This is a genomic window from Polaribacter sp. SA4-10 (assembly GCF_002163835.1).
Classification (GTDB): Bacteria; Bacteroidota; Bacteroidia; order Flavobacteriales; family Flavobacteriaceae; genus Polaribacter.
The window spans coordinates 1,326,446-1,384,116 of the sequence record NZ_CP019331.1 but is presented as its reverse complement, the minus strand read 5'-3'; the positions used below and the strand labels follow the sequence as shown (position 1 = coordinate 1,384,116).

General features: G+C 30.0%; 50 protein-coding genes and 5 tRNA genes (2 of these 55 running past the window's edge). 33 read left to right on the top strand and 22 right to left on the bottom strand.

Features of this window, described 5'->3' with window-relative positions; genetic code table 11:
• A protein-coding gene (locus BTO04_RS06080; protein WP_087563652.1) for a hypothetical protein crosses the window boundary here: on the top strand, positions 1–125 show its end. 130 nt of this gene lie to the left of the window's left edge; only the last 125 of its 255 coding nucleotides appear in the window; the start codon falls outside the window, past its left edge; its stop codon occupies positions 123–125.
• Positions 126–204: 79 nt separating this feature from the next.
• On the opposite strand, the gene katG is transcribed toward BTO04_RS06080, so the two are convergent.
• Together katG and BTO04_RS15320 are read right to left on the bottom strand one after the other, a co-directional pair.
• Positions 205–2,379: a catalase/peroxidase HPI gene (katG, locus tag BTO04_RS06075; protein ID WP_087563651.1), complete on the bottom strand. Its 2,175-nt coding sequence runs from the start codon at positions 2,377–2,379 to the stop codon at positions 205–207.
• A 203-nt stretch (positions 2,380–2,582) separates the two neighbouring features.
• Positions 2,583–2,735, bottom strand: coding sequence for a hypothetical protein (locus BTO04_RS15320; protein WP_198342124.1), 153 nt, complete (start codon positions 2,733–2,735; stop codon positions 2,583–2,585).
• Positions 2,736–3,415: 680 nt separating this feature from the next.
• On the opposite strand from BTO04_RS15320, the gene BTO04_RS06070 reads away from it, so the two are divergent.
• The 3 genes from BTO04_RS06070 to BTO04_RS06060 all read left to right on the top strand — a co-directional run bounded on the left by BTO04_RS06070 (position 3,416) and on the right by BTO04_RS06060 (position 8,004).
• Positions 3,416–4,243 carry a 3'-5' exonuclease gene (locus BTO04_RS06070; protein ID WP_087563650.1) on the top strand — a complete coding sequence of 276 codons (828 nt, stop codon included), beginning with the start codon at positions 3,416–3,418 and terminating at the stop codon, positions 4,241–4,243.
• A 150-nt stretch (positions 4,244–4,393) separates the two neighbouring features.
• Positions 4,394–4,879, top strand: a complete 486-nt coding sequence (locus BTO04_RS06065; protein WP_087563649.1) for an ABC transporter ATPase — start codon at positions 4,394–4,396, stop codon at positions 4,877–4,879.
• A gap of 206 nt (positions 4,880–5,085) precedes the next feature.
• Entirely contained in the window at positions 5,086–8,004 is a 2,919-nt protein-coding gene (locus BTO04_RS06060; protein WP_087563648.1) for a glycoside hydrolase family 3 N-terminal domain-containing protein, read from the top strand.
• A gap of 189 nt (positions 8,005–8,193) precedes the next feature.
• On the opposite strand, the gene BTO04_RS06055 is transcribed toward BTO04_RS06060, so the two are convergent.
• The 6 genes from BTO04_RS06055 to BTO04_RS06030 form a co-directional block, all read right to left on the bottom strand.
• Positions 8,194–9,210 (bottom strand): lysophospholipid acyltransferase family protein, encoded by a 1,017-nt coding sequence (locus BTO04_RS06055; RefSeq protein WP_087563647.1) that lies wholly within the window; start codon positions 9,208–9,210, stop codon positions 8,194–8,196.
• 29 nt (positions 9,211–9,239) lie between these two features.
• Positions 9,240–10,172, bottom strand: a complete 933-nt coding sequence (locus BTO04_RS06050) for a bile acid:sodium symporter family protein (protein ID WP_087563646.1) — start codon at positions 10,170–10,172, stop codon at positions 9,240–9,242.
• Complete coding sequence (locus tag BTO04_RS06045; RefSeq protein ID WP_087563645.1) at positions 10,156–10,797, bottom strand: DUF4159 domain-containing protein; 642 nt, start codon at positions 10,795–10,797, stop codon at positions 10,156–10,158. The genes BTO04_RS06050 and BTO04_RS06045 overlap by 17 nt, the downstream gene beginning before the upstream one ends.
• 42 nt (positions 10,798–10,839) lie before the next feature.
• Complete coding sequence (locus BTO04_RS06040; protein WP_087563644.1) at positions 10,840–11,547, bottom strand: 16S rRNA (uracil(1498)-N(3))-methyltransferase; 708 nt, start codon at positions 11,545–11,547, stop codon at positions 10,840–10,842.
• Positions 11,548–11,645: 98 nt separating this feature from the next.
• A complete protein-coding gene (locus BTO04_RS06035) occupies positions 11,646–12,767 on the bottom strand; it encodes a GTP cyclohydrolase (RefSeq protein ID WP_087563643.1) in 1,122 nt (373 codons plus the stop codon).
• A gap of 18 nt (positions 12,768–12,785) precedes the next feature.
• Positions 12,786–13,880: a transporter gene (locus BTO04_RS06030; protein ID WP_232455962.1), complete on the bottom strand. Its 1,095-nt coding sequence runs from the start codon at positions 13,878–13,880 to the stop codon at positions 12,786–12,788.
• 236 nt (positions 13,881–14,116) lie between these two features.
• Between BTO04_RS06030 and BTO04_RS06025 the strand changes: the two genes are divergently transcribed.
• The 5 genes from BTO04_RS06025 to BTO04_RS06005 are packed head-to-tail and all read left to right on the top strand — an operon-like array spanning position 14,117 to position 20,791.
• Complete coding sequence (locus tag BTO04_RS06025) at positions 14,117–14,380, top strand: DUF4834 family protein (RefSeq protein WP_087563641.1); 264 nt, start codon at positions 14,117–14,119, stop codon at positions 14,378–14,380.
• Positions 14,381–14,430: 50 nt separating this feature from the next.
• The gene (locus BTO04_RS06020; RefSeq protein WP_087563640.1) at positions 14,431–16,854 is read left to right on the top strand and encodes a YfhO family protein; all 2,424 of its coding nucleotides are present in this window, start codon (positions 14,431–14,433) and stop codon (positions 16,852–16,854) included.
• 8 nt (positions 16,855–16,862) lie between these two features.
• Entirely contained in the window at positions 16,863–18,041 is a 1,179-nt protein-coding gene (locus BTO04_RS06015) for a glycosyltransferase family 4 protein (RefSeq protein ID WP_232455961.1), read from the top strand.
• Positions 18,038–19,303, top strand: coding sequence for a glycosyltransferase family 4 protein (locus tag BTO04_RS06010; RefSeq protein ID WP_087563638.1), 1,266 nt, complete (start codon positions 18,038–18,040; stop codon positions 19,301–19,303). The genes BTO04_RS06015 and BTO04_RS06010 overlap by 4 nt, the downstream gene beginning before the upstream one ends.
• Complete coding sequence (locus BTO04_RS06005; protein ID WP_087563637.1) at positions 19,304–20,791, top strand: lipopolysaccharide biosynthesis protein; 1,488 nt, start codon at positions 19,304–19,306, stop codon at positions 20,789–20,791. It abuts the gene before it with no gap.
• Here the strand turns inward: BTO04_RS06005 and BTO04_RS06000 are convergent.
• The 10 genes from BTO04_RS06000 to BTO04_RS05955 all read right to left on the bottom strand — a co-directional run bounded on the left by BTO04_RS06000 (position 20,782) and on the right by BTO04_RS05955 (position 29,495).
• Positions 20,782–21,090, bottom strand: a complete 309-nt coding sequence (locus BTO04_RS06000) for a DUF6122 family protein (RefSeq protein ID WP_198342123.1) — start codon at positions 21,088–21,090, stop codon at positions 20,782–20,784. The genes BTO04_RS06005 and BTO04_RS06000 overlap by 10 nt on opposite strands.
• A 143-nt stretch (positions 21,091–21,233) precedes the next feature.
• On the bottom strand, positions 21,234–21,809 hold the full coding sequence (locus BTO04_RS05995; RefSeq protein ID WP_087563636.1) for a Crp/Fnr family transcriptional regulator: 576 nt from the start codon (positions 21,807–21,809) through the stop codon (positions 21,234–21,236).
• Between the two features lie 41 nt (positions 21,810–21,850).
• Complete coding sequence (locus BTO04_RS05990; RefSeq protein WP_087563635.1) at positions 21,851–22,447, bottom strand: WbqC family protein; 597 nt, start codon at positions 22,445–22,447, stop codon at positions 21,851–21,853.
• A gap of 5 nt (positions 22,448–22,452) precedes the next feature.
• Positions 22,453–24,150, bottom strand: coding sequence for a signal peptidase I (gene lepB, locus BTO04_RS05985; protein ID WP_087563634.1), 1,698 nt, complete (start codon positions 24,148–24,150; stop codon positions 22,453–22,455).
• 81 nt (positions 24,151–24,231) lie between these two features.
• Positions 24,232–24,933: a 4-hydroxy-tetrahydrodipicolinate reductase gene (gene dapB / locus BTO04_RS05980; RefSeq protein WP_087563633.1), complete on the bottom strand. Its 702-nt coding sequence runs from the start codon at positions 24,931–24,933 to the stop codon at positions 24,232–24,234.
• Between the two features lies 1 nt (position 24,934).
• The gene (locus BTO04_RS05975) at positions 24,935–25,525 is read right to left on the bottom strand and encodes a DUF5683 domain-containing protein (protein WP_087563632.1); all 591 of its coding nucleotides are present in this window, start codon (positions 25,523–25,525) and stop codon (positions 24,935–24,937) included.
• Positions 25,526–26,413, bottom strand: a complete 888-nt coding sequence (locus BTO04_RS05970; protein WP_087563631.1) for a ParB/RepB/Spo0J family partition protein — start codon at positions 26,411–26,413, stop codon at positions 25,526–25,528.
• 1 nt (position 26,414) lies between these two features.
• Entirely contained in the window at positions 26,415–27,179 is a 765-nt protein-coding gene (locus BTO04_RS05965) for a ParA family protein (protein ID WP_087563630.1), read from the bottom strand.
• Between the two features lie 192 nt (positions 27,180–27,371).
• A complete protein-coding gene (locus BTO04_RS05960; RefSeq protein WP_087563629.1) occupies positions 27,372–28,832 on the bottom strand; it encodes an aminoacyl-histidine dipeptidase in 1,461 nt (486 codons plus the stop codon).
• A gap of 30 nt (positions 28,833–28,862) precedes the next feature.
• Positions 28,863–29,495 carry an NAD(P)H-dependent oxidoreductase gene (locus tag BTO04_RS05955; RefSeq protein WP_087563628.1) on the bottom strand — a complete coding sequence of 211 codons (633 nt, stop codon included), beginning with the start codon at positions 29,493–29,495 and terminating at the stop codon, positions 28,863–28,865.
• Between the two features lie 131 nt (positions 29,496–29,626).
• Here BTO04_RS05955 and BTO04_RS05950 point away from each other — a divergent pair, with 131 nt between their 5' ends.
• Positions 29,627–30,901 carry a DUF2851 family protein gene (locus tag BTO04_RS05950; protein WP_087563627.1) on the top strand — a complete coding sequence of 425 codons (1,275 nt, stop codon included), beginning with the start codon at positions 29,627–29,629 and terminating at the stop codon, positions 30,899–30,901.
• 4 nt (positions 30,902–30,905) lie between these two features.
• Here BTO04_RS05950 and BTO04_RS05945 read toward each other — a convergent pair whose 3' ends face one another.
• From BTO04_RS05945 to uvrA, 4 genes are all read right to left on the bottom strand, one after another.
• Positions 30,906–33,359, bottom strand: a complete 2,454-nt coding sequence (locus BTO04_RS05945) for a thiamine pyrophosphate-dependent enzyme (RefSeq protein WP_087563626.1) — start codon at positions 33,357–33,359, stop codon at positions 30,906–30,908.
• Positions 33,360–33,537: 178 nt separating this feature from the next.
• Positions 33,538–36,408 (bottom strand): aminopeptidase, encoded by a 2,871-nt coding sequence (locus tag BTO04_RS05940; protein ID WP_232455960.1) that lies wholly within the window; start codon positions 36,406–36,408, stop codon positions 33,538–33,540.
• A 1-nt stretch (position 36,409) separates the two neighbouring features.
• The gene (locus BTO04_RS05935) at positions 36,410–37,117 is read right to left on the bottom strand and encodes a TIGR00730 family Rossman fold protein (protein WP_087563625.1); all 708 of its coding nucleotides are present in this window, start codon (positions 37,115–37,117) and stop codon (positions 36,410–36,412) included.
• A 51-nt stretch (positions 37,118–37,168) separates the two neighbouring features.
• A complete protein-coding gene (uvrA, locus tag BTO04_RS05930) occupies positions 37,169–39,991 on the bottom strand; it encodes an excinuclease ABC subunit UvrA (RefSeq protein WP_087563624.1) in 2,823 nt (940 codons plus the stop codon).
• A gap of 111 nt (positions 39,992–40,102) precedes the next feature.
• Between uvrA and BTO04_RS15485 the strand changes: the two genes are divergently transcribed.
• The 23 genes from BTO04_RS15485 to rpoB form a co-directional block, all read left to right on the top strand.
• Positions 40,103–40,324, top strand: a complete 222-nt coding sequence (locus tag BTO04_RS15485) for a PspC family transcriptional regulator (RefSeq protein ID WP_087563623.1) — start codon at positions 40,103–40,105, stop codon at positions 40,322–40,324.
• Between the two features lie 3 nt (positions 40,325–40,327).
• Positions 40,328–41,326, top strand: coding sequence for a TrkA family potassium uptake protein (locus tag BTO04_RS05920; protein WP_087563622.1), 999 nt, complete (start codon positions 40,328–40,330; stop codon positions 41,324–41,326).
• Position 41,327: 1 nt separating this feature from the next.
• On the top strand, positions 41,328–42,227 hold the full coding sequence (locus BTO04_RS05915; protein ID WP_087563621.1) for an SDR family oxidoreductase: 900 nt from the start codon (positions 41,328–41,330) through the stop codon (positions 42,225–42,227).
• 108 nt (positions 42,228–42,335) lie between these two features.
• On the top strand, positions 42,336–43,946 hold the full coding sequence (locus tag BTO04_RS05910; protein ID WP_087563620.1) for a sodium:alanine symporter family protein: 1,611 nt from the start codon (positions 42,336–42,338) through the stop codon (positions 43,944–43,946).
• A gap of 142 nt (positions 43,947–44,088) precedes the next feature.
• A complete protein-coding gene (locus BTO04_RS05905) occupies positions 44,089–45,705 on the top strand; it encodes a sodium:alanine symporter family protein (RefSeq protein WP_087563619.1) in 1,617 nt (538 codons plus the stop codon).
• Between the two features lie 15 nt (positions 45,706–45,720).
• Positions 45,721–46,614, top strand: a complete 894-nt coding sequence (locus BTO04_RS05900) for a ComEA family DNA-binding protein (RefSeq protein WP_087563618.1) — start codon at positions 45,721–45,723, stop codon at positions 46,612–46,614.
• Positions 46,615–46,640: 26 nt separating this feature from the next.
• Positions 46,641–47,798 (top strand): acyl-CoA dehydrogenase family protein, encoded by a 1,158-nt coding sequence (locus BTO04_RS05895; protein WP_198342136.1) that lies wholly within the window; start codon positions 46,641–46,643, stop codon positions 47,796–47,798.
• Between the two features lie 266 nt (positions 47,799–48,064).
• A complete protein-coding gene (rpsU, locus tag BTO04_RS05890; protein ID WP_087563616.1) occupies positions 48,065–48,262 on the top strand; it encodes a 30S ribosomal protein S21 in 198 nt (65 codons plus the stop codon).
• A 105-nt stretch (positions 48,263–48,367) separates the two neighbouring features.
• Positions 48,368–49,255 (top strand): tyrosine-type recombinase/integrase, encoded by an 888-nt coding sequence (locus tag BTO04_RS05885; RefSeq protein ID WP_198342122.1) that lies wholly within the window; start codon positions 48,368–48,370, stop codon positions 49,253–49,255.
• A gap of 3 nt (positions 49,256–49,258) precedes the next feature.
• Entirely contained in the window at positions 49,259–49,567 is a 309-nt protein-coding gene (gene raiA / locus BTO04_RS05880) for a ribosome-associated translation inhibitor RaiA (protein WP_087563614.1), read from the top strand.
• A 117-nt stretch (positions 49,568–49,684) separates the two neighbouring features.
• Positions 49,685–49,758: transfer RNA gene (locus BTO04_RS05875), tRNA-Thr, on the top strand.
• 35 nt (positions 49,759–49,793) lie between these two features.
• A tRNA-Tyr gene (locus BTO04_RS05870) sits at positions 49,794–49,875 on the top strand.
• Positions 49,876–49,889: 14 nt separating this feature from the next.
• A tRNA-Gly gene (locus tag BTO04_RS05865) sits at positions 49,890–49,962 on the top strand.
• Between the two features lie 14 nt (positions 49,963–49,976).
• Positions 49,977–50,049: transfer RNA gene (locus BTO04_RS05860), tRNA-Thr, on the top strand.
• Between the two features lie 58 nt (positions 50,050–50,107).
• Positions 50,108–51,295: an elongation factor Tu gene (gene tuf / locus BTO04_RS05855; RefSeq protein ID WP_087563613.1), complete on the top strand. Its 1,188-nt coding sequence runs from the start codon at positions 50,108–50,110 to the stop codon at positions 51,293–51,295.
• A gap of 76 nt (positions 51,296–51,371) precedes the next feature.
• Positions 51,372–51,443 (top strand) — tRNA-Trp (locus BTO04_RS05850).
• 19 nt (positions 51,444–51,462) lie between these two features.
• Entirely contained in the window at positions 51,463–51,660 is a 198-nt protein-coding gene (gene secE, locus BTO04_RS05845; RefSeq protein WP_087563612.1) for a preprotein translocase subunit SecE, read from the top strand.
• Between the two features lie 2 nt (positions 51,661–51,662).
• Positions 51,663–52,214: a transcription termination/antitermination protein NusG gene (gene nusG, locus BTO04_RS05840; protein ID WP_087563611.1), complete on the top strand. Its 552-nt coding sequence runs from the start codon at positions 51,663–51,665 to the stop codon at positions 52,212–52,214.
• Between the two features lie 79 nt (positions 52,215–52,293).
• On the top strand, positions 52,294–52,731 hold the full coding sequence (gene rplK / locus BTO04_RS05835) for a 50S ribosomal protein L11 (protein WP_087563610.1): 438 nt from the start codon (positions 52,294–52,296) through the stop codon (positions 52,729–52,731).
• 20 nt (positions 52,732–52,751) lie between these two features.
• A complete protein-coding gene (gene rplA / locus BTO04_RS05830) occupies positions 52,752–53,441 on the top strand; it encodes a 50S ribosomal protein L1 (protein WP_087563609.1) in 690 nt (229 codons plus the stop codon).
• An 18-nt stretch (positions 53,442–53,459) separates the two neighbouring features.
• Complete coding sequence (gene rplJ, locus BTO04_RS05825; RefSeq protein ID WP_087563608.1) at positions 53,460–53,975, top strand: 50S ribosomal protein L10; 516 nt, start codon at positions 53,460–53,462, stop codon at positions 53,973–53,975.
• Between the two features lie 51 nt (positions 53,976–54,026).
• Entirely contained in the window at positions 54,027–54,398 is a 372-nt protein-coding gene (gene rplL, locus BTO04_RS05820; protein ID WP_087563607.1) for a 50S ribosomal protein L7/L12, read from the top strand.
• Between the two features lie 131 nt (positions 54,399–54,529).
• Positions 54,530–57,671, top strand: the 5' portion of a protein-coding gene (gene rpoB / locus BTO04_RS05815; RefSeq protein ID WP_087563606.1) for a DNA-directed RNA polymerase subunit beta. 671 nt of this gene lie beyond the right edge of the window; the window shows 3,142 of its 3,813 coding nt (coding positions 1–3,142); it begins with the start codon at positions 54,530–54,532; the stop codon falls past the right edge of the window.

The window sequence follows — 57,671 nt, the reverse complement described above, 5'->3', positions numbered from 1 at the left end:
TTATTGGCGAGTTAATTTCAAATCTTTATGGAGCTGTTGAGGTAGATAAAATGATAAAAGAGGGAACACCAAAAAAAGAAGCTTTAAATTCTTTTATGAAGCGTGTTTTAGGTTCTATTGATTAATAAAAAAAAGAATTATTCACTAATAAAAAAACCACTTCATTTGAAGTGGTTTTTTTGTGTTTGATAACTTTTTTAATACTTAATTTAAATCAAAACGGTCTAAATTCATAACTTTAGTCCAAGCAGCAATAAAATCATTTACAAATTTATCTTTACTATCATCTTGTGCATAAACTTCTGCATAGGCTCTAAGTATTGAGTTTGAACCAAAAACTAAATCAACTCTTGTAGCAGTCCATTTTGCTTTACCTGTTTTACGATCACAAATTTCATAAATGCCGTTTATTGGTTTCCACTTATATGACATATCTGTTAGATTTACAAAGAAGTCATTTGTTAAAGCACCTACATTGTCTGTAAGTACTCCATGCTTTGTGTTTCCGTAATTTGTTCCCATAACTCTCATTCCTCCAAGAAGAACAGTCATTTCTGGAGCAGTTAGCCCCATTAATTGAGTTCTGTCTAGTAATAGCTCCTCTGGGCTTACAGCATACTCTTTTTTCAGCCAGTTTCTATAACCATCCGCTACAGGCTCTAAATATTCGAATGATTCTGCATCAGTCATTTCATCAATTGCATCACCACGCCCAGGTGTAAAAGGTAGTTTAATATTCATGCCAGCATTTTGTATTGCTTTTTCAATACCTATATTTCCAGCTAAAACAATGGTATCTGCAATGCTAATTCCAAATTCAGCAGCAATAGGCTCCAAAATAGCTAATACTTTTGATAATCTTTTTGGTTCATTTCCTTCCCAGTCTTTTTGTGGAGCTAAACGAATACGTGCTCCATTAGCACCACCTCTATAATCTGAACCTCTAAATGTTTTTGCACTATCCCAAGCTGTAGAAACCATTTCTGAAATGCTTAAACCAGAATTAGTAATTTTTACTTTTACAGCATCAATATCATATTCTTTTTTTCCTTGAGGAACAGGATCTTGCCAAATTAAATCTTCTTTTGGAGCATCAGGTCCAAAATAACGTTCTTTTGGTCCCATATCACGATGTGTTAGTTTAAACCAAGCACGTGCAAAAGCATCAGAAAAACCATCAAAATCATTTTTAAATTTCAATGAAATCTCTCTGTATATTGGATCAACTTTCATTGCCATATCAGCATCTGTCATCATAGGGTTATGTCGTGTAGACAAATCTTCTACATCTACAGGCATGTCTTCTTCCTTTATATTCACAGGCTCCCATTGTTGAGCACCGGCAGGGCTTTTTGTTAATTCCCATTCATGATTAAATAACATTTCAAAGAAACCATTATCCCATTTTGTAGGATGAGTTGTCCAAGCACCTTCCAATCCACTTGTTACTGTATCACGACCTACACCGGTTCTAGTTGGATTTGACCACCCAAATCCTTGTTCTTCAACGGGTGCAGACTCAGGTTCTGGACCTAAAATACTTGCATCTCCATTTCCATGTGTTTTTCCTACGGTATGTCCTCCTGCGGTTAAGGCAACGGTCTCTTCATCGTTCATTGCCATACGCTTGAAAGTTTCGCGCACTTGAGCTGCAGTTTTCATTGGGTCTGGTTTTCCGTTAACACCTTCGGGGTTTACGTAAATTAGTCCCATTTGTACAGCAGCTAGTGGGTTTTCCATTGTAGAAGGGTGCTCAAGATTATCATAACGTCCATCACTTGGTTCTAACCATTCTTTTTCAGCTCCCCAATAAGTATCCTTTTCTGGTCCCCAAATATCTTCTCTTCCAAAGGCAAAACCAAAAGTTTTTAACCCCATACTCTCATAAGCAATATTTCCTGCCAAAATAATTAAATCGGCCCAACTAACTTTGTTACCATATTTTTTCTTGATTGGCCAAAGTAAACGTCTTGCTTTATCTAAATTCCCATTGTCTGGCCATGAGTTAAGCGGTGCAAAACGTTGGTTGCCGGTTCCAGCACCACCACGTCCATCAGCAATTCTGTAAGAACCAGCTGCATGCCACGCCATACGAATCATCAACCCTCCATAATGCCCCCAATCTGCAGGCCACCAGTCTTGGCTTTCTGTCATTAAATTAGTAAGGTCTTTTTTAAGTGCCTGAACATTTAATTTTTTTAATTCCTCTTGATAGTTAAAGTTTTTTCCTAACGGATTGGTTTTAACATCATGTTGGTGTAAAATATCTAGATTTAATGCATTTGGCCACCAATCCATAACTGTTTTTTCGGTAACGGTGTTTCCTCCGTGCATAAATGGGCACTTGCTTTCGCTATTAGAATTTTTGTTGTTTTCCATTATAGTTGTTTTTATAGGATTCAGAATCACTTGAAAGTTAAGGATTACAAATTAAAAAAAAATGAGAAAAATCTTTTTATATATTATTTTAATATAGATTAAATTTATATTAAATAAATTAGAGGCGAAAAAAGTGTATAATTCAAAAAATGTAACGTTAAATGAAAAAAGGGAAAATTATTTTAAAATCTCTAAATATTCTGTCAGTTTTTTTCATCATTAACTTTTTTCATAATCGCTTTTAAGCGTTCTTTATTTAGCTGTTTCTCTAGCTTAACTTTATTGATTTTTCTATTCATCAATTTTGTGTGCTTTGCTTTATTAACAGTGTTTTTAGCTTTTCCTTTTTTTGGCATTTTTAATTTTATATTAAAACAAATCAGGTGAATTATTTTTTAAAACTTCATTAAGCATCTCAAGTGTCAATGGCCTAGGTTTAGGTCCATTAATTTATCAATTTTTATCTTTTTCTTTCCTCTTTCTTCATTTAATATGGTGAAATAAAAATTGCTACCATTACTTAGCAAAGATGCGAATCAAATTTCTCAACCCTGTAAATTTACAATTTTTTGACAATATGAAAGTTCAATTCCAGTATGGTCATATTCGTTTTTTAAATGTAACTTTTCGAAAATTGTAAATATCTTCTTTTGACATTCTTGTTAATCCCAATTGCATTGTCTGTTATAGGAAATTTCCACCCATTTTTAATTTTGATTGCACTACTTATTGTTTTTTGAAACAATAGTTTAAAACCAACTTGGTAAGCATTTATTTTTGGTAAATTAGGTTTTCTTTAATTTTATAAACAGTATTTTTTTTAATTCAAAATGTAAAAGTTAGCGTATAATTTTTATTGATAAAAGCGAAGAGAAAATCAATAAAAACCCTCTTTTTTTTTTATCTTTAGACATTAATTTTAGCAGAACTTTGATTAGAAGAATTAGAAAAATATAATTTTACAGAACCAACATTGTTGTCTAAAGATTTAGCGCAATTAGATGATTTTAAAACACAATAAATAACGAATAATTTAATGAACTTAAACCTAACAAAACCGATCGTATTTTTCGATTTAGAAACAACAGGAATTAATATTGCAAACGATAAAATTGTAGAAATTTCTATTTTAAAAGTGTTTCCAAATGGAAATAAAGAAAGTAAAACTTGGTTGGTAAATCCAGAAATGGAAATTCCAAAAGGAGCATCAGATATTCATGGAATTACAAACGAGCAAGTAGTTACAGAACCTACTTTTAAAGAATTGGCTGCTAAAGTTAATGAAATGATTGCAGATTGTGATTTAGCAGGCTTTAATTCAAACAGATTTGATATTCCTTTGTTAGCAGAAGAGTTAATGCGAGCAGGAATAGATTTTGATATGAAAAATAGAAAAGCAATTGATGTGCAAGTAATTTTTCATAAGAAAGAACAAAGAACATTAGGTGCCGGTTATCAGTTTTACTGTGGCAAAGAATTAGAAGGAGCACATGGAGCAGAGGCAGATACAAATGCAACCTATGAAATTTTGTTGGCTCAGTTAGATAAATATGATGATATAGAAAATTCTGTTGCTGCTTTAAGTGAATATTCTACACATGGTGTAAGAGCAGATTTTGCAGGTTTTATTTTAATGAATGATGAAGATCAAGAAGTTTTTTCTTTCGGAAAATATAAAGGAAGAACAGTAGAAGAGGTGTTTACAGAAAATCCTGGTTACAATAACTGGATCCAGAATGCAGATTTTCCTTTGTACACTAAAAAAGTATTAAAAGAAATTAAAGAAAGAATGTCTGCACCAAAAGATACAATGTCTGATGCTGATAAGCTACAAGCATTGCAGCAGAAATTTAATTTGAGATAAATTTGTTATTTCAAAATGAGTCTTTATAGATGATTGAAGAATCTTTTTCACCCACAAATAATTTATTTTAACAAGGATTTATTATTAAACAAAGTCCTTTTTATTATTTTTAAGCAAATACACAATTAAACGATTAAACATTTTTAAAATATGTTTACAGAATATAAAAATTTACCAAATAATTCTCGCGTTTGGATATACCAATCCGATAGAGAATTCACAAAGAAAGAAATAGAATTTATTTCAGCAAAAGCAGAAGATTTTATTAACCAATGGACGCGTCATGGAGATGATTTAAAAGGATCTTTTACTATAAAGTACAATCAGTTTTTAGTATTGGCTGTAGATGAAAGTTTTAACAATGTTTCTGGTTGTTCTATAGATAGTTCTGTTCGTTTTATAAAAGAGTTAGAAAACGAATTAAAATTAGATTTGATGAATAAAATGAACATCACTTTTAAAGATGATAAAAACATTAATCTTGTAAAAATGTCTGATTTTCAGCAATTTGCAAAAGATAAGAAAGTTACTTCAGAAACTATTGTTTTTAATAATATGGTAGGCACAAAGGAAGATTTTGAATCTCACTGGGAAGTTCCTGCAAAAGAAAGCTGGCACAAACGCTTTTTGGTATAAAAATTGATTTTAACTTACTGAGTTTATACTATTAGTAAGCTGCGTTAAGGATTGAAATGGCATCCTTTTTATGCTGAACTCGTTTCACGTATCATTTAGATTAGTAAATTGTTCTTGATATAAAAGACGGTTACTGAATTAAATTGAGCATAAAAAGATACAATGGAAAGCCTGTTTAAACGCCCAAAAAAAACATTAAAATTAACATGAAGAAAAAGATATTTTTAGTACTATTTATTGCATTTGTTTTTAAAATAAACGCTCAAAGTATAGATCCTTTAAAAACAAAAGATGCTGAATATCAACAAATTTGGGTAGATAGTTTAATGAATAACATGACAATTGATGAGAAAATTGGACAGTTATTTATGGTGCAAGCATATTCTAATAAAGATGAAAAGCACGAAGCTTTTATTACAGAAATGATAGAAAAATATCATGCTGGTAATTTAATCTTTATGCAAGGAACACCAGAAAAACAAGCAATATTAAGTAATAAATATCAAGTAATTTCTAAGGTTCCATTGCTAATTGGTTTTGATGGAGAATGGGGTTTAGATATGCGTTTAAAAAATACATATCGTTTTCCTTGGAACATGACTTTGGGTGCAATTAGAAATGATTCTTTGGTAAAAGATTTTGGTGTGCATTTAGGAAAACATTGCAAACGTTTAGGAATTCATGTAAATTTTGCGCCAGTTGTAGATATTAATACAAATCCAGATAATCCTATAATTGGGAATCGTTCTTTTGGCGAAAGTAAAATAAATGTTACTCAAAAAGGAATTGCTTTTACACAAGGAATGCAAAGTGAAGGTGTAATGGCAAATGCAAAACATTTTCCAGGACATGGAGATACAGCAACAGATTCTCATCATACATTGCCTGTTTTAAATTTTGATCAAGCGCGTTTAGATTCTATAGAATTATATCCTTATACAAGAGTTTTTGATGCTGGTTTAACCAGTGTTATGACTGCACATTTAAGTATACCAAGTTTAGAAGCTAACGCTAGTTTACCAACTTCTTTATCTAAAAATGTTGTTACCAATTTATTGCAACAAAAATTGGGTTTTTTAGGGTTAATATTTACTGATGGATTAAACATGAAAGGTGCTGCAAATTTTGCAACCCCAGCAGAAATAAACTTAGCAGCAATTCAAGCAGGAAACGATATCTTGTTAATTCCGCATGAAATACCTGCAACTGTAAGGTTAATTAAACAAGCATTAGAGTTAAAAACACTAACTGAGGAAAGAATTAATTTTTCTGTACGTAAAATTTTAAAAGCAAAATATTGGGCGGGTTTACAGAATTATAAACCTATAGAATTAGAAAATTTAAATGAAGATTTAAATACCGTTGAAGACGAGTTATTGCACAGAGATTTAGTAAAAAACTCACTAACAGTTGTAAAGAACTTAAAAGGCGATATTCCTATCAGGAATTTAGAAAAAAGAAAAATTGCATATGTAAAATTAGGTGACGATTCTGGAGATTCTTATGTAAACATGTTAAAAAACTACACAAAAGTAGATGTAGTTTCAGACAAAAATTTAGATATATTACTTAAAAAATTAAAACCCTATAATTTGGTAATTGTAGGTTTTCATAAGTCAAATGAAAACCCTTGGAAAAGCTATAAGTTTAACGATAAAGATTTAGTTTGGTTGCATGAAATAGCAAGAGAAAAAAATATTATTTTAGATATTTTTGCAAGCCCTTATAGTTTGTTGCAAATAAAAACATTTTCAAATATTGAAGGTTTAATTGTCTCTTATCAAAATAGTAAAATTTCTCAAGAACTATCTGCACAATTACTATTTGGTGCAATTAGTGCAAAAGGAAAGTTACCAGTTTCTATAAAAAATGAATTTGCAGAAGGTCATGGATTAACTACTTCTATATTAAGTAGGTTCGAATATTCTATACCTGAAGATGTACAATTATCATCAAAAAAATTAGCACTAATAGATAAAATGGCTGATACCATTTTAAAAGATAAAATGGCTCCGGGCTTTCAGGTTTTAGTTGCTAGAAAAGGTAAAGTTGTATTTAATAAAAGTTACGGATTTCATACAGATAAGAAAACTCAAGAAGTTAAAAATTCAGATATTTATGATTTGGCTTCTTTAACAAAAATTTTAGCTTCACTTCCATTAATTATGAGAGCAGAAGAAGAACACGAAATCCCTTTATCGGCAAGTTTAAGAGATATTTTACCAAGTTTTAATCACTCTAATAAAGATACAGTTACCGTTAAAGAAATTCTATCTCATTTTGGTAGATTAAAAGCTTGGATTCCTTTTTATATAGGTACTCAAGACAGCGTTACTCATAAAAATTTAGCCTCCTTTTACAGAAGAAAAAAATCGAGAAATTTTCAAATTAAAGTTGCTGAAAATTTATACATTAATAAGAGTTATAAAGACAGTATTTACAAGTATATAAAAGACGCAGATCAAACAGAAAGTATAGGGTATAAATATAGCGATTTAGGGTATTATTTATTTAAAGAAGCTTTAGAAAAAAAATATCAAAAACCGATTAATAAATTGGTTGATGAAGAGTTTTATCAATCTTTAGGAGCAGATAGAACTACCTACTTGCCTTTAGCTAAGTTTAAAAAGAAAGAAATCGTGCCAACAGAAATAGATGATTATTACCGCAATCAGTTATTACTTGGTAATGTTCATGATATGGGAGCAGCAATGCTAGGTGGTGTAGGAGGTCATGCAGGTTTATTTGCAAATGCAAACGATGTTGCCAAGATTATGCAAATGTATTTACAGAAAGGTTATTATGGAGGAAAACGTTATTTAAAAGCAGCAACTATAAGTAAGTTTAATACACGTTATTTTTCTGATGAAAAAGTGCGAAGAGGTTTAGGGTTTGATAAACCACAATTAGACCCAGAGGTAAAAGCAACTTGTGGTTGTGTTTCCGATAAAAGTTTTGGTCATTCTGGCTTTACTGGAACCTATACTTGGGCAGATCCAGAAAGTGAAATTGTGTATGTTTTCTTATCAAACAGAGTATATCCTAATATGGAAAACAGGGGTTTGATTAAAAGCAACACACGTACAAAAATTCAACAAATTATTCAGGATGCAATTTTAAATTAAAAGTTATTTCCTACTTGTAATTTATCTTTTTATTATTATCATTGTGAAGTTTAGTTTTTATAAACTGTGGTACTCTTATTATTTGAAAGAGATTACGTCACTTCATTCTTAATGATATTTATTAAAATAGGTTATAAAAAGGACGCTATTTCAATTAGTACTCAACCCATTTACACGTGTAGTTTTTGTTTATGAAATAGCTGTATTTGTTACGGAAAACTTAGAATAGATAAGAATTGTAAGCAAAGAAATAATTAAATAACAAAAAGCGATTTCTTTATTAAAAAAATGAGATATCAACCAAGTTTGTAAACCATAAAATAAAGGAAAAGTTACTATGTTCATTCCAAATTTAAAGGTGTCAATAAATTCAATTTCATCAACTCCTTTTGATGCTTTTTTCCAAATCAGATAAGGGAAAATACTATTGATAAGTATTAAAAAATATAAAGGTTTTAAAAAGTCTTTTCTACTGTTTTTTTTCTCCGGATAATTACCAGAAATAATCATTTTATTAACTTCATCAATATTGGTAAAATCTACTTGAGCATCATTTAATTTAGATAAACTAGTGTTGTAATTTTCATCATCAGGAATATGAACACTTAATTTTTTAAGTTGATTACTAACTTCTGTTTTTAAACTATTTATAGATGAATTTACTTCTTCTTTATTGTAAAACTCTTCAGATAAAATGGGTGTTCCAAAATTCACAACTACTTTTGTAGGATAAGAGGATGCATTTTGATATGTAATTCCAACAGGAATTACAGTTATTTTTAAATCTGGATATTTATCTAAAGCACCAAATACAATTCTTGTAAAACCTTTACTTAAAGGTCTAATTGTACGTTTTATATTATGGCTTCCTTCAGGGAAAATCATTAAAGTCTCTCCTTTGTTAAAGATTTCAAAACAGTTTTCAAAGATTTCTTTATTTTTTCCTAACTGGCTTGCACCATCTCTAATTCTATAGATTGGCATTAAATTTAAAGAACTTAAAATTTTCTTTACAATTGGATTTTTAAAAGCAGCGGCTCTTACCAAATAATGATTTTTTCTAAAGATGTTAGTGGTAACAATTAAAGGATCTATTAATCCATTTGGATGATTTACAGCAAATAATACAGCACCCTTTTTAGGTATATTTTCACTACCAATGACTTTAATTCTTTTAGAATAAAAGAACAAGCCAGTTTTAATCATTATTCTTATAAAGTTATACCAAAGTGTTTTCAAATGATTGCTTCTTTTTTAGTTTTTCTTCCCCAATAAGTAGCTAGTAATAAGCCAGAAAAAACATCCCAAATCCCCCAAAAAGCAGCTAGTAATGCCATTCCTCCTAAGCCACCAAAGAACCCGAAAATTAATAATAAACCCAGCCCACCATTCTGAATTCCAGTTTCCATAGAAATTGTTTTTGTGTCTTGTTTATTTAAACCAAAACTTTTTGCTGTTAAATAGCCTAAAATATACGCAAAAATATTATGAAAAATCACCAAGAAAACCACGTGATGAATATGATTTACAAAAACATCTAAATTTTGAGAAAAAGCAATAAAAATTAATGCTATAAAAACTAGCATTGATAATGGTTTTAATACTTTTTCTATTTTATCGGCCATTTTAGAATGATAATGTTTTATCAGCATTCCAAAGAATAAAGGAATACCTAAAATAAGAGAAACCAACTTAAATAAATCCATAGGGTTTAGCTCAACCGTTTTTAAAATTTCGTTTGTTGGTTCATATAAACTCCCCCAAAATTGTAAATTAAAAGGAGTCATAACAATACATATTAAAGTTGCAAATGCTGTAAGACTTACAGATAAAGCGGCATTTCCTCCTGCCATTTTACTAAAAAAGTTAGATACATTTCCTCCTGGGCAAGCTGCAATCATCATCATTCCTAAAGCGAAACTAGGATGAGGTTTAATTAATAAAATGATTAAAAAAGTTGCTGCTGGTAATAAGAAAAATTGTGATAAAACGCCCACAAAAACTATTTTAGGCTTTTTAAAAAGTCGTTTAAAATCATCTATAGAAATACCTAAAGCAACGCCAAACATAATAATTGCGATGGCAATATTTAAAATCCATAAACCTTGCGTATCAAAGTTTATTTTGATATCATCAATATTTATATTTGGGCTAGTTTCTAAAAGCATATTCAATAATATTTGCGCCCATTTTTAATGCTTTTTCTCTCACACTTTTTGGGTTGTTATGTATAATTTCATCTTCCCAACCATCACTTAAATCGGTTTCATAATCGTAAAACACAACCAATCTTCCTTCGTAAAATAAACCAAAACCTTGCGCAGGTTTTTTATCATGTTCATGAATTTTAGGAATTCCGTTTTTAAATTTAAACGTTTGATTAAAAATAGGATGATTGCTTGGTATTTCTTGTAATTCTAGATTTGGGAAAACTTTTTTTAGTTCTCTTCTAATGAATTTATCCAATCCATAATTATCAGAAATATGTAAAAAACCTCCAGAAATTAAGTAATTTTTTAAGTTTTCTGCTTCCTCATCAGAAAAATATACATTTCCATGACCGCTCATAAATAACAGTGGGTAGTTAAAAAGATCTTCGCTAGCAACTGCTACTGTTTGTGGATTTGTAGTAATATTTGTTTTAATTGTTTCATTTGCAAAGGCAATTAAATTAGGAATCGCAGTTGGGTTAGAATACCAATCTCCACCACCATTATATTTTAATATAGCAACATCTTGGGCTGAAATATTTATAAATAAACTACAAAAAAAAAGAAATAAAAGTTGCTTCATTAATAATTATAAAATGAGAATAAAAAGCAAGATAGTAAAAAGTTACTGATTAATAATTGAAACAGTATTCACTGCAACCAAAGCAGCCGTTTCTGTTCTTAATCTACTTTCTCCTAATGAAATTGGAGTACAATTTTTTTCTAAACATTTTTTAATTTCTTCCATAGAAAAATCACCCTCGGGACCAATAAGAATTGTTGTTTTTTCTGATAGATTAACAACATCTTTTAATAGATTTTTATCTTGTTCTTCACAATGAGCAATACAAACGTTTCCTTCAAAATCTTGTTTTATGAAGTCATTAAACTTTACAGGTTCATTTAGTTTTGGCAATGTAAATTTTAAAGATTGCTTCATTGCAGATTGAATAATCTTCTCAAAACGTTCTAGTTTTACAATACGCCTTTCTGAATTAGAGCAAATAATTGGTGTAATTTCATCAATACCAATTTCTGTGGCTTTTTCTAAAAACCATTCCATTCTATCATTTAATTTTGTAGGAGCAATTGCAATGTGTAAATAGTAGTTCCAAGGTTTTGGTTTTTCTTCAGACGAAATAATGTCTGCAATACATTTTTTATCACTCGCAATAATAATTTTTGCATCAAACAAAAAACCTTTTCCGTTTGTTATTTTAAGAATATCATTTTCATTCTTACGTAAAACACGAACAATATGTTTACTCTCAATTTTATCAAAAATAATTTGAGAAGTTTCTACCGTAATTTCTGAATTATAAAATAGTTGCATTTTTTTTTATTAATTTCAAAGTTGAGATTTTTAAAACGCTTAAAAAAGCTCATTTAGAAATGACGTTCGTAATCGTTTTTTTACTTTTGCTAATTGATTTACAGAAGACTTTTTCTATACGTTCTTCTTCTCTTATGGGTTACAGGATCAAAGTTTTCCCATAATTTATTTATAGCTTCATTGTCTTCTAACTCAGGAGTTCTAATACAATTATCTATTCCTAAAGGAGCAAATGTTTTTGTGTATTGATCAAAAATAATTGCATGTACCCCTTTGTTTTGATAATCTGGATGTACACCAATTAGATAAAAAGTAACATCTTTTGCGTGTTTTCTGGCTTTTAATAAATGAAATAATCCAAAAGGAAATAACTTTCCTTTTGCTTTCTGTAAAGCTTCAGAAAAAGAAGGCATTACAATAGCAAAAGCAACTAATTTATTATTTTCATCAACCACAAATTTTATATATTCTGGATTGATAAATGAAATGTATTTCTTTTTAAAAAATGCTATTTGAGAATCAGAAATAGGAACAAAAGTAGATAGTTTAGAATATGCTGCATCAAAAACTTCAAACATTTCATCTATATAAGGCATTATGTCTTTTGTCTTTGTGAAATCTAATGCTTTTAGTTTAAAACGTCTTTTAATGATGCTACTTATTCTATCAAAATAAACACCATCAACTTTACTAAACTTAAATTTATTTTCTAAATATTCCTTCTCTTTTACAAAACCTAATTGCTCTAAATGTTCTTTGTAATAGGGATGATTATACCAAGTTATCATAGTTCCTAAATGATCAAAACCATCAGTTAAAACACCTGTTTTATCAAGGTTGTTAAATCCAACTGGCCCTTCAATATATTCAAGATTATTTTTAAGCCCAATTTCTTTTACTTTATTTAAAAGAACCTTGGTAACATCAATGTCTTCTATAACATCAAACCAACCAAAACGCATTTTTTTAATTTGTTGCTTTTCAACTTCAAACCAATTTATAATAGCAACAACTCTACCAACAATTTTATTGTTTCTAATTGCTACAAAAAACTGCGCTTCAGCATTCTCAAATACAGGGTTTTTTTCTGGGTCAAAATTATCTACCTCGTCTTTTATAATTGGAGGAACCCAGTATTTATTGTCTTTATATAATGAAAAAGGAAAAAGAACAAATTCTTTCATTTCCTTTTTAGTAGTAATTTTTTTAAGTGTAATCATGAAACAAAAGTAGTATTTCTAATTGTCATCTTTTTCCATCTCTTCTTCTAGCTCTTTAATTTCTCTTTCAAGCTTTTCGAGTTCGGTTTCTTTTTTCTTTTTTTTCTTTCCAAATAGACCTAAAAATCCTCTTTTTTTATTTTTGGTTGATGTCTTTTTTCTACTTCTACGTGGTCTTTCTCTAGTTGTTTTTTTACTTTCTTTTCTTTTAAAAATGCTAAAAATTCTATTGAAAAAACCATTTTTACGGTTGTTATACCTTGTAATTGGAGTGTTTTTTAGTGCGGGATTGGTTTTATTTAAATCAATATAAGGATCTTCATGTCTATTAATTCTGTAAGAAATACCTAAACCAGCATAAAATCCCTTTGCTTCACCTTCAAGAAGCATTCTTCCAGAAGTATTTATTTGAAAATTTCTACTAAATAAATACGCTAAACCAGTGCCTATATTTGTGTTGTTTTGATATTTTTGAAAAACAGTTTGATATTCTAAAAAGGCAGACCATCTGCCACTAAAATTGTGTGTAGCAGTAATTATAGAAGAAAATTCTGAAAAATCAGATCCAAATTTATCGTAATAAAAATTTGTAATAATGTTAAACTTATTACTTAAATCATTCTGAAGCAAAACACCTACCTTAGGAGTTATACTTCCTGTTTTATGAATATCATTTATAAAATCGGTATTCAGACCAAGGTAAACAGCAACAGAGGGAATTAATCTTTTTTTATCAAAAGCAAACCTCTTTTTCCAACTTCTAATTTCTTTCGTTTTATCTTCATATTCTTTTTGAAAAACTAAATATTTTGCGCCTATAGAAAATTTACTGATTCCTGAAGTAAAATAATGAGAAGTAAAAACATTTTTAAAAGCTACTTTATCATTTTGATAGGTTAGTTGTGTATTTAATTCTAATTTTTCAAGAAATAAACTAGTTCTAAAAAAAATATCTGCTCCAAAAGATTGTGGTTTAGAAAATGTAGGTTCTATGCTTGTATTTCTATAAAAAAAGTTACTTTCAAATTGATAAACTCCTACGCCAACACTATAAGGGCTTTCAGAAAAACCTGGTTTATTTGAATTGATCACATCAGTGTATTGTGCTTGCATAGAGTTGTTTACAAAAAACAAAAAGACTAAAAAGAGTTTCGTAAAAAGGTGCTTCATAAATTAGAATACAATTTTATAAGTAGTATCTATCAATTAACACAAACATAGGTTAAAAATGCTATTTTTTAAAAGCAAACGATACTTTTTTGAGTTTGTGAAACTTTTATAGTTTGTTAACGCTTCAATTGTATTCAAATTGTTATTTTTGAATGATTTTTTTATAAACATTAATTTAAATGGGTTTACTAAGAACTATATTTTTCATCATTCTTTTTTACTATGCTTTTAAGTTTTTAGCACGATTATTTGCGCCTTATTTAATTAAGAAAGCGGCAGAAACAATTAAAAAGAAAGCTGAACAGCAATATGGAAGGCAACAACAAGAACAACCAAAAAGTACTGTTGAAAAAGGAAAAACAGTAATTGATAAAAAACCAAGTAGTCAACAACAAGGTAAAAACTCTGTTGGAGAATATGTTGATTTTGAAGAAGTTGACTAATTAAGGTGTTTCTTAGTTCGTTTGATTGTTAAAAACATTAATTAAAAAGTATTCACTTGAAAATTTCTAATAAAGTTATACCTTATATTATAGCTATAGCAGTTTTTGCTTTGGCTTCAATTATATATTTTCATCCTGTTTTAAAAGGACAAAAATTAAATCAATCTGATATCACTCAATTTAGAGGAATGGTAAAAGAGATAAATGATTTTAGAGCGGATAAAAACACAGAACCTTATTGGACAGGAGCTTCATTTAGCGGAATGCCTTCTTATCAAGTAAGTGCTTATTATCCAAATGATTTTGTTAGAGTTATAGACAGAACTTTACGTTTTTTACCAAGACCCGCAGATTATACTTTTCTTTACTTTTTAAGCTTTTTTGTATTAATGTTGGCTTTAAAAGTTAAATGGAGACTCGCTATTTTAGGCGCACTATCTTTTGGTTTTTCCACTTATTTAATTATCATTTTTGGAGCAGGACATAACGCGAAAGCACACGCTATTGCATATATGCCTTTGGTTTTAGCAGGGGTTTTATGGGTTTTTCAAAAACGTTACATTCTTGGTTTTGTAATTACAGGTTTGGCAATGACTTTGGAGATTTATACAAATCATCCTCAGATGACTTATTATCTTGGGTTTTGTTTAATTATTTTAGGAATTGTGGAGTTTATAAATGCAATTAAGGAAAAGGGAATTCCAGTTTTTTTAAAACAATGTATTATAATTATTGCTGCCGTTTTATTAGGTATTGGGGCAAATTCTTCACGCTTAATGGCAATGAAAGAATATGGTGATTATAGCACAAGAGGAAAATCTGAACTAACAATAAACCCTGATGGGAGTGAAAAAGAAGCTTCTGTAGGGTTAGATAAAGCATATATTACAGAGTATAGTTATGCGAAATTAGAAACTTTTAATTTGTTTATTCCACGTTTTATGGGTGGAGGAACCGTTGAGAAGTTGGATAAAAACTCTAATTTTTATAAATTAATTGAATCTAAAGCAGGTAAAAAAGTTGCAGATGATTATTCTAAACAAGCTTTAACCTACTGGGGAGATCAAACTATAATTGAGGCCCCTGCTTATATTGGGGCTGTTATTTTCTTGCTTTTTTTCTTAGGAATTTTCTTGGTAAAAGGGAAGTTAAAACAGTGGTTATTGGCAGCAACAGTTTTTTCAATTTTAATGAGTTGGGGAAGAAATTTTGAATTTTTAACCAATTTTTTTATTGATTATGTTCCCTTATATAACAAATTTAGAGCCGTTTCATCAATACAAGTAATTGCAGAATTATGTGTGCCTTTGCTAGGCGTTTTAGCTTTAAAAGAATTCTTCTCTGCTACTGTTTCTTCAGGAGAAAAACAAGAAGCATTAAAGAAAGCAGTTTATGTATTTGGAGGATTAATTATTGTAGGATTTTTATTAGCACATGGTTTTTCAACTTTTGAAGGTTTAAGAGATTCACAATACACTCAATTACCAGGTTTAACAGATGCAATTGTTTCAGATAGAAAATCGATGCTGCTAAAAGATTCTTTACGCTCTTTAGTTTTAGGATTACTTACAGTTAGCATTTTATGGATGTTCTTAAAAGATAAATTAAAGCAAGGAATGGTTATTTTAATAATTGCTGTTTTTGTTTTGTTTGATTTAATTTCTGTAGATAAAAAATACGTAAATGAAGATGATTTTAAAGCATCTAGAAAAATAGATAAACCTTTTACAGCTTCAAATGCCGATAAATTAATTTTAGAAGATAAATCGCATTTTAGAGTGGGGAATTTTACTGTAAACCCTATGAATGATGGCAGTACTTCTTATTTTCATCAATCTATTGGTGGTTATCATGCAGCAAAAATGATGCGATATCAAGAATTATTTGATTATCAAATTGCAAAAAATAACATGCAAGTTTTAAACATGTTAAATACTAAATATTTTATTGTTGGTAATGATAAAGGAGAGAAACAAGCACAATTAAACCCGGATGTAAATGGAAATGCTTGGTTTGTAGAGCAAGTGAAAGTTGTAAATTCTGCGAATGATGAAATACAAGCTTTAGATTCTTTGAATACAAAGAAAGTTGCCGTTTTTCAAAAACCTTCGAAAAAACAAGAAGCGTTAAAATTCCCAACAGAAATTGATTCCACAGCAATAATAGCACTTCTAAATTATGACGTTACTTCATTAACGTATCAATCAAAAACTGAAAAAGAACAATTTGCAGTGTTTTCTGAAATTTATTATAAAGATGGTTGGAATGGGTATGTGGATGGAAAATTAACACCACATTTTAGAGTAAATTATGTTTTAAGAGGAATGATTGTTCCTGAAGGAAAACATACAATTGAATTTAAATTTGAGCCAAAAGTAATTAAGCAGGGTAAAATAATTTCCCTTTCTTCATATTTCCTTTTATTACTCATTCCAATTGGATGGTTTTTTTATGAAAATAAAAAGAAAAAATGAGGATAGGAATGATACTTGATGCTGAGTTTCCACCAGATCCAAGAGTGGAAAATGAAGCTATTTCTTTAGTGAATAATGGGCATGAAGTTTTTCTTTTTTGTTTAACTTATAATAATGAAAATCGACCTGAGATTATAAATGAAATTCAAGTTAAAAGGTATCTATCAAATAACTTAGAATATAAACTCTCTGCTTTAGCATATACAATTCCTTTGTATACTTTTTTTATGCAAAAAAAGATTGAAAATTTTATAAAGGTTCATGATATTGAAGCAGTACATATACATGATATTAGAATTGCTCAAGCAGTATTTAATGTAAATAAAAAATATAAACTTCCCGTTGTGTTAGATTTGCATGAAAATAGACCAGAAATCATGAAGTTTTATCCTCATTTATTAAAATTTCCTGGAAAACATGTTATATCACCAAAAAAATGGAAGAAAAAAGAAGAGGGTTTTATTAAAGCAGCAAACAAAGTTATTGTAGTTACAACTGAAGCAAAAAATGAAATTTTAAAAAGAGTAACTGTTAATGAAAATAAGATAGTTGAAGTCCCTAATACAGTGCGAAAGGATTTTTATAATAATCCAAAGGTTTTTTCTGAAATTGTAAATGAATATTCAAATAAGTTTGTATTGCTTTATATTGGAGATACTGGTATTAGAAGAGGTTTAAAAACGGCAATAAAATCAATAGCTATATTAAAGGATAAAATAGAAAATATAAAATTAGTAATTGTAGGGAAAAACTCTACGGATTTCATTTTAAAAGAGTTAGTAAAAGGTTTACAGATTGAAAACTATGTTGATTTTTTAGGGTGGAAAAACCAAGATTTATTCCAATCTTATATAGTATCTAGTGATATTTGTATTTCTCCTTTGTATAGAAATTTACATCACGATACTACGTATGCAAACAAAATTTTTCAATACATGAGTTTAGGGAAACCTCTCTTGGTAAGTAATGCAATTGCACAAAAAACAATAATTGAAAAAGTAAATTCAGGTTTAATTCATAAAGAAAAAGATGTTGATGATTTTTCTGACAAAGTACTAACACTTTATAATAGTTCTGAATTAAGAACTGAATTAGGGAAAAACGGTGAAAACTTCATTAAGAATGAGTTTTGCTGGGAGAAAACATCAAAAAAATTAATAGATTTATATAATAATTTACAAACTTGAAAGTATTAATAATTACATATTATTGGCCACCTGCAGGAGGTTCTGGCGTTCAGCGCTGGTTAAAGTTTGTGAAATATTTACAAGATTTTGATATTGAACCTGTTGTTTATACTGTTGATAATGCTAATTACCCAATAAATGATGAATCATTAATAAATGAAATTCCTAATAATATTGAAGTATTAAAACAAGCTATTTGGGAACCTACAGATTTGCTTTTTTGGAAAAAGAAAAACGAACAAAAAAAAGATATTTCTAATACGAGTAAAGGAGGTTTTTTATCTTATGTTCGGGGAAATTTTTTTATTCCTGATCCAAAAATATTTTGGATAAATAAGTCGGTAAAATATCTTCAGAAGTATTTAAATTCAAATAATATAGATGTAATTATATCTACAGGTCCACCTCATAGTATGCATTTAATTGCACAGAAATTACATCAAAAAAATAATATAAAATGGATTGCAGACTTTAGAGATCCTTGGACAAGTTTGTATTATAATGACGATTTTAAACAAGGTAGTTTTGCTAAAAAAAGAAATAATAAATTAGAGCTTTCAGTTCTAAAAAATGCTGATTGTATTCTAACAGTGAGTAATACATTAAAAAAAGAGTTCTCTAAAGTTTCAAAAAATGTTGAAGTAATTACAAATGGTTTTGATGATGAAGTTTTAATTACTCAACCAAAAGCGTTGGATAAAAAATTTACGATTTCTTATATTGGTTTATTACCAAAACAGAGTAACCCTAAAGTTTTGTTTAAAGTTCTTAAGAAATTAACAGAAGAGAAGACTTCGTTTTCTGAAGATTTGATAATTAACTTAATTGGTGATATTTCAGATGAAGTGAAAAAAGAGGTAGAAGTTAATAATTTAAGCAATAATGTAAATTTTGTTGGTTATGTTTCTCATGATAAAGCAATAGAATATCAGAAAAAAGCACAGGTTTTGTTGTTGTTAATTCCTAAGGTGAAACAATCTAAAGGAATTTTAACGGGAAAATTGTTTGAATATTTAAAAGCAAAACGACCTATCTTAGCAATTGGTCCTGAAGATGGAGATTTATCAAAAATTTTAAAGGATACAAATGCGGGTATTGTTGTAGATTATGATAATGAAGATAAAGTGTTGTTAGAAATACAAAAGTTATATCAACAATTTAAAAAAGGAATTTTAGAAGTAGATTCTAAAAACATAGCGCAATTTCATAGAAGAGCGTTAACAAAAAAGCTAGCTTTAATAATTAATAAAGTAAACTCATAAATGGGAATTATATTTAAACAATCTTTTAAAAACACCCTTTTTATTTATTTAGGTTTTGCCTTTGGAGGAATAAATACATTGTTTTTATACACTCGTTTTTTGGAAGATGAATATTATGGTTTGGTTACTTTTCTTTTGTCAACATCTAATTTATTAATGCCTTTAATTGCTTTAGGAATTCATCATACTATTGTGAAGTTTTTTTCTAGTTATTTGACAAAAATCGAAAAAGATCGTTTTTTGTCTTCTGTCCTTTTTTTACCTTTAATAATAGCAGTCCCTGTTGCATATTTTGGAAACCTTTTTTATGAACAAATAGGTGATTATCTTTCAATAGAAAATCCAATTATAAAAGATTATACGTTTGTAATCTACTTAATTGCAGTTGCCTGTTCTTATTTCGAAATTTTTTATGCTTGGGCAAAAGTTCAGTTTCAAACGGTTGTTGGTAATATTTTAAAAGAATTATGGAACCGAGTTGTAGTAATGATTTTATTATTTGCTGTTTATTTTGAACTCATTACAAAACCAGAGTTTATTTATTATTTAACAGGTGCCTATTTTTTAAGAATGTTTGTAATGATGTTCTATGCTTTTAAATTATATCTACCCAAGTTCACGTTTTCTAAACCTGATAACTTTAAAGAAGTACTCCGTTTTTCTGGATATATTATCTTAGCAGGAAGTGCAGGAGCTATTATTTTAGACATAGATAAGTTTATGATACCAGGAAAAGAATCTTTAGTAAAAGCTGCTTATTATTCAGTTGCTGTTTTTATTGGTTCTTTTATTGAAGCACCAAGTAGAGCAATGTTAAATATTTTACAGCCTTTAACTTCTAAAACGTTAAATGAAGAAAATCATAAAGAGGTGGCATCCTTATATAAAAAGAGTTCTATTAATTTATTGTTAATTAGTGGTTTGTTCTTTGTCTTGATAAATGCAAATGTTACTCAATTATTTAATTTATTACCTAAAGAATACGCAGATGGAGCATTAGTTGTACTGATGATTTCTTTACTAAAATTGTACAATGGCTTTTTAGGAAATAATGGTGCAATCATAAATAACTCTAAATTTTATAGAATAACTTTACCTCTTAGTGCTTCTATGGCTGTTTCTGTTTATCTCTTAAACAAACTCTTCTATTATGAGTTAGATATGGGGACAGATGGTTTAGCATTGGCAACTCTGATCGTCATTTTTAGTGCAAATACGTTTAAATTATTTTTTATAAAAAGTAAGTTTTCAATAACTCCTTTTACAGACAAAACAGTTAAAATGATTTTCATTATTGCTGTGTTATATCTTGCTTTTAATTTTTGGGATTTTCCTATTGATAATATTTATTTATGGAAATTTCCAATCCATCCAATTATAAATATCATCTTAAAAAGTAGTGTTATTACAGCTGTGTATTTGTTCTTAATATTTAAATTAAATATTTCTAATGAGTTTGATAATCTTCTAAAAAAGTTTTACAAATAACAATCTATATAATCTGTAAACATATGAAATAGCAATCCTATTGCCATAACTCTTGTTGTTTTAAATAAAGTACATATAGAATAAATACCTATTGCTATATAAGAATGTAGTATATGAAATCCAACGCTGCATCTATTACTGTCAAATATGGGAGTCGCAATTAAATGGTCTAGATCTACAAGCATAGTTGCAATAAATAGTAAGTAAACTACTTTCCATTTTTCTTTAAAAAACATATAGGCAATTACTCCTGGAAATAGGAAGTGTAATCCATAATGCATAAAAAATTTTAAGATCATACTTTGTAAAAGTAAAAAAAGACTTGTTAAATAACAAGTCTTTTTTTTATTAGAATACAATAATAAATTGTAGGGGGAGATTTCTAACTAAACAAATTTAGTAAAAAGATATCTTAGTTTAATTAACCTATGTTTATAGAAATTTATTTCGAATAAATTTTTTTTCGAATTCTACTTAATTGTATTGGAGTAATATTTAAATAAGATGCAATATGATATTGTTGAATGTGATTTTCAATGCTAGGAATTTCTTTTTTTAATTTTAAATACCTCTCTGTCGCATTTAAAACTGATAAGTCATAAATTTTAGATTCAAAAAGAATAACAACCTTAGCTAATAAATTTGCATAAAGCTTAGCAAATTTATGATTCTCATCTACTAAAAGCATGAATTTTTTAAAATCTATAACATAAATTTCACAATCGGTTAAACAATCATAATCTAATTTTGCTAGGTTATTAGAAATTAAAGCACCAATATCACCAGAGGTATTCATTTTAATAAAAAAATTTCTGATATAAGTTTTGTCAGAATTGTGTAAGTAATAAGACCTTACAATTCCTGATTTAATTATAAAAAAATCTATTTGCCTTTTGCCATTTTTTACAAGAATGTCATTTTTTTTAAATTTTTTTAATGATGCGATATCAATAAAATTCTCTTCAGACTTTGGGTCTAAATCAATAAAAAAACTAATAAATTTTATAAGATCTTGCATTTCTTTTTTTCGAGTATAAGAAAAGTATATTTTTAAATATACTAAAAATAACTTATTGCATTAGGGCCTTCCATAAAGAGAAGGTCTAAAATTGATAAATTAGGAATAAATCCATGCTTATCATCAAACATTTGAATATACCTGCTCACAAGTTTTTCAGGTTGTTTTTTTACATCAGCTAACACTCTAAAATCTTTTTGAGTTTCATCAATTAAAAATTCTTCAGTTTTAGAAAAATTAGAACTTACTTGTAAAGCATCCGTAATAAATAAATAAGTATCAATATTTAAATCTTGTAAATAGGTGTATTTTTTTGAGAAAATAGGAGCGATATCATCTTCAAAAAACTCAAAAAAAGGAGAGGTTCTATAAGCAATTTGTAAAGATTTAAAATGCTGATCTTGCCAAGGAAAGTCGTTCTCTACTTTAGTGTCCTTGGTCTTTTTTCTTTGGTCTGTAATTTTATGTTTTACAGGAATACTTAATAACTGTTTGCCATTGCTATTATAAATATAGCATCTGTTTCTATAGCTTTGTTTTTGGAAATTATCTTCCATTTCAAATACAATATTTTCAGATTTTATGATTTCTGAATAGTGAGAAATAGGAGAGAAGTAAGTAGGGATAAATACAGACATACTATTTATGCTGATTTTTTCTTCCCTTTATAGAAACTATAACCAAAATACAAACCAATTAGTACTAAAACTAGATATCTGTAAGAAACAGGTTCTCCATCTCCACCAACTGTTGTAAACATTCTGTCCCAACGAATTGATTTTAATTTAGCTCCAAAAGAAGGTGCATTTGCATTCCAACTAAACCAAACCATTACAGGTTTTCCTAGAACATGATCAAAAGGAGTATATCCAAAATAACGAGCATCTAAAGAGTTATGTCTGTTATCCCCCATCATCCAATAGTAATCTTGTTTAAATGTATAAGAAGTCGCTTTTTCTCCGTTTATAAAAATATTTTCACCTACCACTTGTAGGTCATTATTTTCATAATTTTTAATAATTTGTTTATAATATGGTAAAGACTCTGAATCTATTTTTACAGTTGTTCCAGCTTTAGGAATATAAATAGGACCAAAATTATCTTGACTCCATTGGTTGCTTTCTATATGAGGAAAAATACCATTATCTGTACCATGATTCACTTTTTTCACAGAAAGTGTTAATGGGTATTCTTTTAGCTTAATAGCTTCTTCTTCTGTTAAATTAATATTTATTTTAGTAGCTACATTTTCCATTTTTAGCCTTCTTGCTAAATCTTGAGAAACGCCACCTGCAACTTCTGTGTATAAAGAATCTGATCCTATTTTAGATAAATTAGCTCCTTTTTTAAAAGCTTCTTGTACTTTTGGATTGTTCCAATATTCACTTAATATTTTATAAACGCCAGTTCTTTCTTTATCGATTAAAAACTTAGGAAAAGTATTTCTATCAATAGAAGATGTAGCTTCATACGTATAATAAAACTGTAATTTAGCTCTGTAAGGTAATTCGTTCTTTTTACCATTAATATATACATAACCATTCCTTAACTCTAAGGAATCTCCAGCAATACCAACACAACGTTTTACATAGTTCGTTTTTTTATCAACGGGTTTGTATGTAAATTTCCCAGAAGTATCTCCCCACATTGTAGCTAAAGTGTCTGCCGGCCAGTTAAAACAAACAATATCATTATTTTTTATTTTCTGAAGCCCAGGTAAACGTGTATAAGGTAATTGTGGTTTTTTTAGGTAAGAAGCTGTTCCAGTAAAAGGAAGTGAATCATGCACCATTGGTGCAGCAATTACTGTAGATGGAACTCTTGCGCCATAGTGAAACTTGCTCACAAATAAATAATCGCCAACTAATAATGTTTTTTCTAAAGAGGATGTTGGTATGGTAAAAGGCTGCATAAAATAAGTATGAACTAAAGTTGCAGCAATAATTGCAAACGCAATAGAACTTACCCATTCACCAAGTTCAGAACGTGGTTTTAAGTTTCTGTCAGCATTGTATTGTGCATCAGTTGCATAATTGATGTAAAAAATATATAGCCCCAAAGTTACTATTACTAATAATGAATCTAATTTTTTATAGAAGCCAAAAGTTCTAATTGTTTCTATCCAAATTACAGGAAACATTAACAAGTTTACAATAGGAATAAATAAAAGAATTACCCACCATTTTGGGCGCTTTATGATCTGCATTAAAACAATGCCATTATAAATAGGTATCGCAGCTTCCCAAGGTTTTCTACCAGCTTTTACATATAATTTCCAAGTTCCTAAAAAATGAATAACTTGAATTATAAGAAAAAAGATAAACCATTCTGTAAACGTCATATTAATATATTTTATTTTCCTTTTAAAAGGAATGTTTTAGTTTTTTTATTAGGCGGTAAGATAGGTGAAATGTTACAGTTTTTAACCTATGTTTAACACATCTCTCATAGAGAAAATACCTGTTTTGTTGAGAATCCATTCAGCAGCCACAACAGCACCTAATGCAAATCCTTTTCTACTGTGGGCAGTATGTTTAATTTCTATAGAATCTATTTCAGAATCATAGCACACAGTATGTGTTCCTGGTACATCAGGAATTCTTTTTGCTTGAATTGGTATTATTTCTTTGGATGAATTTTTTCCTAATTCCCACTCTTTTTTAGAGGAGTTTTCAATAATCCCTTCTGCTAAAGTTATAGCGGTTCCACTTGGCGCATCTAATTTTTTAGTGTGATGAATTTCTTCCATAGAAATAGTATAATCTTCTAAAGTAGTCATCATTTTTGCTAATTGATTGTTCAGTTCAAAAAAGATGTTTACTCCTAAGCTATAATTAGAAGCGTAGATAAAAGCACCTTTTTTCTCTTCGCATAATGCAACTGCATCATTATAGTTTTCTAACCAACCTGTAGTTCCAGAAATTACAGGAACATTGTTATTGATGCAGTTAGAAATGTTACCAAAAGCAGAAGAAGGCACGCTAAAATCTATTGCTACATCTGCTAAAGTAATATCAATAGTGTCATCTACATCTTTTCTAATTACAATTTCATGTCCACGAGATAAAGCAATTTTTTCAATTTCTTTTCCCATTCTTCCATATCCTAATAATGCAATTTTCATTTTAAAAATTATAAGTTAAAGTGAGTCCAAATTTAGGTGTGTCAAACCTAATTGGATCTGGTATAAAAGCTGGTTTTAAAGACAAATCATCGCTTGTGTTAAATTGTAATAAATGTGCATTAACACTAGCTTCTACAATTTGTAAAACGTATAATATAACTCCAGATAAAAGAGACATGTCTCTATTTTCTTTTAATTGTTCTTGCGCATTTTCTAAAGTATCCAAAGAAACGATTTCTACACCATCTATAGTAAATTCATCTACAAGACCGTTTTTTCGCAACTTGTAGGCTGTTCTGTAACGGTTGTAATCGTTATTGTTCTGTAAATAGTAATACGTAGGAATTGCTAATGCGCCCCAAACTATTGGTGCTTTCCAATATTTCTTATTATATATTTGTCCCATTCCTGGGAAAATTGCTGAATAAAATGCAGCTTTTGAAGGTGCTAGAGCATCGTAAACACCTCCTTTTTCAATTTTAACATTCCCTTTAATTTTTATACCCTTCACATTCACGGTGTCTTTCTGTGCAAAAAGATTTGCAGAAAGGAAAGTAAGAATTAAAACAAATATAATTTTTTGAAAATGCACTTATTTCAATAAGTCTTTAATACGATTAAAATCTTCTTCAGAATGAAAAGGAATAGAAATTTTTCCTTTTCCATTGTTACTAATAGTAACGTCTATTTTATGACCAAAGTATTCGCTAAATTCGTTTAAATTTTCTTTAACAAACTTGGGTAATTGTTTCTTTTTGGGTTTTGCTATAACAGAACCAGTTTTTAAGTTTTTTACTAATTCTTCAGTTTGTCTTACTGATAGTTTTTCTCGTAAAATTTTCTCGTAAATTGCTAATTGATCTTCTGTGTTTTCTACATTAATCATTGCACGCCCATGTCCCATAGAAATAAACCCATCTCTCATTCCTGTTTGTAAAATTGGATCTAATTTTAACAAACGTAAGTAATTGGTAACTGTAGAACGTTTTTTACCAACCCTAGTGCTTAATTCTTCTTGTGTTAATTGAATTTCATCTATTAAACGTTGGTAAGAAAGTGCAATTTCTATTGGGTCTAAGTTTTTACGTTGTATATTTTCTACCAATGCCATTTCTAGCATTTCTTGGTCGTTGGCAAGTCTTATATATGCAGGAACTGATTTATTTCCAATTAATTTTGAAGCTCTAAATCTACGTTCTCCAGAAACTAATTGAAATTTATTTCCATCTAGTTTTCTAACTGTAATTGGCTGAATAACTCCTAATTCTCTTATAGAACTAGCTAATTCTCTTAAAGATTCTTCGTCAAAATAAGTTCTTGGTTGATACGGGTTTACGTCAATTAAATCTAATTCAAGCTCTATGATACTTCCAACAACTTTATTTGCGTTTTTGTCTGAGGCAGAATTGATGTTTGAAGATTCTTGTAACAAAGCAGATAATCCTCTTCCTAAAGCTTGTTTTTTGGTTGCTTTTGCCATTTTACGAATTCTTTTTTATTAATTCTTGGGCTAAATTTAAGTAATTTATAGCGCCTTTACTAGTTGCATCATAAGCAATTATGCTTTCTCCGTAACTTGGCGCTTCACCCAAACGTGTATTTCTTCTAATAATTGTCTCAAAAACCATACTGCTAAAGTGCTTTCTAACTTCATCTACAACTTGATTAGACAAACGTAAACGAGAATCAAACATTGTTAATAATAACCCTTCAATATCTAATTCTGAGTTATGTATATTTTGAACACTTTTAATCGTGTTTAATAATTTTCCTAAACCTTCTAAAGCAAAATATTCACATTGAATTGGAATGATTACAGAATCTGCTGCAACTAGAGAATTTAATGTTATTAAACCTAATGAAGGTGCGCAATCTATTAAAATATAATCGTACTCATTTTTTAGATCAACAAGTGCTTTTTTAAGCATGTATTCTCTTTCTTGCTTGTCTACTAATTCAATTTCAATTGCAACTAAATCTATATGAGCAGGAATGATATCTACATTAGGAGAAGACGTTTTTAGAATAGTCTCTTTTGCAGAAATTGTGTGTTCTAAAACTTGATATGTTCCAATCTCCACACCATCAACATCAATTCCTAAACCTGAGGATGCATTTGCCTGTGGATCTGCATCAACTAATAAAACTTTTTTTTCTAAAACTCCTAAACATGCAGCCAAATTTACAGCAGTTGTTGTTTTACCAACACCCCCTTTTTGATTCGCTATCGCAATAATTTTTCCCATTAAAACTGAATGATTTATGAAAAGTAAAAGTACAATTATTTAAGGTTTCTAAAAATCAAAGATATTAACAAAACTTTAATCTTATAAATAACTGTATTTAAGGAATTTATTTTTTTATTATTCCCTTTTTTAACAAATTATAAAAAATAAAACCGAAGTAAAATACTTCGGTTTTTCTTAGATTGTTTTAATTTATTTTTTAGGAATATCCTTTAAAATCTCTAATAAGAATTTCCAGAATTTTTGTGTTGATGAAATACTTGTACGTTCATCTGGAGAATGGGCTCCAAGAATTGTTGGTCCGATAGAGACCATGTCCATCTCTGGATAATTCTGACCAAGAATTCCACATTCTAAACCTGCATGACAAGCTGCAACATGTGCTTTTTCTCCGTGTAGTTTTTCATATAATTTAGAAACTGAATCTAAAATTTCTGAATTTACATTAGGTTGCCAACCTGGATAATTACCTGAAAGTTCTACTTCAAAACCAGATAATTCAAAAGCAGCACGTAAAGAATTTGCTAGATCATATTTATTTGTTTCAGAAGACGAGCGCGTTAAACAACCAATTTTTATAGCTCCGTCTTTTACAATTACACGCGCAATATTATTAGATGTTTCTACCAAATCTTTAATATCTGGGCTCATTCTATAAACACCATTTAAAGCTGCGTAAATAGATTTTATTAAACCTTCTTGAACACCTAGGTCCATTACTTTATCTGGTGAAGAAATTTCTTCTATGTCAATTGAAAGATGAGGTTCTAATGTAGAAAACTCTTCTTTTATATTGTTGATAACTGTAGTTGTTTCAAACAAAAAAGGATCCTTAGAAATGCTATCAATAACAACAGAAGCAGCGCTTTCACGAGGAATTGCGTTGCGTAAACTACCACCATTAATCTCAGAAATTCTTAATCCAAAGTTTTCAAAACCATCTAATAACAAACGATTCATAATCTTGTTTGCATTTCCTAATCCTTTGTGAATATCCATTCCAGAATGTCCTCCATTTAGACCTTTTACAGAAATTGAAAATGCAATTGTATTTTCGGGTGTATTTTCTTCAGAATAAGTTCTTTTTGCAGTAACATCAACTCCACCTGCACAACCTATTCCAATTTCATCATCTTCTTCTGTGTCTAGATTTAAAAGAATATCACCTTTTAAAATACCACCTTCTAAACCCATTGCACCAGTCATCCCTGTTTCTTCGTCAATTGTAAAAAGTGCTTCTAAATTTGGGTGTTCAATTTCACTTGATGATAAAACAGCCATAATAGTAGCAACACCTAAACCATTATCCGCACCTAAAGTTGTTCCATCTGCAGTAACCCAGTCACCCTCAATTAACATTTTAATTCCTTCTGAATCAAAATCAAAAACGGTAGCTGTATTTTTTTGATGAACCATATCTAAATGGCTTTGCATTACTACTGTTTTTCTATTTTCTAGACCCGAAGTAGCAGGTTTTTTAATGATAACATTTCCTACTTTATCTACAAAAGTTTCTAGGTTTAATTTTTTACCAAAATCAACCATAAAATCTATTACACGTTCTTCTTTTTTTGATGGACGAGGAACTGCATTCAAATCTGAGAAATGATTCCAAACAGCTTTTGGTTCTAAGTTTCTTATCTCTTTATTCATTATATTTATTGTAGTTTAGGTATGCCGAAATTAAGAAATTTCAATGATTACTTCTTCAATATTCTTTCTAATTTTAGTTAAATCTTTCATATAATCATCTTCAGCTCTATACCCAACAGGTAAAACTAAAATTGATTTTAAATTATGATTTTTTAAGTTTAAAATTTCATCATATTTTTGTGGAATAAAACCCTCCATAGGACAAGAATCTATCTTTTCTAAAGCACAGACTGTAAGTAGGTTTCCTAATGCTAAATAGGCTTGATTTTTATTCGAAACAAATAACTCTTCTTGAGATTTATTTTTTATTTCTTCTGTTAAAAAATTTTTAAAAGGTTTTAAAATAGCATCTGCTGTATTTCTTAACTTTTTAACTAAACTAAAATAGTTTTCAACTTCTTCTGAAGTGTATTTATCAGGGATACAAATTACTAAAACATGCGATGCTTGTGCAATTTGTTGTTGATTCCAAGAATGTTTAACCAATTCTTTTTGAATTTCTTTATTCTGAATTACAACCAATTTTATTGGTTGTAAACCATATGAAGTTGCGGTTAAATTAAAAGCTTCTTTTAGTGTTTTTATTTGTGTTGCTGAAAGTTGTTTATTAACGTCGAATTTTTTTGTTGCATAACGCCATTGTAAACTATCAATAATATCCATTCTTTAAGTTTTATAAGGCAAAAATACATCAATAAAATAGTAATTATTAGATGTTTAATTACAAAAATTGATGGTTGTATAAAGATTCTCTCTTTAGATTTTTTGTAAATTGACAATCAAAAAGGTATGTTATGAAAGAAGAATTCCTTCATTATGTATGGAAATACAAGTTATTTTCACAGAAAAGTTTAGAAATACACTCCAAAGAAAAAATTATTGTTGTAAAATCGGGAATTTATAATACAAATTCCGGACCTGATTTTTTAAATTCTCAACTAAAAATTGAAAGTCAACTTTGGGCTGGTAATGTAGAAATTCATGTAAAATCTTCAGATTGGTATTTACATCAACATGAAAAAGATGCCAATTATGATGCTGTTATTTTACATGTAGTTTGGGAGCATGATACCGCTGTTTTTATGAAGAATAATAAGCCAATTCCTACATTGGTTTTAAAAGATTTAGTTGATGATAATTTGCTTAAAAATTATCAAAAATTAGTACTAAAACAACCTGATTGGATTCCATGTGAAACTCAAATTAATACAGTTGAATCTTTTACTTTTAATAACTGGTTGGAACGTTTGTATTTTGAAAGATTAGCCAATAAATCTAATTCTATTAACCAATTATTAGTAGCATCAAATAATGATTTTGAAGCTGTTTTATTTCAATTAATTGCTAAGAATTTTGGATTAAAAGTCAATGCTGAAGCTTTTCTAAGATTGGCTAAATCTATCGATTTTTCAATCATTAGAAAAGAACGTTTTAATGAGTTGGTTTTTTCTGCGTTGCTATTTGGGCAAGCAGGGTTTTTAGAAGGTAATATACAAGATGAATATCATTCTCAATTGAAAAAAGAATATGAATATTTACAGCATAAATACAATTTGCATCCTATTGCTAATAGGCAATTTATGTTTTTTAGAATGAGACCAAGTAATTTTCCTACCATAAGAATTGCTCAATTAGTTTCATTGTTTCATCAGCAAGAAAATTTATTTTCAAAGGTGATTAAAATTGAGAATTTAGAAGGTTTTTACACGCTATTTTCTGTGGGTGTAAATGAGTTTTGGAAAACTCATTATACATTTGAGTCCATATCAAAAAAGAGTGCTAAAAATCTTACAAAATCATTTATAGATTTACTGATAATAAACACAATTATTCCGTTAAAATTCTTGTATCAAAAGAGCAGGGGTGAAGTTGACGAGGAACGTATTATTAAATTAATTAAACAAATAAAACCGGAGAAAAATAGTATAATTTCTAAGTTTTCAGATTTGAAAATTAACTCTACATCTGCGTTTGAAACTCAGTCTTTATTGGAGCTTAGAAACAACTATTGCGCATCTAAACGTTGTTTAAAATGCGCAATTGGAGTAAAAATTCTGAATAGAAATTAATTGTTTAATATAAACTTTTAAATTTTGTAGGGTTAGATTCATGCATAATCTCATATACTTTTTCAAAAATATCTTCTGCAGAGGGTTTAGAGAAATAATCTCCATCAGTTCCATAAGCCGGTCTATGTGCCTTAGATGTTAAAGTAGAGGGTTTACTATCTAAATATTGATACCCATCTTGTTTTTCTATAATTTCTTGTAAAAGATATGCAGATGCTCCTCCAGGAAGATCTTCATCAATTACTAATAGTTTGTTTGTTTTAGCAAGGCTTTTTACACAATCATGATTTATATCAAAAGGTAGTAAACTTTGTGCATCAATAATCTCTACATCGATACCTACTTGAATTAACTCTTTAGCCGCTTTTTCTACTAATCGTAAAGTAGACCCGTAAGAGACTATTGTAATATCTTTACCTTCTCTTATTGTTTCTACAAAACCGATTGGAGTTTTAAAATCACCTAGATTCATAGGTAATTCTTCTTTTAATCTATATCCATTAAGGCATTCTACAACTAAAGCTGGGTCATCACCTTCTAATAAAGTGTTATAAAAACCAGCCGCTTTTGTCATGTTTCTAGGTACTAAAACGTGTATTCCTCTAATGTTATTTATAATTCCTCCCATTGGTGAACCAGCGTGCCAAATTCCTTCTAAACGATGACCACGTGTTCTAATAATTAAGGGTGCTTTTTGTTTTCCAAAAGTTCTGTAACGAAGTGTTGCTAAATCATCACTCAGAATTTGTAAAGCATACAATAAGTAATCTAAATATTGAATTTCTGCAATAGGGCGCAATCCACGCATAGCCAAACCTATTCCTTGTCCTATAATTGTTGCTTCTCTAATACCAGTATCAGAAATTCTAATATCTCCGTACTTTTCTTGTAAGCCTTCTAAACCTTGATTTACATCGCCAATAAAACCAGCATCTTCACCAAAAATCAATAAATCTGAATGTTTTTTAAGTAATGCGTCAAAGTTATCTCTCATTATGATCCTACCATCAACAAGGTTTTTACTTTGAGAGTAAATAGGTTTTTTCTGATAAATATTTAATGCGCTAAAACTACTCTCACTTAATAAATGAGAAGAATATTTACTTTCAGCAACTTTAAAGTTCGCTTTAATAAAGTTTTGAAGCTCAATTTTTTCTGGAAATTGCTCATCTTTTAAATAACGTAACGTTTTTCTTGTGGCAACCAGGATATTTTTTCTAGTAGGTTCTACTATCTCGGTTAAATCTGTTATGTATTTTGTTATAAATACGCCATTTTTACTTTTTGCAGCAATTCGTTCTAATAATTGTTCTGCAATAATAACTTCTGATTTTAGTTCATTATTATAAGCATTCCAAGCATTTCTTTTGGCAGAACTCACCTCTTTTTTTGCTTCTTTTTCTAAAAGAATTATTTCTTCTTCAGAATCTACAAAGCGTAAAGTGTCTCCAGATTCGGTTTCTAATTCAAATTCTAAAATCCATTTACGCATTTTAGTAATACAGTCATTTTCTTTTTCCCAGAGTAACCTTTCTTTGTTTTTGTATCTTTCTTGAGAACCAGAAGTAGAATGTCCTTGTGGCTGTGTAAGTTCTTTTACGTGAATAAGTACAGGAACATGTTCTTCTCTAGCTATTTTAGATGCTTTGCTGTAAACATCTACAAGTTGAACATAATCCCAACCATTTACAACAATGATTTCATAACCCTTATTTTTATTATCTCTCTGAAATCCTTTTAAAATTTCTGAAATACTTTCCTTAGTTGTTTGGTATTTTGCATGAACTGAAATTCCGTATTCATCATCCCAGACATTCATTATCATTGGTACTTGTAAAACTCCTGCAGCATTTATTGTTTCAAAAAATAAACCTTCACTAGTACTTGCGTTACCAATTGTACCCCAAGCTACTTCATTTCCATTGATAGAAAAATTAGTTTTATTTTGTACGCTTTTTTCATTTCTGTAAATTTTTGATGCTTGTGCTAATCCTAGTAAACGAGGCATTTGACCAGCAGTAGGTGAGATGTCTGCACTAGAATTATATTGTTTTGTTAAGTTTTTCCAGCTACCATCTTCATTTAAACTATGCGTTGCAAAATGCCCACCCATTTGTCTACCTGCAGACATTGGTTCAATTTTAATATCTGTATGTGCGTATAGGCCAGCAAAAAATTGTTGAGGAGTTAACTCGCCAATTGCCATCATAAAAGTTTGGTCTCTGTAGTAACCAGATCTAAAATCACCTTTTTTAAAGGCTTTTGCCATTGCTAATTGTGGTACTTCTTTTCCATCACCAAAAATACCAAATTTGGCTTTACCTGTTAGTACTTCACGCCTACCAAGTAAACTACATTCTCTACTAATTTTAGCAATTTTATAGTCGTTTAGAACTTCAGTTTTAAAGTCGTTAAAAGAAAGTTCTAGTTGGTTTGTGGTAAGAGTTTTTTGCAACATTTTTTGGAATTTTAGACTTTTGCAAAGTTAGTTTTTTTAGTTGATATTTAAAAATATATTAATTCATTATTAATTTGATAATTTTTATATGTTTAATTATTAAATAAATACGAATAATGTAAAAAAAATTAATATTTTATAATAACAATATCTTTTTTTAGTAGAATTACAATTATTATTACAATAATCCGCGTCTAAAAAAGTTATATACAGATTTTATATCAGTAGTAATTGTAAATCTAATTTTTTCTGGATAAGCACTTTGAGAAGATTCCCAGCCATTGTTTGAGTATAAAGGGAAATAGATTTCGAAAATATTATGAACAAAGTTAAAACGAATACCATTTTCATAAGCAAAATACAAAGGTGCATGTTTGTTTTTTAGAAATGCAACATCGTTATATAGCTCTAGCCAGCGCCATAAACCGATACTAGAGTTAAAAGAGAGCATAAATTGGTTTGCATACCTTGTTGGTAAAACAGATTTAAATCCTCCTTCTGTAATAATAAATTGTTGACTAAAAATTCCTGAATCTTCTGATCTTCCAAAGTAATTTAGTTGAAACAAATAATCATTACTTCTGTCTAATCCAAAACTAAAATAATTACCGCTAGTATTATTACTAAGAAAAGTACCAGCAAATATTCTAAAATCTAATTGAGTGTCAGAAGAGGTAAGTGTTCTAAAGCGCAGATCTAATGCAACTTTTGAGAAGTTTTTAGCAAATTCAGTGCTAAAACTATATCTAAATTCTTTTATAATGTCTGGTTTACTGTAATTATAACTTAAACTAAAAATACTGTAATTATCTTGATCTGTTTTTATATTTTGTGGGGAAACATCCTTGTTTATATGAACTATTTTTGCAGCAATATTTTCTGTGCTTGCCTCTCTTAAAGATTTTCTTTTGAATACAAAATTTACATATGGAATAAGTGAGCTGTATGATAATTCTGGTGCATAATGTAATGTATTACCCGCAATACCATAAGAAACTTTATAAAGATTTGTCTCTTCAAAGAAACTATTATACCGAATAGAGAAACTTCCTGTAATTGATTTGCTCTTTATAGCATAAGAAGGTTCAAGTTTAAATTCTAAATTTCTAGCAATTACAGGTTTATTGTGAAGTTTTACGCCAAAAATAATTCCATCATAAAAGTTGTATTGAAGATTTGGTTGATAAAAAAGCTGGTTATAATCAGGTGCTTGAATATCTTTTAAAAAAGTAAATTTAACAGGTTTGTTAAACAGTTTTTTATTTGGATTGTACCAATTATCTAATGTATTGTATTCAGGGTAAAGGTTTTCGTAATTTAAAACCAATTTATCAAAATCTCCTTTTGCAATTTTTATTGTCTTAGAGCTATCAATATCTATAACCCATTTTTTTAATTTAATTTCGTCGTTTTTTATTGCATAAAAAGCTACAGGAGTAGTAATGTTTCTTTTGTTTTTAATTTTTACTAGAATACTATCTTCTTGTTCTTTTACGTCTTCAATTGTGTAATCTATCTTTTTATTGGTTTTTATATAATCATTAAAAAACCACTCTAAGTTTTTTGTAGTTTTTGATGAAAGTAACGTGCTAAAATCTTTACTAGAAGTAAGTTGTAATTTGTTTTTTTGATAAAATTCTTGCAGCGTTTCGTTTACTGTTTTACTTCCTAAATATCCTTTTAAATACCTAAAACCTAAGCCAGATTTATATTTACTTACTATTTTTCTGTTAAAATTTGAAAGAGAATCTGCTGAAGTAATTAAAGATTGATCTAAAAATTTACGCGCACTAAATTGATAAATAAATGGATATTTATCATTAAATTCTAGTTTAGAAATATTAAACCTTTTTAGAAACCAAGAATCAGATGCATTTCCCAGAAGTTTAATTTCTGGATAATATTCCTCAACATATTCTATCATTAAATAATTCTGAATCCCATCTAAAAGCCAATAATCGTTTCTTTTGTTTAGTAGTAAAGTGCTTTCTAAATAGGTTTTTGTTATTGCTTTAAACATGGCAATATCCCATTTAAAAACATCAGAAAAAGGGCGTAAAAATTTAGGTAATTGATTTAATCCATAAACAGGGTTTTTACTTTGTGTAATTTTGTCTATGAAAATTTCTTTATGAGGATATTTACCTAAGTATTTTTCTATAAATAGTAGTTCTCTATTTAAAATGCTTGTTGTTAAATCATAACTTAATTCTTCATTAAAAACATCTGTATGAACAGCAATAGTTTTTGTTTTAAAAGTTTTTAAATGAAGTTTTTTGCTAATGCATAATTTAATATCAATTTTGTTTTTGCCTACTAAGAAATATTTATTAATAGTCTCTTTTTTTGTTTTGTATTGATACAAGTTACTTTCTACCACATATTCTTTTGGAACATTAATTTCTATGCTAAAATCTGTACCCTTTTCATATAAATCATCCAGATTAAGGTTGCTCATAAATTGCCAACCGTTTTTATAAACTACAGGTGTTATGTACCAGAAACGTAAATGATAATCTTCTTTAGTTTTTCCATAATCAGTAAATTTTGCATTGGGAATTTTAACTAGATAAGTTAGTGATATTTTTATGCTATCATTAGGTTTTAGAGGTGTGTTAAGTAGTATTTCTAAGATGTCTGCTTTTTTTTCTAGTTCATTAAATTGAGTATTTTCATAATTTACACTAAGGTTCTTAATCTTGGTAAAACCTAAATCTTTTTCATTAGCAAAATATAAGTTTTTTTTAAAATCTTGTATAAATCTTTTTGATAAAGGAGTTTTTCTATCTCTATAGCTATTAGCCCAGTTATGTAAAAAAACACTTTTAAAAATGCTATCAGAAGTATTGTAAAAAATTATTTCTTGTTGAATTAATAATTCATCAGTTTCAATGTTTAAAGTAGACTTTATATTTATAGAATTTTGATTATTTAAATCATTTTGTTCTACTTCAGAGTAATTGTTAAGGGTATTGTAAATTCTGGTTTGCCCATTTAAAACAGAGGAGCAAACCAGAAAAAAAAGAATTAAATTCTTTTTAAAAACCATCTTAGAAATTAGGTTTTAATTGATATTTAGCATAGAATTTATTTAAATGCGCTACAGCTTCTTCAGCAGTGTCCACAATTCTAAATAAGTTTAAATCTTCTTCACTAATATTTCCTTGAGCAATAAGTGTTTTTTTAATCCAATCTAGTAACCCACTCCAAAATTCTGTGCCCACCAAAACTATTGGAAAACGACCAATTTTTTTAGTTTGAATTAAGGTGATTGCTTCAAAAAGTTCATCCATTGTTCCGAAACCACCAGGCATTACAATAAAGCCTTGAGAGTATTTTACAAACATAACTTTTCTTACAAAGAAATAATCAAATTCTAAATTTTTGTCACGGTCAACCCAGGGGTTGTCATGTTGCTCAAAGGGTAATTCAATATTTAAACCTACAGAAATACCTTTTCCTCTGTTTGCACCTTTGTTTCCAGCTTCCATAATCCCAGGTCCTCCACCAGTTATTACGCCGTATCCATTTTGTGTAAGTTGAAAAGCAATTTCTTCTGCTAATATATAATCCTCATGATCTTCTTTAGTTCTTGCAGAACCAAAAATTGAAACACAAGGGCCAATTTTACTTAGCTTTTCATATCCATCTACAAATTCTGCCATCACCTTAAAAATTCCCCAAGCGTCTTTTGTTTTTATTTCATTCCACGTTTTTGGTTGTAATTTGTCTTTTATTTTTCTGTCATCATTCGTCATAATTCTATATTTTTTTAATTAGTATTTTTCTTTTAAAAAAAGAATAGCTTGCTAAAGTAGCTCTTTTTTCAAAAACTTTGCAGTATAACTAGTTTTATGTTTAGCGACTTCCTCAGGAGTTCCATAGCACAAAATTTTACCACCTTTTTTGCCACCTTCCATACCAACATCAATAACATAATCTGCTAGTTTTACTACATCTAAATTATGTTCAATAATTAAAACAGTATTTCCTTTATCAGCTAATTTATTTAAGACACCCATAAGAACTCTAATGTCTTCAAAGTGAAGACCAGTTGTTGGTTCATCTAAAATGTAAAAAGTATTTCCAGTATCTCTTTTAGATAATTCTGAGGCTAATTTAATACGTTGTGCTTCTCCACCAGAAAGAGTTGTAGATTGTTGGCCAAGTGTAATGTATCCTAAACCAACATCTTCAATTGTTTTTAATTTTCTGTGGATTTTAGGAATGTTTTCAAAGAAATTTGTAGCATCTTCAATGGTCATATTTAATACATCAGAAATAGATTTTCCTTTGTATCTAATCTCTAAAGTTTCTCTGTTAAAGCGTTTTCCTTGGCAGGTTTCACATTCTACTTGTACATCTGGTAAAAAGTTCATTTCAATGACTCTAACTCCTCCACCTTGGCAGGTTTCACAACGGCCACCTTTTACGTTAAAAGAAAAACGACCCGGTTTATAACCACGAATTGCAGCTTCAGGTGTCTTTGCATATAAACTTCTAATTTCACCAAAAGTTCCTGTATAAGTTGCAGGATTTGAACGTGGAGTTCTACCAATTGGAGATTGATCTATGTCAATTACTTTATCTACATGTTCTAAGCCTTCAATTTTTTTATAAGGCATTGGTTTTTTTACACCTCTATATATATGAGCGTTTAAAATAGGGTATAAAGTCTCATTTATTAAGGTTGATTTTCCACTTCCAGAAACACCAGTAACACAAATCATTTTTCCTAAAGGAAATTCTATGGTAACATTCTTTAAATTATTACCACTTGCCCCAGAAAGTTTTATGGTTTTTCCATTTCCTTCTCTTCGTGTTTTAGGAACCGCAATTTCTTTTCTTCCAGTTAAATAATCTGCAGTTAATGTGTGGTGTTTTTTTAAATCTTCAAAAGTTCCTTCGCTAACAATTTCACCTCCATGTCTTCCTGCTCCGGGCCCAATATCAAACACAAAATCTGCGTGTTCAATCATGTCTTTGTCATGTTCTACAACAATAACCGAGTTTCCAATATCTCTTAATTTCACAAGAGAATCTATTAGTTTTTGATTATCACGTTGGTGTAAACCAATACTAGGTTCATCTAGAATATAAAGAACTCCAACTAACTGCGAACCAATTTGAGTAGCTAAACGAATTCTTTGAGCTTCTCCTCCAGAAAGTGATTTTGAGGTTCTATCTAACGTTAAATAATCTAAACCTACATCTAATAAAAACTGAATTCTAGTTCTAATTTCTTTTAGAATTTCTGATGCAATTATTTGCTGTTTTTCTGATAATTTTTTCTCTATATTTTTAAACCATTTCGCTAATTCCGTTACGTCCATTTGTGCTAAATCACTGATATTTTTATCCGTAATTTTAAAATGAAGCGCTTCTTTTTTTAATCGTTTTCCGTTACAGCTTGAACAAGAAACTTCATCCATAAAAGCTTTTGCCCAACGTTTTATAGTTGTGCTTTCTGCGTTTGTATATTGATTTTCTATAAAAGCAACAATTCCTTCAAAGTCAATTTTGTAATTTCTAGTTACACCAACAGTTTTAGATTCAATTTCAAAGGTTTCATTTCCACCGTTTAAAATAATTTCTAATGCTTCCTTAGGAATTTTACTTATTGGGTCTGTTAATTTAAATTTGTAACGTTCTGCAATATTTTGAAGTTGTTTAAAAATCCAACTATTTTTTTCTTCACCTAAAGGAATAATCCCTCCGTTTTTTATTGAAATTGAATTATCCGGAATTACCTTTTTTAAATTAATTTCATTTGTAATTCCTAATCCGTTACATTTACTACATGCGCCTTTTGGAGAGTTAAATGAAAACGTATTTGGTTCTGGGTTTGGATATGCAATTCCGGTTGTTGGACACATTAATTCTCTACTAAAATAACGAGGATTATTAGCATCTACATCGATCACCATCATTATATTATCACCAGAATATAAAGCCGTTTTTATGGTTTCTTCTAGTCTTTTTTCTGCAGAATCATTAACCAATAATCTATCTATAACCACCTCAATATCATGTGTTTTATAGCGGTCTAATTTCATTCCTTTTTCAATCTCTTTTATTTCCCCATCAACTCGAACTCGTAAAAAACCTTGTTTAGATATTTGTTCAAAAAGCTCACGATAATGTCCTTTTCTAGATTTAATTAAAGGCGCTAAAACTGCTATTTTTTTATCAGTAAAATCGGTAAGAATTAATTTTTTTATTTGTTCATCAGAATAACTTACCATTTTTTCATTTGTATTAAATGAGTAAGCATCTGCAGCACGTGCAAATAAAAGACGTAAAAAATCGTAAATTTCTGTAATTGTACCAACTGTAGAACGCGGACTTTTATTGGTTGTTTTTTGTTCTATTGAAATAACTGGCGAAAGGCCATCAATTTTATCAACGTCTGGTCTTTCTAATCCGCCTAAAAACTGTCTTGCATAGGCAGAAAAAGTTTCTATATAACGTCTTTGACCTTCAGCATAAATTGTATCAAAAGCCAAAGAAGATTTTCCACTTCCGCTTAAACCAGTAATTACAACTAGTTTTTCGCGAGGAATTTTAACATCAATATTCTTTAGATTATGAACTCTTGCTCCATAAACTTCTATGTATTCTTGGTCTTTCAAAAGTGTGGATTTTATAGAAAAATGCAAAGTTACAGAATACTATTTTAATTTAATTGATGTGTGGTTGTCAAATCATAAAATAGTATCTTGCAATCAAATATTATAGCATAAGTGATTAACAATATTAGACATTTTTTTGAAAGAAACGGATTTCATGTTTCTTCGAGATTTGCAGATAGACTGGGTATTAGGGCTACAAATGTGCGCTTATTTTTTATTTATATATCATTTGTAACAGTCGGTTTGTCATTTGGGTTTTATTTAACGTTAGCGTTTTTGTTAAAGCTAAAAGACATGGTTTATACTAAAAGAAGTTCGGTTTTTGATTTGTAGTTTATGAATATTTTAGATTCTAAAATTAATAAAATATTATTATTAGTTGTTTCCATTTTAGCTATAGGAACAGCAGGTTATATGTTATTGTCTCATTATTCTTTTGTAGATGCTTTATATATGACTGTTATTACTGTAACTACAGTTGGCTTTGGTGAGTTAAGACCCTTTTCTTCCGAAGAAAAAATTTTTACAATATTTCTTATTTTAACAAGTATAACTATTTTTGGTTATGCAGTTTCTTCCTTTTCAGAATATTTAGTTAGCGGAAGATTATTTGAACATTTTAAACATAAAAAAGTGGAAAAACAAATTCAGCAGTTAATAGGACACACAATTGTTTGTGGTTATGGTAGAAATGGGAAACAAGCAATTTTGAAGCTAAAAAATTATAACCAAAAATTTGTTGTAGTAGAAAAAGATAAAGAAAAGATTGATGAGCTAGATGCTCTTGGGGTATTAAATATTCAAGGCGATGCAACTTTAGATGAAACATTAATTAGAGCAGGTATAGAAAAAGCGTCTAATTTAATTACGGCGTTGCCTTCAGATGCAAATAATTTATTTGTAGTTTTAACAGTAAGTCAGTTAAATAAAAGTTGCAAAGTAATTAGCAGGGCGTCTAATGAAAGTTCTTATAGTAAATTAAAAATTGCAGGAGCAGATAATGTAATAATGCCAGATAAATTGGGTGGCGATCATATGGCGTCTTTGGTGGTTACACCAGATGTAATAGAGTTTGTAGATAGGTTAACAATCGAAGGAGAAACAACTGCTAATTTAGAAGAGGTAGCAGTAGATGATTTGCCTGAAAAATACCTGAATAAAACAATTTTAGATTTAGATTTAAGAAGACAAACAGGTTGTACTGTTATTGGGTTTATAGATCCAAATAAAGAATATATTATCAATCCAGAATCTGATTGTAAACTAATACAAGGTTCTCATTTAATCGTTTTAGGAAGACCAAAACAAATAATTAAATTAAGAGAATTGTTTTAGCATGATAAAAGTAGTTATTACAGGTAGTAATGGTTTATTAGGGCAATCTCTATTAAGTTTATTGCTGTCAGAAAAAGATAAATACGAAGTAATAGGTTTTTCAAAAGGAGAAAATAGGAGTGGTAGAAATGATTTTTTATATATTTCTATTGATATTACTGATGAAACTCTTTTAAAAGAAAAATTAGTAGAAATTCAACCAAATTTTATAATAAATACAGCAGCAATGACAAATGTTGATGCTTGTGAAAATAATAAAATAGCATGTAACACTTTAAATGTTGATGTTGTAAAATGGTTGGCAGAAGTTTCTGATAGAATAAATGCTCATTTAATTCACCTTTCTACAGATTTTATTTTCGATGGAAAAAAAGGGTATTATAAAGAAACTGATCAAGCAAACCCATTAAGTTATTATGGACTGTCTAAGTTGAAGTCAGAAGAAATTATTTTAAAGTCAAATATCAAATACACAATTCTAAGAACAATTTTAGTGTATGGAAAAGTATTTGACATGAGTAGAAGTAATATTGTGCTTTGGGTAAAAGAAATGTTAGAAAGCAAAAAAGAAATTACAATTGTAGATGATCAATATAGAATGCCAACTTATGTAGAAGATTTAGCGTTGGCTTGTAAAATATCTATGGATAAAAAAGCAATAGGAATTTACAATATTTCATCAAGTCAATTATTAAGTGTTTACGAAATTGCACAACAAATTGCAGATGTATTTCACTTAGATAAAAGTTTAATAAAATCAATAGCTACATCAACCTTAAATCAAACTGCTCCAAGGCCTCCAAAAACAGGTTTCGATTTAACAAAAACAAATAAAGAACTTGAATTTTATCCAAAATCATTCAAAGAAGATTTATTGAAATTTAAAGAAAATCTGGCATAAAACCACTTTTATTGCTCAATAATTGGTTATTTATGGTTTAAAACTTGCCAAAAGAGCATATTTACATCATCTTGCGTTTTAGAAAAGATAAACCAATTCTAATATCGTATGTATAAAAAACTTATTTCAATGCTTTTGTTGGCGGCCCCAATGTTATCCTTCGCACAAGAGTTAACAATAGATGAACAAATAGAAGAAAAATTTAAACCTTTTGCGGACGCTGTAAGTGCGTTCGTTTTTTATCCAATCTCAATTGCGGGTATTGAGGTTCCAATTGTAGTTATTCTACTGTTATCTGGAGCTTTCTTTTTTACATTGTATTTTAAGTTTTCTAACATTACTTTATTAGGGGTTGCCATAAGAGCTACAAATGGTAAATATGATGAGGTTGATCATAGTTCAGTTGATGAAATGGCTGGTGATTCAACTCCAGGCGGTGATATTTTTGAAACGGTTAAAGCAGAAGGAGTCGTAGGAGAAGTTACACATTTTCAAGCTTTAACAGCTGCATTATCTGCAACAGTAGGTTTAGGTAATATTGCAGGGGTTGCGGTTGCAATTGCAATTGGAGGTCCAGGAGCAACCATATGGATGATTTTAGCTGGATTTTTAGGAATGTCTACAAAATTAGTAGAAGCTACTTTAGGTGTTAAGTATAGGGAAGTTGGTGAAGATGGGAAAATATATGGAGGCCCAATGTACTATTTGAAAAAAGGATTAAAAGAAAAGAATCTAGCCGGATTAGGAAAAGTTTTAGCTGGTTTATATGCTGTTTTTGTAATTGGAGGTTCTTTTGGAGGTGGAAATATGTTTCAAGCAAACCAAGCGGCTGCACAATTTAAACAACTCTTTGATATTGAATCTGGGTTTGTATTTGGACTTGTAATGGCAACATTAGTTGGTGTAGTGATTATTGGTGGAATTAAAAGAATAGGTAGGGTAACAGAAAAAATAGTGCCATTTATGGCAATTATGTTTGTAGGTGCTTCCTTAATTATACTTGCAATGAATTTTAGTATAATACCAGAAGCGATGGGTCAAATTTGGGATGGCGCTTTTAAACAAACTTCTGTAGTAGGAGGTTTAATTGGGGTAATGATTGTTGGTTTTCAAAGAGCTGCTTTTTCAAATGAAGCAGGTGTTGGATCGGCATCTATTGCACACGCAGCAGTAAAAACTAAATTTCCAGCCAGTGAAGGTATTGTAGCATCAATAGGGCCGTTTGTAGATACTGTAGTTATTTGTTCAATGACTGCTTTAGTAATAGTTGTTACTAATTTAAGAAGTAATTTATTTACCTATGGTAATTTAGATTCAAAAAGTAATGTACTATTAAATGCAACCAACCAACCCATTAATGGTGTAGATTTAACATCGGTTGCTTTTGATTCTGCAATTCCTAATTTTTCTATTTTGCTAACAATAGCCGTAATTTTATTCGCCTTTTCATCGATGCTTTCTTGGTCTTATTATGGAATACAAGGATGGACCTATTTATTCGGAAAAGGTAAAATAGCAGATATTACCTATAAAGCACTTTTTTTAGTTTTTGTAGTAATTGGTGCATCTTCTACTTTAGGGTCTGTAATTGAATTTTCTGATGCTATGATATTTGCAATGGTATTCCCAAATATTATAGGATTGATACTGTTAGCTCCAAAAGTAAAAGTAGAGTTGGCACGCTACTTAAAAGCAATTGATCATAAAAGACAAAAATAGTTTTTAAATAAAATAAATTTTTAAAATCCTGTTTATGGCCTTGTAAAAGGCCATAAACAGGATTTTTTTTGAAGTATCTCTCCATTTTTCGTTTTTTTTTTAGGATATTGCGCAACGATAAATAAAAAAATCAAAATAAATTATGAACAAAAAACTTCTATCACTGCTTTTTTTAGTAGTTCCATTTTTAACATTTGCACAAGATAAAGGATTAGACGAGAAAATTAATGATGCCTTTATGCCGGTGGCAGTATGGTGGGAAGGATTTGTATTAACATCAGTTCCTATTGGAGGGTATAATATCCCTTTTGTTGTGTTGCTTTTAGTTTTAGGAGCTACTTTCTTTACAATTTATTTTAAGTTTCCAGGAATAACTAAATTTGGTTTAGCAATAAATACTGTAAGAGGTAAATATGACGATATAGATACACATAGTGCAGATAAGAGTGCTGCAGTTAATATTGTAGACGGAGATGTTATAGATACAATTAGAGATGAAAGTAAAGAAGGAGAAGTTTCTCATTTTCAAGCATTAGCAACAGCAGTTTCTGGAACTGTTGGTTTAGGTAATATCGCCGGTGTTGCAGTGGCAATTGCTTTAGGTGGTCCAGGAGCAACTTTTTGGATGATTGTTTGTGGTATTATTGGGATGTCTACAAAATTTGTAGAATGTACGTTGGGTGTTAAATATAGAGATGTTGATGCAGATGGAACTGTTTATGGTGGTCCAATGTATTATTTATCTAAAGGATTAAAAGAAAATGGGTATGCAGGTCTTGGTAAAGTATTAGCTATAATGTTTGCAGTATTATGTGTTGGAGCTTCTTTTGGAGGAGGTAATGCATTTCAATCTAATCAAGCAGCCGTGCAATTAAAAACATTGTTTAATATAGATGGTGGTGCTTCGGGTTTAATTATCGGTGTTATTTTAGCAATTTTAGTTGGTATTGTAATTATTGGAGGTATCAAGCGTATTGCAAAAATTACAGAAAAAATTGTTCCTTTTATGGCGGGAATATACGTTTTAGCCTGTTTGATTATTATTTTCGCAAACTTTAGTTATATAGGTGATGCTTTTGGATTAATTTTTAATGGAGCATTTACGCCTATGGCAGGTTTAGGTGGTTTTGTAGGTGTTTTAATTGTTGGTTTTCAAAGAGCTGCTTTCTCTAACGAGGCAGGAGCAGGTTCTGCAGCAATTGCGCATTCAGCAGTAAAAACTAAATTCCCAGCTTCTGAAGGTGTTGTAGCCTTATTAGAGCCTTTTATAGATACAGTTGTGATTTGTACAATGACAGCTTTAGTTATCATCTTTTTTAATATTGACGGATCAAATATGCAAAGTGTATTTAAGTACGGAGGTGATGGTCTTAGTAATGTTGTGTTGAATTCAGATGGGACTTCTATTGGTGGTGTAGATTTAACATCTATGGCTTTTGATTCTGTGATTCCAGGGTTCTCTTATATATTAACGATCGCAATTGTTTTATTTGCTTTTAGTTCAATGATTTCTTGGTCTTATTATGGGTTACAATCTTGGAAATATCTTTTTGGAAAAGGTAAAACTGCCGATATGACGTATAAAATTTTATTCCTTTTATTTGTTATAATTGGAGCAGCTGCTACTTTAGATGCAGTGATAAAGTTTTCAGACGCAATGATTTTAGCATTAGTATTCCCAAATATGATTGGTCTACTACTTTTATTCCCAAAAGTAAGGGAGGATATGAAAAAATATATTACAGCAATTAAAAGTTAATGTAAGATACGTTTTATGAAAATATTTAAATCCCATTTCTGGTATAACAAAAGCCAAAGAAATGGGATTTTCTTTTTATTAGTCCTTATTATAATAGTGCAAGTGTTTATTGTTTTTGGTAATTTTTCTTCGGATGAAATTATAGAAACAAATCAAACAGAACTTATCGCTTTTCATAAACAAATTGATAGTTTGAGTTTAATAGAAATTGAAAACAGGAAGCCTAAAATTTATCCTTTTAATCCTAACTATATTACAGATTATAAAGGGGAACAATTAGGAATGTCTCTAGAAGAAATAGATAGACTTTTAGCTTTTAGAAAAACAAATAAATTCATCAACTCAAAAAATGAATTTCAAAAAATAACGAAGGTCTCAGATAGTTTATTAACTAAGATTTCTACCTATTTTAAATTCCCAGATTGGGTTGTAAAACAAAATCAAGCCACTAAAAAGGGTGAAGTTTCTTATAATTCCGTCTATAAGTCTTTCGAAAAGAAAAAAGTATCAACTACAGATATTAACAAAGCAACCCTTTTAGATTTACAAACCATTAATGGAATAGGAGAAAAATTATCAGAAAGAATACTAAATTACAAGAGTAAACTTCAAGGATTTTCTATAAACGAACAATTATATGAAGTTTGGGGTATCGAAAAACAAGTGGTGGACAAAGTTTTATCAACTTTTAAAATAATAGAAAAACCACTAATTAAGAAAAAAAACGTAAATACAGTCTCTTTTAAAAATTTGTTAAAAAATCCCTATATCGATTATAATCTATGTAAAATGATTTTTAATTATAGAGATGAAGTTGCAGAGTTTCAGTCAATCGAAGAACTCAAAAAGATTGATGGTTTTCCTATTGAGAAATACCATAGAATAACCTTATATTTGGAAGCGAAATAAACAAACAACAAATTAGAGGTATGAGTATGTATTTTACTGAAGAGCATGAAGCTTTTAGAAAAAGTTTTAAAGAATTTTTACAGAAAGAAGTTGTTCCTCATATTGATAAATGGGAAAAAACTGGAACGATAGATCGTTTTATTTGGAAAAAATTTGGAGAAATGGGGTATTTTGGTTTAAATTCTCCAGAGCAATATGGTGGATTAAATCTAGATCTTTTTTATACAGTTATCTTTTTAGAGGAATTGCAAAAAATAAATTCTGGTGGTTTTGCTGCAGCAATGTGGGCTCATGAGTATTTAGCCATGACTCATATTAATAAAGAAGGAGACGATAGAATAAAAAAAGAATATTTAACTCCAAGTATAGAGGGAGATAAAGTAGGTTGTTTGTGTATTTCAGAACCTTTTGGTGGAAGTGATGTTGCAGGTATGAGGACTACCGCTATAAAAAAAGGAGATAAATACATTATTAATGGTTCCAAAACATTTATAACAAATGGTGTTTATTCAGATTATTTGGTTTTAGCAGCTAAAACAGATCCAGAAGCTAAACATGCAGGAATGAGTATTTTTGTTATTGATAGAGAGACGCCAGGTATTTCATCAACAAAATTAGATAAATTAGGCTGGAAAGCTTCCGATACAGGAGAAATTGCTTTTGATAATGTAGAAATTCCAACAGAAAATTTAATGGGAGAAGAAGGAAAAGGCTTTTCTTATATAATGCAACATTTTGCGTTAGAACGTTTAATCATGGCAATTAATGCACATGCAAGAGCAGAATTTGCTGTAGATTATGCAATACAATATATGTCAGAGCGTCAAGCTTTTGGTAAATCTTTAGATAAATTCCAAGCACTACGTCATAAAGTTGCAGAAATGGCGAGTGAAGTAGAAATGTGTAAAGAGTTTAATTATTCAATTGCAAAAAGATTAAATGATGGTCAATATGTAGTTAAAGAAGCATCTATGGCTAAATTAACTGCAACTAGAATAGCAGACAGTGTAATTTATGATGCTTTGCAATTATTAGGCGGTTATGGGTATATGGAAGAATATCCAATGGCTCGTTTATTTCGCGATAGCAGATTAGGTCCAATTGGAGGAGGAACATCAGAAATTCTAAAAGATATAATTTCAAAAATTATTATCGATAAAAAAGAATATAAGCCAGCAACATAGTTTATGGAATTTCGCTTTTAGGTATTGTTTATTTGGGCGTTCTCTAAAAAGGTCGGGCTTTCATTACTCGCTTTTTTTTTATCAAAACAAAAGAGCTCAAACAAACCGTTCAATCCCTAACGCAAAATACAGGCTTAATAAATAATTTGTAAATAATAATTGTCAATTCATAATTAGTAATTATATTTGCAATCCAAAAAATAAACCTAATAGTTTTTAAAACTATTCAAAATATAGAAAATACTTATGAAAGGAGGTGCCCAAATATGTTAATTATACCAATCAAAGAAGGAGAGAACATCGATAGAGCTTTAAAACGCTACAAAAGAAAATTCGATAGAACTAAGACAATGAAGAATCTACGTAGTAGAAAGAACTTCATGAAGCCATCAGTAGCTAAAAGAGCTCAGATGATTAAAGCGTCTTATGTACAAAGATTAAGAACACAAGAAGAAGTAGGTTAGAAATAACTTGTTTTTTAAAATATAAATCTCATACTGTTTTTTCAGTATGGGATTTTTTTTTGCTTAAAATTTTGTAATTTTACTAAGAATCAAGAACTAATTAATTTGATAAAATCATTTTTAGAATATTTATCGTTAGAGAAAAAATATTCAGTACATACAGTAACTGCATATAAAAATGATTTAATTTCATTTAGAGATTTTTGCGAAACGGAATACAATCAAGAAAATTTAGTTGAAGTTCATTATTCACAAATAAGAAGTTGGATAGTGAGTTTGGTAGCTTTAGAAGTTTCAAATAGAAGTATTAATAGAAAAATCAGTTCCTTAAAAAGTTTCTATAAGTTTTTACAGAAAACACATCAAATAGAAGAAAACCCACTTTCTAAGCACAAAGCTTTAAAAGTAGCTAAGAAAGTTCAAGTGCCCTTTTCATCAAAAGAAATTAACGCTGTAATAATTAATATCAGTTCAAAAAATGATTTTGTTTCTGTAAGAAATAAGTTAATCGTTGAGCTTTTTTACTCCACAGGCATTAGAAGAGCAGAACTTATCAATATAAAGCAAAAGAATATTTGTTTTTCAGATAGAACAATAAAAGTACTTGGAAAAAGAAATAAAGAAAGGTTTGTTCCTTTGTTGCAGTCAGTTATAAAAACTTTAAAAGAATATTTAGAATTAAAGAAACAATTCTCAGTAGGTGTAGCGGAGTTGTTTATTACTATAAAAGGAAATAAAATATATGAAACTCTTGTCTACAGAGTAATAAATTCTTACTTTAGTAGAGTCTCATCAAAGGTTAAAAAGAGCCCACATATATTAAGGCACTCTTTTGCTACTCATCTTTTAAATGAAGGGGCAGATTTAAATTCAGTTAAAGAATTGCTAGGGCATTCCTCTTTAGCTTCTACACAAGTCTATACGCACAATAGTCTTAGTGAAATACAAAAAGTGTATAATCAAGCTCACCCTAGGAGCAATAAAAAAGAATAATTTATGAAAGTATTCACACAATCAGTTAACTTTAATGCAGATGCTGAATTAATTAATTTAGCAGAAAAAAAAGTAGAATCACTGGCAAAGTATCATGATAAAATAGTAGATGCAGAAGTTTTTTTAAAAGTTCAGAACACAAGTGACAAGGAAAATAAGATAACAGAGATTAAAATTAACATACCTGGAAGTGAATTAATAATAAAAAGAGAGACAAGAACTTTTGAAGAAGGCATTAATTTGGCGGTAGATTCCCTTAAAAGACAGTTGAAAAGGTCAAAAGAAAAGCACAGAGACTCTCTTATCTCTTAAAAAGTGAAAAAAAAGCAAAAAAAAGTGAAAATATAATTACAAAAAGTTTTAGAATATAAAAAAACGTTATACATTTGCAATCCGTTAGAAATAGCGGGTTGTTTTTTTGCATCAAAAGCCGATGTAGCTCAGCTGGCTAGAGCAGCTGATTTGTAATCAGCAGGTCGTGGGTTCGAGTCCCTCCATCGGCTCAAAAACAACAAGTTCATTAAAATAGTAAATTAAAGGGGAGATACTCAAGCGGCCAACGAGGACGGACTGTAACTCCGTTGACTACGTCTTCGCAGGTTCGAATCCTGCTCTCCCCACAAATTTACATATTGCGAAAGTAGCTCAGTTGGTAGAGCGTCAGCCTTCCAAGCTGAATGTCGCCGGTTCGAACCCGGTCTTTCGCTCAAAATATCAACAAGCCGGTGTAGCTCAGTTGGTAGAGCGCATCCTTGGTAGGGATGAGGTCGTGAGTTCAAATCTCATCGCTGGCTCATTAATACGTATTATTAGACACTAATATATTTAAACTAAGAATTAAAATTAATAATTATGGCAAAAGGAACTTTTGACCGTTCGAAACCACACTTAAACATTGGTACTATCGGACACGTAGATCACGGTAAAACTACTTTAACTGCGGCTATTACTAAAGTATTATCGGATGCAGGTTTCTGCGAATCTAAATCTTTTGATCAGATTGATAATGCACCAGAAGAAAAAGAAAGAGGTATTACTATTAACACTTCTCACGTTGAGTATCAAACTGCTAATCGTCACTATGCGCACGTTGACTGTCCAGGTCACGCGGATTATGTGAAGAATATGGTAACAGGTGCTGCTCAAATGGACGGTGCAATTTTAGTGGTTGCGGCTACAGATGGTCCAATGCCACAAACTAGAGAGCATATCTTATTAGGACGCCAAGTTGGTATTCCTCGTATGGTAGTATTCATGAATAAAGTGGATATGGTTGATGATGAAGAATTAGTAGAATTAGTTGATATGGAAGTAAGAGAATTACTTTCTTTCTATGATTATGATGGTGATAATGGACCTGTAATTGCTGGTTCAGCTTTAGGTGCTTTAAATGGAGAGCAAAAATGGGTTGACACTGTTTTAGAATTAATGGAAGCTTGTGATACTTGGATTGAAGAGCCTTTAAGAGAAATTGATAAAGATTTCTTAATGCCAGTAGAAGATGTATTTTCTATTACTGGACGTGGTACTGTAGCTACTGGTCGTATTGAGACTGGTATTGCTAATACAGGAGATTCTGTTGATATTATTGGTATGGGAGCTGAGAAAATGGTTTCTACTATTACTGGTATTGAAATGTTCCGTCAAATCTTAGATAGAGGTGAAGCTGGAGATAATGCAGGTATCTTATTAAGAGGTGTTGCAAAAGAAGATATAAAAAGAGGAATGGTAATCTGTAAGCCAGGTTCTGTAACTCCACATGCTAAGTTTAAAGCAGAAGTTTATGTTCTTAAGAAAGAAGAAGGTGGTCGTCACACTCCATTTCATAACAACTATCGTCCTCAGTTCTATGTAAGAACTACAGATGTTACAGGTACTATTGTTTTACCTGAAGGAGTTGAAATGGTAATGCCAGGAGATAACTTAACAATTACAGTTGATTTGATTCAGCCAATTGCATTAAACTTAGGTTTACGTTTTGCTATCCGTGAAGGAGGTAGAACAGTTGGTGCAGGTCAGGTAACTGAAATTTTAGACTAATTTAAAAATTAGTTTATTAATAATAATCTAAAGGGTGTCTCGATTTTGTCGGGACGCCTTTATGAATAAAATATATACGGGCGTAGTTCAGCGGTAGAGCACTGGTCTCCAAAACCAGCTGTCGGGAGTTCGAATCTCTCCGCCCGTGCAAAAACATAAAAGATAAGATGAAATTCATACAATATATTAAAGATTCTTTCGATGAATTAGGTAATCATATGACATGGATATCTAAAGAAGATGCTCAGAAAACCACTGTTACTGTAGCTGTTTTTACAATTTTGTTTGCATTAGCAGTAGCTGGTATTGATTATGTTTTTCAATCTGGTTTGGATAACTTTTTCTCAATGTTTAAATCTAACTAATTATGGCGACTGATTCAGTTATGAAATGGTACGTTGTAAGAGCTATAGGAGGGCAGGAAAATAAAGTAAAAGCTTATATTGAAACTGAAATTTCTAGAGTTGGTTTGTCTGATTATGTAAGTCAAGTTATTGTACCTACTGAGAAGGTAGTGCAAATTAGAAATGGAAAAAAAGTGAATAGAGAAAGAGCTTTTTTCCCAGGTTACATTATGGTGGAGGCTAATCTTTCAGGAGAAGTACCTCACGTTATAAAAGCAATTACTGGAGTTATAGGTTTTTTAGGTGAAACAAAAGGTGGTGAACCTGTTCCTATGAGAAAATCAGAAGTGAATAGAATGTTAGGTAAAGTTGATGAGCTTTCTATTCAAGATGAAAATATGGCAATCCCTTTTAACATTGGAGAAACAGTAAAAGTTGTAGATGGTCCTTTTAATGGATTTGATGGAACTATTGAAAAGGTAAATGAAGAAAAGCGTAAGCTTGAAGTAATGGTTAAAATATTCGGAAGAAAAACACCATTAGAATTAAGTTATATGCAAGTAGAAAAGATATAATTGTTACACAAATATATATATATTTATTCCGATTTGTTTTTAGCTTCCAAATTAAAGCAAATCATTAAACATTTTTAAAATGGCAAAAGAAGTTAGTAAAGTAGTTAAGTTACAAGTAAAGGGAGGCGCAGCGAATCCATCGCCGCCGGTTGGACCTGCTTTAGGAGCTGCTGGTGTTAACATTATGGAGTTCTGTAAACAGTTTAATGCAAGAACGCAAGACAAACAAGGTAAAGTTTTACCTGTTGTTATTACTGTTTTTAAAGACAAATCTTTTGATTTTGTTGTGAAAACTCCTCCTGCAGCAGTCCAGTTACTAGAAGCGGCCAAAATTAAAAAAGGTTCAGGAGAACCAAACAGAAAGAAAGTAGCATCAGTTACTTGGGATCAAATACAAGTTATTGCAGAAGACAAAATGGTAGATTTAAATGCCTTTAAGATTTCTTCAGCAATGCGTATGATTGCAGGTACAGCACGTTCTATGGGATTAACAGTAAAAGGTGATGCACCAGCATAAACTTTATAAAAAGTAGTAAAATGGCAAAATTAACAAAAAAGCAAAAAGAAGCTCACGCAAAGTTAGATAGCTCTAAATCTTATGATTTAGCAGCAGCTTCAGCTCTAGTCAAAGACATTACTAATGTAAAGTTTGATGCATCAGTAGATTTAGCAATACGTTTAGGAGTAGATCCTCGTAAAGCAAATCAAATGGTACGTGGTGTAGTAACATTACCTCACGGAACAGGAAAAGATGTAAAAGTTTTAGCATTAGTTACACCAGATAAAGAAGCAGATGCTATAGCAGCAGGTGCAGATTATGTTGGTTTAGATGAGTATCTTCAGAAGATTAAAGGAGGATGGACAGATGTAGATGTAATTATTACCATGCCTAGTGTGATGGGTAAATTAGGTCCCTTAGGAAGAATTTTAGGTCCTAGAGGTTTAATGCCTAATCCAAAGACAGGTACAGTAACTATGGATGTTGCAAAAGCTGTTCAGGATGTAAAAGCTGGTAAAATCGATTTTAAAGTTGATAAAACTGGTATTATACATGCAGCAATTGGAAAAGTATCTTTTGATGCTAAGAAGATTGAAGAAAATGCAAATGAATTAATACAAACAATTATTAAACTGAAGCCAACAACAGCTAAAGGGACTTACGTAAAAAGTGTTTTTATGTCTAGTACAATGAGTCCTAGTATTGAGGTTGAAGTAAAAGCTGATTAATACGTTAAACTTATAATTATGACTAGAGAAGAGAAATCACAAGTAATACAAGATTTAACGGCAAGATTAGCAGATACTAACACAATTTATTTAGCAGATATTTCTGGTTTAAATGCGTTAGCTACTTCAAACTTACGTAGAGCTTGTTTTAAAGCAAATGTTGAGTTAGCAGTTGTTAAGAATACATTACTTGCGAAAGCAATGGAGGCTTCAGATAAAGATTTTGGAGACTTACCATCAGTATTAAAAGGTAATACATCAATGATGATTTCTGAAGCAGCAAATGCTCCAGCAAAATTAATCAAAGAATTCAGAAAAAAAACAGACAAGCCTCTTTTAAAAGGAGCGTTTGCTGAAGAATCTGTATATATTGGAGATGATCAATTAGATGCTCTTGTAGATATTAAATCTAGAGAAGAACTTATTGGAGAAATCATTGGATTATTACAATCGCCTGCTAAGAATGTTATTTCAGCATTACAATCAGGAGGTCAAACTCTTTCAGGTATTCTTAAAACATTATCTGAAAAATAATTACGCGCACAAATAAACTATAATAAATAAAAATTTTTAAAAACAATTAAAATGGCAGATTTAAAAGATTTCGCAGAGCAATTAGTTAACTTAACAGTAAAAGAAGTTAATGAATTAGCTACTATTTTAAAAGACGAATATGGTATTGAGCCAGCAGCAGCAGCAGTTGCAGTAGCAGGTCCAGCAGCAGGTGTAGAAGAAGTAGAAGAGCAAACTGAATTCGATGTAATCTTAACAGCAGCAGGTGGTTCTAAACTTGCAGTAGTAAAATTAGTTAAGGAATTAACTGGTTTAGGATTGAAAGAAGCTAAAGGTATCGTTGATAGCGCACCAGCAGCAGTAAAAGAAGGTGTATCTAAAGATGAGGCTGAAGGTCTTAAAAAATCTTTAGAAGAAGCTGGAGCAGAGGTAGAGCTTAAGTAAGCTTTATCCCTAAGCTACGGGACAAACAAATTTAGGTTTAGGTACTAAGAACTATGTTTTTAGACCTAAACCATTTTGTGTATATATTCGTTCTTTATTTTAATTAGATTTTAATCAAAACATATTCTCTTTTGGCAACGAAAAACACTACTGAAAGAATCAACTTCGCTACTTCTCAAATGATTAAAGAATATCCAGATTTTTTGGATATTCAGGTAAAATCTTTCCAAGATTTTTTCCAACTTCAAACTAAGGCAGAAGAAAGAGGTGAAGAAGGTTTATACAAAACCTTCATGGATAATTTCCCAATAACAGATACAAGAAATCAATTTGTATTAGAATTTTTAGACTACTTTGTAGATCCTCCTAGATATAGCATTCAAGAATGTATAGAAAGAGGTTTAACGCATAGTGTGCCTTTAAAGGCACGTTTAAAATTATTCTGTACAGATCCAGAACATGAAGATTTTGAAACGATTGTACAAGATGTATATCTTGGTACAATTCCATACATGACTAACTCAGGTGCCTTTGTAATCAATGGTGCTGAGCGTGTAGTAGTTTCTCAACTACATAGATCTCCTGGTGTATTCTTTGGGCAATCTTTTCATGCAAACGGTACAAAATTATACTCTGCAAGAGTAATTCCTTTTAAAGGATCTTGGATAGAGTTTGCTACCGATATCAATCAAGTTATGTATGCTTATATTGATAGAAAGAAAAAATTACCAGTAACAACATTATTCAGAGCCATTGGTTTTGAAAGAGATAAAGATATTCTTGAAATATTTGATCTTGCAGAAGAAATTAAGGTTTCTAAAGCTGGATTGAAGAAAGTATTAGGTAGAAAACTTGCCGCGAGAGTTTTAAAAACTTGGCATGAAGATTTCGTAGATGAAGATACTGGAGAAGTTGTATCTATTGAAAGAAATGAAATCATTTTTGACCGTGATACAATTTTAGACAAAGAACATATTGATGAAATAATTGAATCTGGTACCAAAACCGTTTTACTTCATAAAGAAGATAACGATATGGCAGATTATGCAATTATTCATAATACGCTACAAAAAGATCCTACAAACTCTGAAAAAGAAGCTGTAGAACATATTTATAGACAATTACGTAATGCTGAACCGCCAGATGAGGAGACAGCAAGAGGTATTATAGATAAGTTATTCTTTTCTGAACAGCGTTATAATTTAGGTGAAGTTGGTCGTTTTAGAATGAACACAAAGCTTCAGTTAAATGAACCAATTGATCAAAAAGTATTAACAAAGTTAGATATTATTACTATTATAAAGTATCTAATTGAGTTAATTAACTCTAAAGCAGAGGTAGATGATATTGATCACTTATCTAATCGTAGAGTTAGAACTGTTGGTGAACAACTAGCAGGTCAGTTTGGTGTTGGTTTAGCACGTATGGCGAGAACAATTCGTGAACGTATGAATGTACGTGATAACGAAGTGTTTACACCAATCGATTTAATTAATGCAAAAACATTATCATCTGTAATTAACTCGTTCTTTGGTACCAATCAGTTATCTCAATTTATGGATCAAACAAATCCATTAGCAGAGATTACTCACAAGCGTAGATTATCTGCACTTGGACCTGGTGGTTTATCGAGAGAAAGAGCTGGTTTTGAGGTGCGTGATGTTCACTATACTCATTATGGACGTTTATGTCCTATTGAAACTCCTGAGGGACCAAATATTGGTTTAATTTCTTCTCTTGCAGTATTTGCAAAAGTGAATAGCTTAGGGTTTATAGAAACACCTTATAGAAAAGTAACTGATGGTGCTGTAGCTGTTGGTGAAGAACCAATTTATTTAAGTGCTGAAGAAGAGGAAGGAATGAAAATTGCTCAATCTAATTTAGAATTGAATGAAAATGGTGGTATTGTCTTAGATAGAGTTATTGCTCGTGAAGAAGGTGATTTCCCTGTGGTTAATCCAGATGAGATTAACTTTATGGATGTTGCTCCAAATCAAATTGCATCAATTTCTGCATCTTTAATTCCATTTTTGGAACATGATGATGCGAATAGAGCTTTGATGGGATCGAACATGATGCGTCAAGCAGTTCCATTATTAAGACCAGAATCTCCAATTGTTGGTACCGGTTTAGAGCGTAGAGTTGCAAAAGATTCTCGTATCTTAATTAATGCTGAAAGTGCGGGGGTTGTTGAGTATGTAGATGCTAATAAAATTACAATTAAGTATGATAGAACAGAGGAAGAAAAACTTGTAAGTTTTGATTCTGATGAAGTTTCTTATAACTTAATTAAATTTAGAAAAACCAATCAAGGAACAAACATTAACCTAAAACCAATTGTTGAAAGAGGTGATAGAGTTTCTGAAGGTCAAGTTCTTTGTGAAGGTTATGCTACACAAAAAGGAGAATTAGCTTTAGGAAGAAATATGAAAGTAGCCTTTATGCCTTGGAAAGGGTATAACTTTGAGGATGCAATTGTAATTTCAGAAAAAGTTGTTCGTGAAGATATATTTACATCTATTCATATTGATGAGTATTCTTTAGACGTAAGAGATACAAAATTAGGAACTGAAGAGTTAACTAATGATATTCCTAACGTTTCTGAAGAAGCTACAAAAGATTTAGATGAAAATGGAATGATTAGAATTGGAGCTGAAGTAAATCCTGGTGACATCTTAATAGGTAAGATTACACCAAAAGGAGAATCAGATCCAACTCCAGAAGAAAAATTATTACGTGCAATTTTTGGTGATAAAGCAGGTGATGTAAAAGATGCATCATTAAAAGCTTCTCCATCATTAAGAGGTGTAGTAATTGATAAAAAACTATTTAGAAGAGCTGTAAAAGATAAGAACAAAAGATTAAGAGATAAAGAAGCAGTTGCTACTTTAGAAGCATCGTTTGTTGGAAAATTTGAAAACTTAAAGGATACTTTAATCGACAAATTATTCACACTTATCAGTGGAAAAACATCACAAGGAGTTTTTAATGACTTAGGAGAAGAAGTTTTACCAAAAGGTAAAAAATACACCCTTAAAATGTTAAACTCTGTAGATGATTATGTTCACTTATCGGGTTCTTGGACAACAGATAAAGAATTAAATGATTCAGTAGGTGAATTAGTTCACAACTACAAGATCAAGGTTAATGATTTACAAGGTTCTCTACGTCGTCAAAAATTTACAATCTCTGTAGGTGATGAATTACCAGCAGGAATTTTAAAACTTGCTAAAGTTTACATTGCAAAGAAACGTAAATTAAAAGTTGGTGATA

Bases quoted from the DNA above. Each gene is read 5' to 3' on its own strand.
- katG (WP_087563651.1), bottom strand. From the start codon at position 2,379: ATGGAAAACAACAAAAATTCTAATAGCGAAAGCAAGTGCCCATTTATG.
- BTO04_RS15320 (WP_198342124.1), bottom strand. From the start codon at position 2,735: ATGCCAAAAAAAGGAAAAGCTAAAAACACTGTTAATAAAGCAAAGCAC.
- BTO04_RS06070 (WP_087563650.1), top strand. From the start codon at position 3,416: ATGAACTTAAACCTAACAAAACCGATCGTATTTTTCGATTTAGAAACA.
- BTO04_RS06065 (WP_087563649.1), top strand. From the start codon at position 4,394: ATGTTTACAGAATATAAAAATTTACCAAATAATTCTCGCGTTTGGATA.
- BTO04_RS06060 (WP_087563648.1), top strand. From the start codon at position 5,086: ATGAAGAAAAAGATATTTTTAGTACTATTTATTGCATTTGTTTTTAAA.
- BTO04_RS06055 (WP_087563647.1), bottom strand. From the start codon at position 9,210: ATGATTAAAACTGGCTTGTTCTTTTATTCTAAAAGAATTAAAGTCATT.
- BTO04_RS06050 (WP_087563646.1), bottom strand. From the start codon at position 10,172: ATGCTTTTAGAAACTAGCCCAAATATAAATATTGATGATATCAAAATA.
- BTO04_RS06045 (WP_087563645.1), bottom strand. From the start codon at position 10,797: ATGAAGCAACTTTTATTTCTTTTTTTTTGTAGTTTATTTATAAATATT.
- BTO04_RS06040 (WP_087563644.1), bottom strand. From the start codon at position 11,547: ATGCAACTATTTTATAATTCAGAAATTACGGTAGAAACTTCTCAAATT.
- BTO04_RS06035 (WP_087563643.1), bottom strand. From the start codon at position 12,767: ATGATTACACTTAAAAAAATTACTACTAAAAAGGAAATGAAAGAATTT.
- BTO04_RS06030 (WP_232455962.1), bottom strand. From the start codon at position 13,880: ATGCAAGCACAATACACTGATGTGATCAATTCAAATAAACCAGGTTTT.
- BTO04_RS06025 (WP_087563641.1), top strand. From the start codon at position 14,117: ATGGGTTTACTAAGAACTATATTTTTCATCATTCTTTTTTACTATGCT.
- BTO04_RS06015 (WP_232455961.1), top strand. From the start codon at position 16,863: ATGATACTTGATGCTGAGTTTCCACCAGATCCAAGAGTGGAAAATGAA.
- BTO04_RS06005 (WP_087563637.1), top strand. From the start codon at position 19,304: ATGGGAATTATATTTAAACAATCTTTTAAAAACACCCTTTTTATTTAT.
- BTO04_RS06000 (WP_198342123.1), bottom strand. From the start codon at position 21,090: ATGATCTTAAAATTTTTTATGCATTATGGATTACACTTCCTATTTCCA.
- BTO04_RS05995 (WP_087563636.1), bottom strand. From the start codon at position 21,809: ATGCAAGATCTTATAAAATTTATTAGTTTTTTTATTGATTTAGACCCA.
- BTO04_RS05990 (WP_087563635.1), bottom strand. From the start codon at position 22,447: ATGTCTGTATTTATCCCTACTTACTTCTCTCCTATTTCTCACTATTCA.
- lepB (WP_087563634.1), bottom strand. From the start codon at position 24,150: ATGACGTTTACAGAATGGTTTATCTTTTTTCTTATAATTCAAGTTATT.
- dapB (WP_087563633.1), bottom strand. From the start codon at position 24,933: ATGAAAATTGCATTATTAGGATATGGAAGAATGGGAAAAGAAATTGAA.
- BTO04_RS05970 (WP_087563631.1), bottom strand. From the start codon at position 26,413: ATGGCAAAAGCAACCAAAAAACAAGCTTTAGGAAGAGGATTATCTGCT.
- BTO04_RS05965 (WP_087563630.1), bottom strand. From the start codon at position 27,179: ATGGGAAAAATTATTGCGATAGCGAATCAAAAAGGGGGTGTTGGTAAA.
- BTO04_RS05960 (WP_087563629.1), bottom strand. From the start codon at position 28,832: ATGAATAAAGAGATAAGAAACTTAGAACCAAAAGCTGTTTGGAATCAT.
- BTO04_RS05955 (WP_087563628.1), bottom strand. From the start codon at position 29,495: ATGGATATTATTGATAGTTTACAATGGCGTTATGCAACAAAAAAATTC.
- BTO04_RS05950 (WP_087563627.1), top strand. From the start codon at position 29,627: ATGAAAGAAGAATTCCTTCATTATGTATGGAAATACAAGTTATTTTCA.
- BTO04_RS05945 (WP_087563626.1), bottom strand. From the start codon at position 33,359: ATGTTGCAAAAAACTCTTACCACAAACCAACTAGAACTTTCTTTTAAC.
- BTO04_RS05940 (WP_232455960.1), bottom strand. From the start codon at position 36,408: ATGGTTTTTAAAAAGAATTTAATTCTTTTTTTTCTGGTTTGCTCCTCT.
- BTO04_RS05935 (WP_087563625.1), bottom strand. From the start codon at position 37,117: ATGACGAATGATGACAGAAAAATAAAAGACAAATTACAACCAAAAACG.
- BTO04_RS05920 (WP_087563622.1), top strand. From the start codon at position 40,328: ATGAATATTTTAGATTCTAAAATTAATAAAATATTATTATTAGTTGTT.
- BTO04_RS05915 (WP_087563621.1), top strand. From the start codon at position 41,328: ATGATAAAAGTAGTTATTACAGGTAGTAATGGTTTATTAGGGCAATCT.
- BTO04_RS05910 (WP_087563620.1), top strand. From the start codon at position 42,336: ATGTATAAAAAACTTATTTCAATGCTTTTGTTGGCGGCCCCAATGTTA.
- BTO04_RS05905 (WP_087563619.1), top strand. From the start codon at position 44,089: ATGAACAAAAAACTTCTATCACTGCTTTTTTTAGTAGTTCCATTTTTA.
- BTO04_RS05900 (WP_087563618.1), top strand. From the start codon at position 45,721: ATGAAAATATTTAAATCCCATTTCTGGTATAACAAAAGCCAAAGAAAT.
- BTO04_RS05895 (WP_198342136.1), top strand. From the start codon at position 46,641: ATGTATTTTACTGAAGAGCATGAAGCTTTTAGAAAAAGTTTTAAAGAA.
- rpsU (WP_087563616.1), top strand. From the start codon at position 48,065: ATGTTAATTATACCAATCAAAGAAGGAGAGAACATCGATAGAGCTTTA.
- raiA (WP_087563614.1), top strand. From the start codon at position 49,259: ATGAAAGTATTCACACAATCAGTTAACTTTAATGCAGATGCTGAATTA.
- tuf (WP_087563613.1), top strand. From the start codon at position 50,108: ATGGCAAAAGGAACTTTTGACCGTTCGAAACCACACTTAAACATTGGT.
- secE (WP_087563612.1), top strand. From the start codon at position 51,463: ATGAAATTCATACAATATATTAAAGATTCTTTCGATGAATTAGGTAAT.
- nusG (WP_087563611.1), top strand. From the start codon at position 51,663: ATGGCGACTGATTCAGTTATGAAATGGTACGTTGTAAGAGCTATAGGA.
- rplK (WP_087563610.1), top strand. From the start codon at position 52,294: ATGGCAAAAGAAGTTAGTAAAGTAGTTAAGTTACAAGTAAAGGGAGGC.
- rplA (WP_087563609.1), top strand. From the start codon at position 52,752: ATGGCAAAATTAACAAAAAAGCAAAAAGAAGCTCACGCAAAGTTAGAT.
- rplJ (WP_087563608.1), top strand. From the start codon at position 53,460: ATGACTAGAGAAGAGAAATCACAAGTAATACAAGATTTAACGGCAAGA.
- rplL (WP_087563607.1), top strand. From the start codon at position 54,027: ATGGCAGATTTAAAAGATTTCGCAGAGCAATTAGTTAACTTAACAGTA.